Annotated in this window: 48 protein-coding genes and 3 pseudogenes (2 of these 51 running past the window's edge); 14 read left to right on the top strand and 37 right to left on the bottom strand. The window is 66.6% G+C overall.

Annotation, left to right across the window (positions count from 1 at the left end):
* A protein-coding gene (locus AC1PME_RS09970; protein ID WP_481097999.1) for an efflux RND transporter periplasmic adaptor subunit crosses the window boundary here: on the bottom strand, positions 1-1,008 show its 5' portion. 129 nt of this gene lie to the left of the window's left edge; the window shows 1,008 of its 1,137 coding nt (coding positions 1-1,008); its start codon is at positions 1,006-1,008; its stop codon lies beyond the left edge, outside the window.
* 348 nt (positions 1,009-1,356) lie between these two features.
* Between AC1PME_RS09970 and AC1PME_RS09965 the strand changes: the two genes are divergently transcribed.
* The 3 genes from AC1PME_RS09965 (at position 1,357) to AC1PME_RS09955 (ending at position 4,571) form a co-directional block, all read left to right on the top strand.
* A complete protein-coding gene (locus tag AC1PME_RS09965) occupies positions 1,357-3,648 on the top strand; it encodes a TonB-dependent siderophore receptor (protein ID WP_481097998.1) in 2,292 nt (763 codons plus the stop codon).
* Positions 3,649-3,769: 121 nt separating this feature from the next.
* The gene (locus AC1PME_RS09960; RefSeq protein ID WP_481097997.1) at positions 3,770-4,183 is read left to right on the top strand and encodes a hypothetical protein; all 414 of its coding nucleotides are present in this window, start codon (positions 3,770-3,772) and stop codon (positions 4,181-4,183) included.
* A complete protein-coding gene (locus AC1PME_RS09955) occupies positions 4,176-4,571 on the top strand; it encodes a hypothetical protein (protein WP_481097996.1) in 396 nt (131 codons plus the stop codon). Before AC1PME_RS09960 ends, AC1PME_RS09955 begins: the two co-directional genes overlap by 8 nt.
* Positions 4,572-4,825: 254 nt before the next feature.
* On the opposite strand, the gene AC1PME_RS09950 is transcribed toward AC1PME_RS09955, so the two are convergent.
* Positions 4,826-5,755: a LysR family transcriptional regulator gene (locus tag AC1PME_RS09950; RefSeq protein WP_481097995.1), complete on the bottom strand. Its 930-nt coding sequence runs from the start codon at positions 5,753-5,755 to the stop codon at positions 4,826-4,828.
* A 107-nt stretch (positions 5,756-5,862) separates the two neighbouring features.
* On the opposite strand from AC1PME_RS09950, the gene AC1PME_RS09945 reads away from it, so the two are divergent.
* Both AC1PME_RS09945 and AC1PME_RS09940 read left to right on the top strand, forming a co-directional pair.
* Positions 5,863-7,434: a proton-conducting transporter transmembrane domain-containing protein gene (locus tag AC1PME_RS09945; protein ID WP_481097994.1), complete on the top strand. Its 1,572-nt coding sequence runs from the start codon at positions 5,863-5,865 to the stop codon at positions 7,432-7,434.
* 23 nt (positions 7,435-7,457) lie between these two features.
* The gene (locus AC1PME_RS09940) at positions 7,458-9,845 is read left to right on the top strand and encodes a YbcC family protein (RefSeq protein ID WP_481097993.1); all 2,388 of its coding nucleotides are present in this window, start codon (positions 7,458-7,460) and stop codon (positions 9,843-9,845) included.
* A 175-nt stretch (positions 9,846-10,020) separates the two neighbouring features.
* Here AC1PME_RS09940 and AC1PME_RS09935 read toward each other — a convergent pair whose 3' ends face one another.
* On the bottom strand, positions 10,021-10,947 hold the full coding sequence (locus AC1PME_RS09935; protein ID WP_481097992.1) for a LysR family transcriptional regulator: 927 nt from the start codon (positions 10,945-10,947) through the stop codon (positions 10,021-10,023).
* Between the two features lie 64 nt (positions 10,948-11,011).
* On the opposite strand from AC1PME_RS09935, the gene AC1PME_RS09930 reads away from it, so the two are divergent.
* Positions 11,012-12,052 carry a zinc-dependent alcohol dehydrogenase family protein gene (locus tag AC1PME_RS09930; protein WP_481097991.1) on the top strand — a complete coding sequence of 347 codons (1,041 nt, stop codon included), beginning with the start codon at positions 11,012-11,014 and terminating at the stop codon, positions 12,050-12,052.
* Between the two features lie 182 nt (positions 12,053-12,234).
* On the opposite strand, the gene AC1PME_RS09925 is transcribed toward AC1PME_RS09930, so the two are convergent.
* From AC1PME_RS09925 to AC1PME_RS09900, 6 genes are all read right to left on the bottom strand, one after another.
* The gene (locus AC1PME_RS09925) at positions 12,235-12,432 is read right to left on the bottom strand and encodes a hypothetical protein (RefSeq protein WP_481097990.1); all 198 of its coding nucleotides are present in this window, start codon (positions 12,430-12,432) and stop codon (positions 12,235-12,237) included.
* A gap of 120 nt (positions 12,433-12,552) precedes the next feature.
* Positions 12,553-13,599 carry a glycoside hydrolase family 43 protein gene (locus AC1PME_RS09920; protein WP_481097989.1) on the bottom strand — a complete coding sequence of 349 codons (1,047 nt, stop codon included), beginning with the start codon at positions 13,597-13,599 and terminating at the stop codon, positions 12,553-12,555.
* 283 nt (positions 13,600-13,882) lie between these two features.
* Positions 13,883-14,782, bottom strand: a complete 900-nt coding sequence (locus tag AC1PME_RS09915) for an alpha/beta fold hydrolase (RefSeq protein ID WP_481097988.1) — start codon at positions 14,780-14,782, stop codon at positions 13,883-13,885.
* Positions 14,783-14,799: 17 nt separating this feature from the next.
* The gene (locus tag AC1PME_RS09910; RefSeq protein ID WP_481097987.1) at positions 14,800-15,414 is read right to left on the bottom strand and encodes a TetR/AcrR family transcriptional regulator; all 615 of its coding nucleotides are present in this window, start codon (positions 15,412-15,414) and stop codon (positions 14,800-14,802) included.
* A gap of 116 nt (positions 15,415-15,530) precedes the next feature.
* Positions 15,531-16,664, bottom strand: coding sequence for an FAD-dependent oxidoreductase (locus AC1PME_RS09905; protein WP_481097986.1), 1,134 nt, complete (start codon positions 16,662-16,664; stop codon positions 15,531-15,533).
* The gene (locus tag AC1PME_RS09900) at positions 16,665-17,552 is read right to left on the bottom strand and encodes an NAD-dependent epimerase/dehydratase family protein (RefSeq protein ID WP_481097985.1); all 888 of its coding nucleotides are present in this window, start codon (positions 17,550-17,552) and stop codon (positions 16,665-16,667) included.
* Positions 17,553-17,653: 101 nt separating this feature from the next.
* On the opposite strand from AC1PME_RS09900, the gene AC1PME_RS09895 reads away from it, so the two are divergent.
* Positions 17,654-18,382 carry a TetR/AcrR family transcriptional regulator gene (locus AC1PME_RS09895; protein ID WP_481097984.1) on the top strand — a complete coding sequence of 243 codons (729 nt, stop codon included), beginning with the start codon at positions 17,654-17,656 and terminating at the stop codon, positions 18,380-18,382.
* A 227-nt stretch (positions 18,383-18,609) separates the two neighbouring features.
* Here the strand turns inward: AC1PME_RS09895 and AC1PME_RS09890 are convergent, their stop codons facing one another.
* Entirely contained in the window at positions 18,610-19,674 is a 1,065-nt protein-coding gene (locus AC1PME_RS09890) for a response regulator (protein WP_481097983.1), read from the bottom strand.
* Between the two features lie 17 nt (positions 19,675-19,691).
* Positions 19,692-21,935, bottom strand: a complete 2,244-nt coding sequence (locus AC1PME_RS09885; protein ID WP_481097982.1) for a sensor histidine kinase — start codon at positions 21,933-21,935, stop codon at positions 19,692-19,694.
* Positions 21,936-22,027: 92 nt separating this feature from the next.
* Between AC1PME_RS09885 and AC1PME_RS09880 the strand changes: the two genes are divergently transcribed.
* Positions 22,028-23,059, top strand: a complete 1,032-nt coding sequence (locus AC1PME_RS09880; RefSeq protein ID WP_481097981.1) for a DNA cytosine methyltransferase — start codon at positions 22,028-22,030, stop codon at positions 23,057-23,059.
* Here AC1PME_RS09880 and AC1PME_RS09875 read toward each other — a convergent pair.
* Positions 23,001-23,399 (bottom strand): very short patch repair endonuclease, encoded by a 399-nt coding sequence (locus tag AC1PME_RS09875; RefSeq protein WP_481098095.1) that lies wholly within the window; start codon positions 23,397-23,399, stop codon positions 23,001-23,003. The genes AC1PME_RS09880 and AC1PME_RS09875 overlap by 59 nt on opposite strands.
* A 173-nt stretch (positions 23,400-23,572) precedes the next feature.
* Between AC1PME_RS09875 and AC1PME_RS09870 the strand changes: the two genes are divergently transcribed.
* On the top strand, positions 23,573-25,264 hold the full coding sequence (locus AC1PME_RS09870) for a hypothetical protein (protein WP_481097980.1): 1,692 nt from the start codon (positions 23,573-23,575) through the stop codon (positions 25,262-25,264).
* A gap of 44 nt (positions 25,265-25,308) precedes the next feature.
* Here AC1PME_RS09870 and AC1PME_RS09865 read toward each other — a convergent pair.
* The 6 genes and pseudogenes from AC1PME_RS09865 to folD all read right to left on the bottom strand — a co-directional run.
* Positions 25,309-25,458: pseudogene (locus AC1PME_RS09865) on the bottom strand (DUF2274 domain-containing protein); the annotation flags it as partial.
* A 1-nt stretch (position 25,459) separates the two neighbouring features.
* Positions 25,460-25,840, bottom strand: a pseudogene (locus tag AC1PME_RS09860) (replication initiator protein A); the annotation flags it as partial.
* Between the two features lie 55 nt (positions 25,841-25,895).
* A pseudogene (locus AC1PME_RS09855) lies at positions 25,896-26,816 on the bottom strand (integrase arm-type DNA-binding domain-containing protein); the annotation flags it as partial.
* Positions 26,817-27,106: 290 nt separating this feature from the next.
* Positions 27,107-28,672 carry a glutamine-hydrolyzing GMP synthase gene (gene guaA, locus AC1PME_RS09850; protein WP_481097979.1) on the bottom strand — a complete coding sequence of 522 codons (1,566 nt, stop codon included), beginning with the start codon at positions 28,670-28,672 and terminating at the stop codon, positions 27,107-27,109.
* Positions 28,673-28,772: 100 nt separating this feature from the next.
* A complete protein-coding gene (guaB, locus tag AC1PME_RS09845) occupies positions 28,773-30,230 on the bottom strand; it encodes an IMP dehydrogenase (RefSeq protein ID WP_254457882.1) in 1,458 nt (485 codons plus the stop codon).
* Positions 30,231-30,401: 171 nt separating this feature from the next.
* Positions 30,402-31,313, bottom strand: a complete 912-nt coding sequence (gene folD / locus AC1PME_RS09840) for a bifunctional methylenetetrahydrofolate dehydrogenase/methenyltetrahydrofolate cyclohydrolase FolD (RefSeq protein ID WP_254457881.1) — start codon at positions 31,311-31,313, stop codon at positions 30,402-30,404.
* 51 nt (positions 31,314-31,364) lie between these two features.
* Between folD and AC1PME_RS09835 the strand changes: the two genes are divergently transcribed.
* Both AC1PME_RS09835 and AC1PME_RS09830 read left to right on the top strand, forming a co-directional pair.
* The gene (locus AC1PME_RS09835) at positions 31,365-31,661 is read left to right on the top strand and encodes a DUF1244 domain-containing protein (protein WP_254457880.1); all 297 of its coding nucleotides are present in this window, start codon (positions 31,365-31,367) and stop codon (positions 31,659-31,661) included.
* Between the two features lie 2 nt (positions 31,662-31,663).
* Entirely contained in the window at positions 31,664-32,437 is a 774-nt protein-coding gene (locus tag AC1PME_RS09830) for an alpha/beta hydrolase (RefSeq protein WP_307550267.1), read from the top strand.
* Between the two features lie 255 nt (positions 32,438-32,692).
* On the opposite strand, the gene AC1PME_RS09825 is transcribed toward AC1PME_RS09830, so the two are convergent.
* The 11 genes from AC1PME_RS09825 to ndk form a co-directional block, all read right to left on the bottom strand.
* Positions 32,693-34,540: a monovalent cation:proton antiporter-2 (CPA2) family protein gene (locus AC1PME_RS09825; RefSeq protein WP_307550265.1), complete on the bottom strand. Its 1,848-nt coding sequence runs from the start codon at positions 34,538-34,540 to the stop codon at positions 32,693-32,695.
* A 466-nt stretch (positions 34,541-35,006) separates the two neighbouring features.
* Positions 35,007-36,143, bottom strand: coding sequence for a molybdopterin-synthase adenylyltransferase MoeB (gene moeB, locus AC1PME_RS09820; protein WP_481097978.1), 1,137 nt, complete (start codon positions 36,141-36,143; stop codon positions 35,007-35,009).
* Between the two features lie 51 nt (positions 36,144-36,194).
* On the bottom strand, positions 36,195-37,412 hold the full coding sequence (locus AC1PME_RS09815; RefSeq protein WP_481097977.1) for a molybdopterin molybdotransferase MoeA: 1,218 nt from the start codon (positions 37,410-37,412) through the stop codon (positions 36,195-36,197).
* Positions 37,409-38,011: a molybdenum cofactor guanylyltransferase gene (mobA, locus tag AC1PME_RS09810; RefSeq protein WP_481097976.1), complete on the bottom strand. Its 603-nt coding sequence runs from the start codon at positions 38,009-38,011 to the stop codon at positions 37,409-37,411. Before mobA ends, AC1PME_RS09815 begins: the two co-directional genes overlap by 4 nt.
* 7 nt (positions 38,012-38,018) lie before the next feature.
* Positions 38,019-39,416: a ribosome biogenesis GTPase Der gene (gene der / locus AC1PME_RS09805; protein WP_307550257.1), complete on the bottom strand. Its 1,398-nt coding sequence runs from the start codon at positions 39,414-39,416 to the stop codon at positions 38,019-38,021.
* Between the two features lie 18 nt (positions 39,417-39,434).
* On the bottom strand, positions 39,435-40,793 hold the full coding sequence (bamB, locus tag AC1PME_RS09800) for an outer membrane protein assembly factor BamB (protein WP_429002532.1): 1,359 nt from the start codon (positions 40,791-40,793) through the stop codon (positions 39,435-39,437).
* The gene (locus AC1PME_RS09795; RefSeq protein ID WP_307550254.1) at positions 40,790-41,428 is read right to left on the bottom strand and encodes a YfgM family protein; all 639 of its coding nucleotides are present in this window, start codon (positions 41,426-41,428) and stop codon (positions 40,790-40,792) included. Before AC1PME_RS09795 ends, bamB begins: the two co-directional genes overlap by 4 nt.
* Positions 41,429-41,492: 64 nt before the next feature.
* Entirely contained in the window at positions 41,493-42,374 is an 882-nt protein-coding gene (locus AC1PME_RS09790) for a helix-turn-helix domain-containing protein (RefSeq protein WP_254457871.1), read from the bottom strand.
* Complete coding sequence (gene pilW, locus AC1PME_RS09785; RefSeq protein WP_481097975.1) at positions 42,371-43,189, bottom strand: type IV pilus biogenesis/stability protein PilW; 819 nt, start codon at positions 43,187-43,189, stop codon at positions 42,371-42,373. The genes AC1PME_RS09790 and pilW overlap by 4 nt, the downstream gene beginning before the upstream one ends.
* The gene (gene rlmN / locus AC1PME_RS09780; RefSeq protein WP_430543956.1) at positions 43,176-44,381 is read right to left on the bottom strand and encodes a dual-specificity RNA methyltransferase RlmN; all 1,206 of its coding nucleotides are present in this window, start codon (positions 44,379-44,381) and stop codon (positions 43,176-43,178) included. The genes pilW and rlmN overlap by 14 nt, the downstream gene beginning before the upstream one ends.
* A gap of 11 nt (positions 44,382-44,392) precedes the next feature.
* Positions 44,393-44,818, bottom strand: a complete 426-nt coding sequence (gene ndk / locus AC1PME_RS09775; RefSeq protein ID WP_002812972.1) for a nucleoside-diphosphate kinase — start codon at positions 44,816-44,818, stop codon at positions 44,393-44,395.
* Between the two features lie 215 nt (positions 44,819-45,033).
* On the opposite strand from ndk, the gene AC1PME_RS09770 reads away from it, so the two are divergent.
* From AC1PME_RS09770 to AC1PME_RS09760, 3 genes are all read left to right on the top strand, one after another.
* A complete protein-coding gene (locus AC1PME_RS09770; RefSeq protein ID WP_010342898.1) occupies positions 45,034-45,666 on the top strand; it encodes a TetR/AcrR family transcriptional regulator in 633 nt (210 codons plus the stop codon).
* 34 nt (positions 45,667-45,700) lie between these two features.
* Positions 45,701-48,073, top strand: coding sequence for a 3-hydroxyacyl-CoA dehydrogenase/enoyl-CoA hydratase family protein (locus AC1PME_RS09765; RefSeq protein ID WP_481097974.1), 2,373 nt, complete (start codon positions 45,701-45,703; stop codon positions 48,071-48,073).
* A gap of 152 nt (positions 48,074-48,225) precedes the next feature.
* The gene (locus AC1PME_RS09760; protein WP_254457868.1) at positions 48,226-49,431 is read left to right on the top strand and encodes an acetyl-CoA C-acyltransferase; all 1,206 of its coding nucleotides are present in this window, start codon (positions 48,226-48,228) and stop codon (positions 49,429-49,431) included.
* Positions 49,432-49,697: 266 nt separating this feature from the next.
* Here the strand turns inward: AC1PME_RS09760 and galU are convergent, their stop codons facing one another.
* From galU to cmk, 8 genes are all read right to left on the bottom strand, one after another.
* The gene (galU, locus tag AC1PME_RS09755) at positions 49,698-50,579 is read right to left on the bottom strand and encodes a UTP--glucose-1-phosphate uridylyltransferase GalU (protein ID WP_254457867.1); all 882 of its coding nucleotides are present in this window, start codon (positions 50,577-50,579) and stop codon (positions 49,698-49,700) included.
* Positions 50,579-52,489: a polysaccharide biosynthesis protein gene (locus AC1PME_RS09750; protein WP_254457866.1), complete on the bottom strand. Its 1,911-nt coding sequence runs from the start codon at positions 52,487-52,489 to the stop codon at positions 50,579-50,581. Before AC1PME_RS09750 ends, galU begins: the two co-directional genes overlap by 1 nt.
* The gene (locus AC1PME_RS09745; RefSeq protein ID WP_481097973.1) at positions 52,490-53,479 is read right to left on the bottom strand and encodes an MraY family glycosyltransferase; all 990 of its coding nucleotides are present in this window, start codon (positions 53,477-53,479) and stop codon (positions 52,490-52,492) included.
* Positions 53,479-54,657: a lipopolysaccharide assembly protein LapB gene (gene lapB, locus AC1PME_RS09740; RefSeq protein ID WP_254457864.1), complete on the bottom strand. Its 1,179-nt coding sequence runs from the start codon at positions 54,655-54,657 to the stop codon at positions 53,479-53,481. The genes AC1PME_RS09745 and lapB overlap by 1 nt, the downstream gene beginning before the upstream one ends.
* Positions 54,658-54,663: 6 nt before the next feature.
* Positions 54,664-54,966 carry a lipopolysaccharide assembly protein LapA domain-containing protein gene (locus tag AC1PME_RS09735; protein ID WP_254457863.1) on the bottom strand — a complete coding sequence of 101 codons (303 nt, stop codon included), beginning with the start codon at positions 54,964-54,966 and terminating at the stop codon, positions 54,664-54,666.
* Between the two features lie 73 nt (positions 54,967-55,039).
* Positions 55,040-55,345 (bottom strand): integration host factor subunit beta, encoded by a 306-nt coding sequence (locus AC1PME_RS09730; protein WP_010342890.1) that lies wholly within the window; start codon positions 55,343-55,345, stop codon positions 55,040-55,042.
* 79 nt (positions 55,346-55,424) lie between these two features.
* Positions 55,425-57,104: a 30S ribosomal protein S1 gene (gene rpsA, locus AC1PME_RS09725; protein WP_010342889.1), complete on the bottom strand. Its 1,680-nt coding sequence runs from the start codon at positions 57,102-57,104 to the stop codon at positions 55,425-55,427.
* A gap of 231 nt (positions 57,105-57,335) precedes the next feature.
* Positions 57,336-57,671 carry the final stretch of a (d)CMP kinase gene (cmk, locus tag AC1PME_RS09720; protein ID WP_307550204.1) on the bottom strand. The gene runs 336 nt beyond the window's last position, so the window shows 336 of its 672 coding nt (coding positions 337-672); its start codon lies beyond the right edge, outside the window; its stop codon occupies positions 57,336-57,338.

The following is a 57,671-nucleotide window of genomic DNA, read 5'->3' as shown; positions in this document are numbered from 1 at the left end:
CTTGACCCCCTGGGTCACGACGACGTCTTCGCCGAGTCGGCGCCCGGTGACGACCGGCACGGCGACCGCCTTGCCGATTCCCTGCGCGTTGGCATCGCGCACCAGCACCACGCTGTCGCCGGAAGCGGATGTCTGGATGGCGGTCAGCGGCAAGACAATGCCGTCGGCCTTGATCGGCAAAGTCAGCCGGGTCGTCGCATACATTCCAGACTTCAGGAGTCGATCGGCGTTGGGCAGCAGTGCCTGCACGACCACGTTGCGGGTTTCGCCGTCGATGCGCGGCTCGATGCTGCTGATGCTGCCGGTGAACACCTTGTCCGGCGCGGCGTCCACGCTGACCTGCACCGCCATGCCCGGCGCCAGCTTCGGCAAGTCCTGCTGGGGAAGCGTGAAGTCCACGTAGAGCGGGTCGAGCTGGGTCAGCGTGGCGATCGCATCGCCGGCGTTGAGGTACTGGCCGGGATTGATGCGCCGGATGCCGATCTGGCCGGAGAATGGCGCACGTATGCTCTTCTGCTGGATCCTTGCGTCCAACTGTCGCACTGCCGCCGCGGCCTGGGCGGCCTCCGCTTTGTGTTGTTCGAACACCTCGCGCGGTTCGGCGCCGGTGGGGGCCAACTCCTGCGAGCGCCGCAGTTGCGCCTGGGCGAAATCGGCCTTTGCCGCCGCCGCCGCACGATCCGCTTGTTCGGGAGCGTCATAGAGCTGCACCAACGCCGCGCCCTCCTTGACGGTCTGGCCGGCTTCGAAATGGATGGCGGTCACGCGGCCCGAGGTGTCGGGAGCCAGCAGCACTTCGCGCACGGCTCGCACGTTGCCGACGGCCTGCAACTCGTCGGCCACAGCACGGGATTGGGCGCGGATCGTCGAGACCGGCAACGGCGGCATGCCATGGGCGTCGGCGCCGCTGCCACGGGTGGCGCGCCAGGCATAAAGCAGGCCGAAGACCACGACCAGGCCGACGACGCCGATGGCAATGGGCTTGGCGCGGGAGAGAGAGGCGCTCATGCACGGCCTCCTTGCGCGTACGAGGTCAGGGACGCGCGCCACCGGTGGCGGCGCGCCATTGCGCGGAAGCAAAGCAAGTGCATTGGGGGGTGTCCTCGATAAGAAGCAGCGCCTGCTCAGCCGAGCAGGCACGCGCGGCCGACAGGTGGCAAACCACGATGACGCGCAGCCTAGCCAGGAGTGGCCAGAACCACATTGCGACATCAGGTCAACATATTGCGCATTACGGCCAGCGCCGACGCGCGATGACGAATGACCTGAATGAATAACAATCTGGCCCAGATTCGCCATCGAGCCAGCGCGCCACGTTGTTAAATGGCACGTCTAAACGCTAATGAGTATTATTTGATGTGCGATTTCACGGATGCTGGCACGTCCCAGCGGCAAATCGGTTGGCGCGCCTTCCCTGCTGCACTGCATGAACGCAAGCCCGCGTCCCGCAACCTGCTGGGCGTCGCGGTGGGGGCGGCCATCCTCGTCAGCGCGCAGAACGCATTCGCCGCCGAGTCGGCGCAGCGATCGAACGAGGCCGGAGAAAACACGCCCCACGAAACGCAGACCTTGCCGGCCGTCAAGGTCACGCGCCGCACGGATGCGGCCGCGACCGAAGGAACCGGCTCCTACACCACGGGCGAGACGGCGGCGGCCACGCGCCTGCCGCTGTCGCTGCGGGACACGCCGCAGTCGGTCACGGTGATCACGCGCCAACGCATGGACGACCAGCAACTGACGTCGGTGCAGGGCGTGCTGGAGAACACCACCGGGATCGCGTCGTATCAGTCCGACAGCGAACGCACGAGTTTCTACTCGCGCGGATTTCTGATCAACAACCTGCAGTACGACGGCATTCCCACGGTGGTCGGCAACATCGTCAACGGCAGCGGCATCGGTTCGCTCGATACCGCGTTCTACGACCGTGTCGAGGTCGTGCGCGGCGCCTCCGGCCTGCTGACCGGCACCGGCAATCCCTCGGCCGCCATCAATCTTGTGCGCAAACGTCCGACCCCGGAATTCTCGGCGTCCGCCTCGCTGGGCGCGGGGAGTTGGGACACCTACCGGGGAATGGCCGACGTCTCCACGCCGTTGACCCAGGACGGCCGCATCCGCGCGCGCGCGGTGGGCACGTACCAGGACGGCCATTCGTACCTCGACCGCTACAAACCGCAGAGGAAATCGTTCTACGGCATCATCGAGGCGGATCTGACCGCGGACACGACGCTGAGTGTGGGCGTCGACTATCAGGACATCACGCCGAAGGGCGCCACCTGGGGCGGCATGCCGCTGTGGTTCAGCGACGGCACGCAGGCGGAGTACCCGCGCTCCAGCAGCTATTCCCAGGACTGGAGCCGTTGGGACACCACGCTCAAAACCGGGTTTGCCGAGATCGAGCATCGCTTCGGCAACGGCTGGACGCTCCGCGCCGTCGCGAACCAGTACCGCACGGACTACGACGCCGAGCTGCTCGGCCTGGTCGGCCGCCCCGATCGCGCCACGGGACTGGGCGTCTACCCCAACGGGGCATATCCGGTCGCGCTGGCGTCCGACGGGCGGAGCCGGCAAAACACCGTCGATGCGATGGCCAGCGGCCCGTTCGAACTGCTGGGCCGCCAGCACGATCTGGTGCTGGGGGCGACGAGCTCGCGCCGCACCGCCAGCCAGCGCGACATCGCGCCCTTCTATGCGGGCTTCATGCCGGTCGATGTGTATGACCTGAGCCAACCCTATCCTCGGCCCGACTTCGCCGCCATGACCTGGATACCCACCGGCACCCGGATCAAGCAGAGCGGTGTCTATGGCGCAGCCCGCTTTTCCCTGGCCGATCCACTGCACCTCATCGTCGGCGGCCGCGTCAGCAACTACGACATCGACGACACCGCCGGCAACAACAGGCTGCACTACAAGAAAACGGGCGAGTTCACCCCGTATGCGGGCTTGATCTACGACCTCGATACGACCTACTCGGCCTACGTCAGCTACACCGGCATCTTCAACCCGCAAACGGATTACCGGGACAGCAAGGGCAACGTGCTCACGCCGTCCAAGGGAAAAACCAAGGAACTCGGCCTGAAGGGCAACTACCTCGACGGACGCCTGAATGCGTCGATCGCCGTGTTCGAAACCACGCTGGACAACGCGGCGCAGAGCGTCGCCGGGACCTATACGCCAGGCGGCGCGCAAGCCTACAAAGGCGCCGACGGGACAAAGTCGCGCGGCATCGAGCTGGACCTGCAAGGCGAGTTGGCGCAGGGCTGGAACATCGCTGCAGGCATCGCGCACTTCACCGCGGAAGATGGCGATGGCGTCCGCCTGAATTCGCAACTCCCGCGCACCACGGCCCAGCTCTTCACCACCTACCGATTGCCGGGTGCGGGGAGCAAGTTGACGCTGGGCGGCGGCGTCAAATGGCAAAGCCGCATCTACGAGGCGCCCAATACCGGCACCAGTTCACTGGGCGGGGAACAGCGTTCCTATGCCCTCGCCTCCCTGCTGGCGCGCTACGCCATCACGCAGAAGGCCCATCTGGCCGTGAACGTCAACAACGTTTTCGACAAGAAATACGCGCTGCAGAAGGGCGACTTCGACACCGTGAGTTACGGCGCACCGCGCAACGTGATGGTGACGCTGGACTACACGTATTGATGCGCTCGCAGGCAATGCGTCATGCGGTTGAGAACCCGCCGTCATCCCGCCATCGATTTCAGAGAACCCACCCATGCCACTTCAGCCCTCCACCCCACGACGCCCTACCCAAGACGCGACCATGCACGCCCCGAACAGGGTCGCATTGTTCTGGTTGACGACCGCGACGGGTGTCGTGCTTTTCGTGACCTTCCAGTTGTTCTTCTACGTCAATACCTTCGTGAGAGCGCACGGAGCGACAGCGGCCATCACGTTCGACCCCGGCATCCTGTGGATGTTTTCGGTCTTCTATGGGTGCTGGATCGTCACGGTGCTGCTCGCCCTGATCGGAACCCGCCGGGCGCAAGGAATCGCCCTGGTCCTCGGCGGCGTGCTCGTCGTCCTGAATACCCTCGGAGGAATCGCGGACGGGCTGCGCGACGGCTGGTATGTCGCGCTCTCTGCCCTGCTCTTCATCACCCTGCCCGGTGCGTTCGCCATTGCGATCACCTGGCGGCACATCAAGCGTCAAGGAGTTGGCCATGCCCATGAATAGTTCGAACTTCCCCTTGGTCTGGATGAACCTGTCCCAGGAACCCGGGCATGACCACCAGAAGGACTTCGACGCGTTCGAGGCGAACCTGCGGCGCGGGGAGCCGTTCGTGATCCTGAGCGACAGCACGCCGAGCGAAGACCACGAGCACACGCCGGAAGAAAAGAAACGCACGGCGCTGTGGATGAAAAAGCACAAGCTGGAACTGCGAAGGCTGGTCCTGGCGATGATCCAGATCGAACCCAACCCGGCCAAACGCGTCGGCTACAAGGCCTTCGCGGTCCTGTTCGGCAAGTTCTGGGGTTACCCCATGCTGCTTGCCTCCTCGCGCGAGCAGGCAGTGGAGATGGCGCAGGAACTGCTGTCGACGCGCGGGACCTCTTCTCGCTGACGGCCCACGCAGGCGGACCTCGCAGCAATCCCCGCCGTCGAGCGTCGTCGCGGCGAGCGGCTGCGCCAATCGCTGTTCGGTCAGTGGCGTCTACGGCATCGGCAGCCTCCGCCTGCCATCCTCGAGCATCGTCCAAGAACCGCGGGCGAGCATGACGCTGCGGGGGGAACGACGCGCCGCCAGCGCACGGTCATGGATCGATGCCGCAGACCGGTTCAGCGGTGTTCGTGGTCCACAACGTCCGCTCCACCGGATCAGACGGCGGCTCCGGTCCTCGGCGCTGCGGAGTGGCACGGTGGATCTACTTCAGCCCCCGGTGGCTGAAGCAGCAGCCGCACCAGCGGATTCGGGAAACGCCGCGACATGGTGACGGCGTGGAAGGTCTCGACGATGTCCGGCAGTTGATCGCCTTCCACCAGGACGCCCGCGGCGATCTCGTCCTTGACCACGATCGGCGGGAGCACCGCCAGGCCGAGGTCTTCGCGGGCCAGCAAGCGCATCATCGCCATGTCCTCCACTTCCGCCACGATCTGCGGCCGCACGCCCAGGCGATCGGCCAAGGCGTCGAAGCCGGCGCGCACGCTGTTGTCGACCGTCGGCAGGATGATAGGGTGGTTGCGCAGGCGATCGGCAATGCTGGCGGCATGACCCAAGCGATCCGGCGTGCCCACCAGGCTGACCGGATGCTGCGCGAGCCGGTGGGAGACGAATGGGGTCAGCGCATCGCCGGGCGGCGCCTGGTTCAGCAGGACGACGTCGAGATTGAGCGCCTCGAGCGCCCGCAGCAGTTCGCCCGCACTGCCGGAGCGAAGGATCAGATCGATGTCGGTACGGCCGAGCAGCGGACGCAGGAACTGCATCTGGAAGTTGCGCGACAGCGTGGCCAGCGAGCCGACCCGCAGCGCCTGCCGCGCCGCGCCTGTCTGCCGCAGCGTGCCCAGCAGTTCGTCGCCGGTGGCGAAGATCGCGTCGGCATGGTCGAGCGCGATCTGCCCCGCCTCGGTCAGGTGCAGCTGGCGGCCGCGCCGCTCGAACAACGCATGGCCCAGCCGCTCCTCGAGCTTGCGGATCTGCACCGACAAGGCCGACTGCGTGAGGTTGAGCCGCTCGGCGGTGCGGGTCAGGTTGCCGTCGTGGGCGACGGCCCAGAAGTAGCGCAGGTGGTTGTAGTTCAGGGCGGTCATCGTTCGATAATAACGAACGAAACCGTTAAAACAATGAATTTTTGTTCGTCCCCGCCGATCGCTATCGTGGCGCCGCCCGCCACCGCGCCCGATCCGAGGGGATTGCCTTGTCGCTCTATCTGCTACCGCTCTCCGCACCGTTCCTGCTGCTGGTCGCCGCCATGTTCGGCTTCGTCCGCAGCGGCCGACGCCCCCGCCTGCTGCCCGTGGTCGCGGAAGGCGCCGCACTCGCCGCGCTGCTCGTCGCGATCGCCGCGCTGGCGCTGCTGCTCGTTCGCGGCGCCGGCGATAGCGACTTGATCGGATGGAGCGGGATCGGCCTGTCGGTCCGGCTCGATGCGGTGAGCACCACGATGCTGCTGCTGGTCGCCTTCGTCGGCTGGATCGTGGTGCGCTACACCCGGACCTATCTCGATGGCGAGGCGCGGCAGGGGGATTTCACCGGCTGGCTGTGCGTCGCGCTCGCGGCGGTGCTGCTGCTGGTGCAGGCCGGCAACCTGGTCCAGGTCGTGGTGGCCTGGATCGCGACCAGCGTCGCGCTCAATCGCCTGCTGCTGTTCTATCCCCAGCGCGTGGCGGCGCGGCGTGCCGCGCGCAAGAAGCGCCTGTTCTCCAGCATCGGCGCCATCGCCCTGCTCTGCGCAACGCTGCTGGTATGGAGAAGCCTGGGCACCACCGACATCGCCACCATCAACGCCCTGGCCCGCAGCGGCCAGCACGACTGGCTGCTGACGGCCGCCGCCGCACTGCTCGCACTGGCGGCGGTGCTGAAATCGGCGCAGTTCCCGACCCATGGCTGGCTCACCGAAATGATGGAGGCGCCCACGCCGGTGTCGGCGCTGCTGCATGCCGGCGTGGTCAACGGCGGCGGTTTCCTGCTGATCCGCTTCGCCGACCTGATGCTCGCCGCTCCTGGCGTGCTCGCCGTGCTGGCGATGCTGGGCGGGTTCACCGCGCTGTTCGGCGCGCTGGTGATGCTGACCCAGCCCGCGGTCAAGACCTCGCTGGCCTGGTCGACGGTCGCGCAGATGGGCTTCATGGTGCTGCAGTGCGGGCTGGCGCTGTTCCCGCTGGCGCTGCTGCACATCGTCGCGCACTCGCTCTACAAGGCGCATGCGTTCCTGGCCTCCGGCGGGGCGGTCGAACAGGTCGCGGCCATCCGCCGGCCCGGGCCGGTCGCCGTCCCCGACGGAGCGGCGGTCGGCCGCGCCTTCCTGATCGCCCTGGCGATCTACGTCGGGATCGGCGCCGCCTTCGGGTTCGCCTTCGGCTTCGGGCACAAGTCGCCGCAGGCGCTAGCCCTGGGCGCCATCCTGATCTTCGGCGTGGCCTATCTGCTGGCGCAGGGCCTGGCCGATGCCGCGCCGCGCCCGCTTACCCGCAGGACCGCGCTCTACGCCAGCGCCGCCGCGGTGGGCTACTTCGCGCTGCAGACCGCCGCCGAATGGCTGACCGCCGGCGTGCTGCCCGCCACACCGGCACCGGGCCGGCTGGAGTGGACGCTGATGGCGCTGGCCGTTCTGAGCTTCGGCCTGGTGGCGGTGGCGCAGGCGCTGTTCCCGCTCTGGGCCGCGCACCCGGCCGCCGCCGGACTGCGCGTGCATCTCTCCAACGGCCTGTACGTCAACGCCGCCATCGACCGCCTGCTCGGCGGCTGGTCTGTGCGCAAGACGCCGTGACCCCCAATCGCCAGGACACCTCCATGCTGATGACCGCGACCGACGCACCGCCCCTGTCCCACGCTGCAATCATCGCCGCCGCCGAGCGCGCGGCACGCGCCATTCCTCCGCTGTGGCCGCTCGCCTCGAGCGTGGCGGTCAATCCCTTCCTCGGCCAGGCCGGCGAACCACTGGCCACGGCCGCGGCGCGGCTGCGCAATGCCGCCGGCATCGCCCTCACCATGCCGCGCTCCTGGTATGCGGAACGGCTGCAGTCCGGCGAAATCGCCGCGGCGGATCTGCAGGCGGCTTTCCACAACGCGCCGGCAGCGCTGCGCCCGCCGACGGTGTCCGCGCTCAAGCATGCCATCGCGTGCGAGCGTCCCGGCCCGCAGGCGATCCCGACCGTCGCCGATCTGGCGCGCGACGCGGCGGCAGTCGACTGGCCGGGCATCGTCAACGAGCGCATCGGGCACTGGGCCGCCGCCTATTTCGACCAGGGACAGGCACTGTGGATCGCAGGGCACTCCGGCAGCGCCTACAGCGCGTGGCGACTCGTCGCGACCCACGATCTGACGCCGGAAATCGCAGGGCTCACCCGATTCGCACAGCAGGTGGCGGACGCGCCAGCGACTGCCGAGGACGCGATCGTCGAGGGAGTCGCGCGCCTCGGCCTCTCGCCCGACGCCCTGGACGGCTATTTCCACCGACTGCTGACCACGCTGGGCGGCTGGAGCCAGGTCGCCCGGTATCGGCTCTGGCAAGCGGAGCTGAGCGGCGGAACCGATGCCTGCGTCACCGACCTGCTGGCCATCCGCATCAGCTGGGACGCCGCGCTGTTGGGCAAGTTCGGTGCGGCGATCGCGTCCGAGTGGCGATCCGCCATCGCCGCCTACGCCACGCCGGTTGCGGCGACATCGGAGGATGTCGTCGACAGTATTCTGCAGGAGGCGGCCGAACGTGCGGCGCAGCGGCGGCTCGACACCACGCTTGCAGCACCTGCTTCAGTCCCTGCCGCGCCTTCCCGCATGGCGCTGCAGATGGCCTTCTGCATCGACGTGCGCTCGGAAGTGTTTCGGCGCGCACTGGAAAGCCTCGACGCCGGCATCCAGACACTCGGATTCGCCGGCTTCTTCGGGCTGGGCATCGGCCATCGGCGGTTCGCCTCGGACGTGGTCGAGGCGCGTCTTCCCGTGCTGCTGCCCCCGCGGGTGCACACCTGCTGCGGCGAGACGACGCCGACGCTGGCCGAATCGGACCTCGCTGCGCGGATCGCCGCACGTGCCAAGCGCGCCTGGGGCCGCTTCAAGCTGGCCGCCATTTCCTCGTTCGCCTTCGTCGAAGCCGCCGGCCCGATCTACGTCGGCAAGCTGCTGCGCGACGGACTGGCGCTGAAACGGCAGGACGCGCCGAACGATCCCGCACCGCGCCCGGCCGACACCCTCGACCTCGACACGCGACTGGGCATGGCCAGCAGCATCCTCAAGGCAATGTCGCTCACGACAGGCTTCGCACGACTGGTCGTGCTCGCCGGCCACGGCGCCAACGTGGTCAACAATCCGCACGCCAGCGCCCTGCATTGCGGCGCCTGCGGCGGCTACTCGGGCGAAGTGAACGCACGGCTGCTCGCTGCGCTGCTCAATGACCCCGAGGTGCGCGCCGGTCTCGCCGAACGCGGCATCGCGATCCCCGCAGACACCCTGTTCTTGGCCGCATTACACGACACCACGACCGATGCAGTCACGCTCTACAGCGCCGACCATCCCTCGCCCGAGCATGCCGCCGACATCGACCAGGCGGTACGTTGGCTGCACGCCGCCGGCGCGCTGGCGCGTGGCGAGCGGGCACTGCGCCTGCCGCGCGCGCAACGGAGCGAGGACATCGCGCATCGCGCCCGCGACTGGGCCGAACTGCGCCCGGAATGGGCGCTGGCCGGCTGCCAGGCCTTCATCGCCGCGCCCAGGTCGCGCACCGCCGGGCGCGACCTGGCGGGGCGCGCCTTCCTCCACGACTACGACTGGCGCCGCGACGAGGGCTTCGGCGTGCTGGAGTCGATCCTGACCGCCCCGGTCGTGGTCGCCAGCTGGATCAGCCTGCAGTACTACGGATCGACGGTGGCGCCCGAGGTCTTCGGCGCGGGCAACAAGCTGCTGCATAACGTCACCGGCGGCATCGGTGTGGTCGAGGGCAATAGCGGCCTGCTGCGCGGCGGATTGCCGTGGCAGTCGGTGCACGACGGCGAACGGCTGATCCACGAACCGCTGCGGCTGTCCGTGCTGATCGAGGCACCGGCCGACGCGATCACCGACATCCTCGAACGTCACCCGCAGGTTCGCGCGCTGTTCGACAATCGGTGGCTGCATCTTTTTGCGCTGGACGACGCAGGGGCGATGGCGTCGCGCTACATCGGCGACCTGCGCTGGGAGGCGTGACTCCAGCGATTGACGGCTCACCAAGCCCAATGAGTCGGACGACACGACAGTGTCCTTCGACGATGACGCATAGGTCGCAACGACGCCAGTCGCTGTCGTTCAAGCGGAAGCGCACGCAAGAGACACGCAGTTGTCCAACCGCGCCAAATCCTTCGCCGGCGCGTCGCCGATCGGGTCAGCGACACAAGTGCGTCGCTGTCGTCCACGACGGATGTTCGAACGTCCGTACCATCCAGTCGGTAAACGCGCGTACCTTCGCGGGGGTGTGCTGGGCCGAAGCCCTGACCACGTACATGGTCTCCTCGCCCTGCACCTCCCAGGACGGCAGCACTTCGACCAGACGTTCTTCATGCAGCGCGTTGGCGACGACCCAGTCTGCGCAATATGCCACGCCAGCGCCTTGCAGCGCCGCGTGCATCGTCGCATCGATGTCGTTGGTTGCAAACCGTGAGCGGATACGCACCGCGTGTCGTTTCCCTTGCCGGCACAGATGCCACACCGGATGCGACGCCATCGGCGTGAACCCGATGCACGCATGCGCAAGCAGGTCGCGCGGATGACGGATCGGCGGATGCGACTGCAGATAGGCCGGCGATGCGCATAGCAGCCGGCGCATGCTGGCCACGTGCCGTGCGACAAGCCGATTGTCGTCCAGCCTGCCGATGCGCACGCCCACGTCGAAACGCTCGGCAATCAGATCGACAAAGCGGTCAGTGAAGTCCGCTTCCACTTCAAGCGCCGGATAACACGCGAGAAACTCGGGCAGTTTCGGCGCGATCCAGCGACGGCCGAAACCCGCCGGCAGGGTGATACGCAGCAATCCGATTGGCGCCGCACTCAACTGACGCGCTTCTTCCTCACCGCTGCGTATCAGTTGCATCGCCTCCTGCACACGCTCGCGCAGGCGCGTGCCGGCATCGGTGGGGGAAAGGCGGCGCGTCGAACGTTCGACGAGCCGCGTGCCGAGGCGCGTTTCCAGCTTCTTCAGACGCCGCGAGATGACCGAACTGTCGCGACCGAGCCGCCGCCCCGCGGCCGTGAAGCTTCCCGTTTCGAGCACGGCGAGCAAGGCGCCGATTTCGTCCGCTTCCACGCTGTTCATTCGTGCACCAGGCGCAAGGATGTTGTGTTTTTCGGATCGATTATAGGAGTTCTACAGGCATAACGTGCACGTCCTCGATCACCACGCGGAGCAACCCGACATGCGCGCCTTCCAACTAGCGTCTGGAGAAGCCTGGCAACTTTCCCTGGGCCAGGCACCGGTGCCGCGCCCGGCGGCGGACGAGGTGCTGATCCGGCTGCATGCGGCCGGTCTGAACTATCTGGATCTGATGGTGGCGCGAGGACGGCTGGGCGATACCACGCCGCCCTTTGTCCTCGGCACGGATGGCGCAGGCGAGATCGTCGAGATGGGCGCGTCCGTCCGCGGCTGGACGATCGGAGATCGCGTGATGTCGGGGTTGATCGTCGACTGGTCGGCGGGCCTGCCGAGCGAAGCGACCACGCGGCGCATTCGTGGCGTCACCATGCCCGGTTCGCTCGCCGAGTATGCCGTCGTGCCAGCCAGCGCGCTGGTCCGCATCCCGGACGGCATGCCCTACACCCAGGCGGTCACCTTGCCGATCGCGGCCACCACCGCGTGGAACGCAATTTTCAAGAGCCGCACCGGCCCGGCGTCCACCGTGGCCTTGCTCGGTACCGGTGGCGTGAGCCTGTTCGCCTTGCAGTTCGCCAAGGCGGCGGGCGCGCGGGTGATCCTGTCCTCATCCTCGAATGAAAAGCTGGAGCGGGCACAGCGGCTCGGCGCCGACGTGCTCATCAACTACACCACGACCCCGGCGTGGGACGACGCCGTGCTCGAAGCGACCGACGGCCAGGGAGCGGACCTGGTGGTCGAAACAGTGGGTGGCACCACGTTCGCAAGGTCGATCAATGCCGCGCGGATCGGCGGTACCGTTTACGTGGTGGGCTTTATCGGAGGGATGGAGGTCAGCATGCCCGTGTTGCCGGTGATGGTGAAAACGCTGAACATCCTGGGCAGCCAGACCGGTTCCACCCGCGATCTGGCGCAAGCCGTGCAGGCGGTGCGTCAGGCACGCATCGAACCGGTGATCGATCGGGTGTTTCCGTTCGACGCCGCCGCCGATGCCTATGCTTACCTGGCCTCGGGCACACACTTCGGCAAGGTGGTGATCTCGATCAATTGAGCATCGGATGCGCGTCGAGCAGCCACAGGCGGCAGCGCCCCCCCCCCCAACTGGACGGTCAGCACCTCTGATCACAGACTGCGTGTCGGCTCCGCCAGCCAGCTCCGCTCAGCTCGCTCGGGTACCGGCCCTCAGCACGTCGCCGGCATCCTTCAGCACGGGCAGCGACCGACATAACTGCATCACGTGATCGGCCTGCGATTTGGGCAGCACGCCGGCCGCGAGATCGGCGAACTTGGCCTCCAGCTGCCGAGCGCATTGCGCTCGCTGCTGGAGGTCTCCAGCAGCGGGCCGCGCAGTGCAATCAGGCCGTAGATCATCGTGAGCAGCCTCGCCAGGTCGTTGATCGCGTTCTCTGTGCCCGGTGAGCGTAGCGCCATGCGGTGTCGCTTGCCAGCGGGGCATCCTCGCGTCGCCATCGACGATCGCATCGGCCGCGTCACTGCGCTATCGGCCCATCCAGACCGGCGCGTGCGCCCTCCCTTCCTGCAGGAACCGGCCTAGCGCGCTTGAACGCGCTTCTGCCGCGTTCCGTCCAACGACCAGCGCGCATGCCAATCGATGTGGAAGCCATCGCCTTCGAGTCGCAGCGGCAGCCAGACATAGCGTCCATCGATGGCGTTCCCGGGGTTCCAGCGATCGCCCATGTAGATGAAACGATCCGGCTGGCCCGGCATGGGCAGGATGTAGGCACTCTGGCTGTGGAAGGTGAGCGCGGCATCTTCGCCTTGCGCGGGATTGCCGAATTCGGTCCACGGCCCCATCGGCGCCGCCGCGCTGGCGCCGTGCGCGGTGTTGGGCTTCCAGCCCGTGCACTCCGAGCCCATGAAGAAGTAGCGCCCGGCATGCTTGAAGATCGCCGGCGCCTCCAGCCACTGGTCCACGAAGATGCGCTGGTAGTCCCGCTCGGTATCCAGGTAATCGGCCGTCAGGCGCGTCACGTGCATGGTGGCGTTGCCTTCGGAGCTGTAGAACAGATAGGCCGTGCCGTCGTCGTCCTGGAACAGCGTCATGTCGCGCGACTGCTGGCCGTCGGGCTGGAACGAGCGCAGGTAGCGGTACGGCCCGGCCGGCGCTTCGGCGACCGCCACGCCCACGCGGGCATCCTTGTAGCCATGCCCTGCCCGTTCCAGATGGAACCACATCACGTACTGGCCGGTGGCCGCGTTATGCAACACTTTGGGACGCTCGATGATGGCGCCGTCGGCAATGTCCGACGCGGGATCCGTCGCCACCGGCAACGCGATGCCACGCGCATCCCAGTGCAGCAGGTCGCTGGACTGATAGACCGATACGCCGACATGCGCCGCGTTGCCGCCCTTGCCCGCGGTCTTGTATTCGCCAAACCAGTAATAACTGCCGTCGGGCGCCTTGAGCATCCCGGCGCCATGGGCGTTGATCACCTCACCCTGGCGGTCGTGCCAGAGCTCGCCAGGCGCGATAGCCGCTGTTTTGTCGGCGGCTGAGGCCAGCAAGGGCGCAAGCAGCAAAAAGGAGATCGCGACGGTGAAGCCGCGGCCTCCGATCAGCCCTTTGCGAATCGACATTGCGCACGCCGCCACCGTTCGCCCCATTCCCGCATTCCTCGTAATCAGTCCCACAGTCACATCAAACGCATGGCCGACATACCCCTGGCGTCACGTCGGCTTTCCCGTGCGATCCCATCGACGCTGGCCCTCTTCCATGGCGATCGCGAGCAGTACGGACGCCTGCTGCCCGGCAAGCGCTACGACCGGGATCAGGTCGATACGGTAGCCGATCCGTGTTTCGCGCGTTGCGCCGCTCCTCGTTCCGCCCGCCGACAAGCGCTCCTACCTGTCCAACGCGGCGTCATCGCTGCGCGAAGAAGTCGTCGAACATCCTCGCGAGCGCCTCTGGCTGTTCCTCCGGGATGAAGTGTCCGCTCCTGTCGACGGTCTCAGCGCGCAGGTCGTCGGCGAAAGCGCGCAACGGGCCGGCCATGTCGGGGATCGAACCTTGGTCCGCGCTGACGGCCAGGACCGGCATGGTCAGCTTGGCGTCGCGGATCAGGGCACGGTTCTGCTCGGCGGAACGCGCGACGGCGCGATAGAAGGCAAGCCCTGCCCGCAGCGCGCCAGGCATGCTGAAGATGCGGACATACTCGTCGAGATCGGCATCGCTGAAGCTCCACGGGCTGGCCGCCTTGCGGCGCAGGAACCAGTCCAGATACACGCGCTCGCGGCCGGCGATCAACGCCTCGGGCAGATCGGCCACGGCATGGAAGGCGAAGTGCCAGGTCTTCCAGGCGCGATCGGGTGCCGCCGGCAGCATGTCCGGTAGCGTGACGCCCGGGATGCCGGCATCGAGAAGAGCCAGACGGTCGACCTCCCGAGGGAACATCAGGGCATAAGGCAGAGCGACCCACGCGCCGATGTCATGGGCGGCCAGTCCATAACGGGAGACGCCGATCCGTTCGAGCAAGCCGTGGATGCGGCGCGCAACCGTTCCGGTGTCGTAACCATCGAGTGGCTTGTCCGAATCGCCTTGGCCAGGAAGGTCAAGGGCGATGAGCCGGAAGCGACCCGCGAGCAGCGGCATCACCTTGCGCCATGCGAACCAGCTTTCGGGATAGCCGGCGAGCAGGACAAGCGGCGGCGCGTCCTCCGGTCCGGTGGTCACGTAGTGCAGGCGCACCCCGTCGACCGTTTCGAAGGTATGGCGGAAGGAATGGTCGTCCGTTGACGACGTGGTGCGGGCATGTGCGGGCATGGTGCTCCTCGTGGGATTCAGTCGAGCATCTTGAGAGCGGTCGTGATCAGTTCGGCGTGGTGCGCCGGGTCATGCAGCTTTCCGAGCGCACGAAGGCCCTGCAGCAGGCCGAGCAGCAGCTCCGCACAGGGCTCGACCGCAAGATCGCCGCGGATCGAACCATCGCGCTGTCCATCACGAAGCGTCGCGATCAGGGCCGCCCGGTTTTCGTCCAGGGATTTGCTGAGGGCGTCGCGCAGCGGATCGTCCAGCGTCGTCGCCTCGATCAAGCTCGCCAGCACGAGGCAGCCGCGCCGCCCCTCAGCGCCGGAGGCGGACTCGAGGTAGAAGCGCAGGATTTCGGCGATCCGCTCGCGCCCGTTCAACGCGCCTTCGAGCCTGAGCGCCAACTGCTGGCGCCGATGTTCGAGGTAATAGGAAAACGCGGCCGAGAAGACCTGCCGCTTGTCCTTGAACGCCTTGTAGAGACTCCCCGCCGTCAGACCTGTGGCCTGTTTGAGATGGTCGATCGACGCTCCGTCGTAGCCATGCTCGCGAAACACCGGCACGGCCCGGGCGATAGCCGCCTCGAGGTCGAAGCTGCGCGGCCTGCCCATGGGCCGCCGGGCGTTTGATGAGGCGCGGTTGGTCATGCCTCAATATAGGAAATGATCGTTTCCAATGTCAAGAACCGAGGATCCTTGCGAACGGCCCTCGTCCTCTTGCGGACCGGCGATGTCGTGGAGCGACGGCCATCCCCGGCCCTCGATCATGTCGCGGATGCATCACCCGCGAAGAGAGCGAGCAGGCTCTGCGGTGCGGTGTCGTCGAACATCACCCTCAGATTGCGCGCGGCTTCCGCGGCAGCGGCGGCGCTCCGGGGAAACAACGCCGACTCGTACAGGCGCAGCCCGGTCTCCATGTCGTCCGGATGGGCCGCGATGGCCCTGCCCAGTTCAGCGCCATCGAACATCGCAAGATTGGCCCCCTCGCCGGCGAACGGCGACATCAGGTGGGCCGCGTCGCCGAGCAGCGTCACGCCCGGCACAGGGTCCCAACGATGGTCGATCGGCAGCGTATGGATCGGGCGCAGGATCGGTGTCGTATCGCTGTCGGTGATGAGCGATGTCAGCGCCGGCGCCCAGTCCTTGAATTCAGTGAGGAATCTGTCCCCGACGGCGAAATCGCCTAGCCAATCCTCCGGTTGGTTCAACGCGACATAGGCATGAAGCACCGCGTTGACCTCGCGATGCGCGAAGATGCCCTTGCCTGGCGCCGGCGCGAACATGGCGCCGGCACCCACTGCGGCGGCCGCCGCCTGGTGTCGGGTATCGACATCGTGGAGATAGGTCTCCAGGAAGGTCGTCCCGGTATAGCTTGGCGTTGCGGCCGACAGGAGCGGCCGGACCTTCGACCATGCGCCATCGGCGCCTACGAGCAGATCGGTGTCGATGCTCGATCCATCGGTGAAATGGAGCCGGTGCCGCCCGCCGCCGATCGACGCCGCGCTCGAGAGACGCTGCCCCCAGCGGATCAGCTCGGCAGGCAGGGAATCGAGCAGGATGCGGCGCAGATCGCCCCGTTGCACCTCCGGCCGCGTGCCGTGGCCGTCATCGGGCTCGTCGAGAAGCACCCTACCGTCCTTGTCGAGCACCCGCGAGGCTTGCCCTCCCACATGGATGATGCCGCGGAATTCCTCGACCAGGTCCGCTGCTTGGAGCGCGCGTTGGCCGTTGTGTTCGTGAATGTCGAGCTGGCCGCCCTGCGGCCGCACGTCGGGCGAGAGCTCGCCTTCGTAGACCGTCGCGGGAATCCCATGAAGATGCAGGACCCGGGCAAGCGTGAGCCCGCCGAGCCCCGCGCCGATGATGGCGATGGAACACTGGTGTGGACGCTGCGCCATTCAACCCTCCTGCCGCATCCAGTCGAGCATCGCGCCGACCTTGGGCTGCCACCGCAGTTCGGCGCGTGCGCGCGTTGCCCGCACCTGACAGTGCGAGCCGAAGACGAAGGCATAGGTCTCGTCGACATGCGCGGCCGCCTCTTCAACCGACCAGGACTGCGCTTGGCCGAGGCCGAGACGATCGGCGATGGCCCGGGCCAGGTCGGCGAAGGTGTTCTGGCCGTTCTCCACCAAATAGCGGCTGCCAGCCGGCGCCTTGTCCAATGCGAGCATGTAGAGGTCGACCAGGTCGCCGATATGGACGTTCGACCAAACGTTGGCGCCGCTCCCGATGAAACGTGCGACGCCATCCTTCTCCGCTTGCCGCTTCAACCGCGGCACCATGATGCTTTCCCGGTGCAGGCCTGCGCCCCAGCCGTAGATGCAACTGTTGCACAGCACGATGGACCGGACGCCGCGCGCGGCGGCGTCCAGGATGTGCCGATCGATGCTGGCGCGATCGCCGAACTCCACCTCGGAGGGCAGCGGCGCGTCGTCGTCATAGGTCTGCTCGGACGCCCCGCCACGCGTGTCCTGCGCGTACAGGCCGGTTCCGCTGGTCTGCAACAGCGGCTTGCCCGACCCGGAGAGCCCTTCGATGAGGGCCATCGCCGCCCCTCGGTGATCGCTGTCGGCCGCGTTGACGACACCATCGGAGGCGTACGCCTCGCGGACGATGAGATCACGATCGTCCAGATGGCCGAGCACCGGCACGATGCCCCTGCGCGCAAGCTGCTCCGCCTTCGCCTCGTCCCGAATCAGCCCGCGCACCTGATACCCGTCAGCCACAAGCCGGGCCGCGACGGCGCCCCCGATAAAACCGGCTGCGCCGGTCACAAAGATGGCCACGGATCCTCCTCGTCTACGCATGGAATGCCGTTCCAATACAATGGAACGGCATTCCATTGCTGTCAACTTGGAATGTCGTTCCAAAAATGCAACGATGCCGCATGAAGCAGACAAAGCGAAAGGTTCGGAGACGGCACACGGCGCTTTCGCGTGAGCAGATCGTGGCAGCCGCCATCGACCTGCTTGATCGCGATGGTGAGGCGGGGCTCACCTTCAAGTCGCTCGCCACGCAGCTGACGACCGGCTCAGGTGCGATCTACGGCTACATCTCCAACAAGAACGATCTGATGGTCGCCGCCTCGGACGCGGTCATCGCCCAGGTGCATCGCGACAGCGTGTCCGCCGAGGATCCGCGAAGTTCGATCAGGGCATTCGCCCTGGGGATGTTCGACGCGTTCGACGCGCATCCTTGGGTGGGAGCCGCGCTGACCCGGATGCCGGGTCAATCCCCACTAGTGCGCGTTTTCGACACTGTGGGCCAACATGTCCGTGCCCTTGGCGTCCCGTCTGACAAGGAATGGGCCTCGGCGATGGCGGTGTTCAGTTACATCGTCGGCGTGGGCGTCCAGAACGCCGCCAACGCGCAAGCCGCACGCGCGCTCGCCCTGGACAGAACCGAGGCACTGGCGGCGCTGGCGGGAAGCTGGTCAGCGCTCGATCCGGCGAGTTATCCGTTCGCGCAAACCGTCGGATCGCAACTCCGTGCCCATGACGATCGCGCCGACTTCCTCGCCGGCATCGACATCCTCATCGCGGGAATGACGCGCGATCACTCCCACTCCATCATCAACAAGCCGTCCAAACCCGCATGGCTAAAGGGATTGGTTTAGATCGACATCAGGCCTTACCGTCGCTTTTACCGTCAAAGGCGCAAATCTTTTGCTGGCGCGGGTTATGGAGCGATTTGCGCGGCAGCGACACCTTTGACCTTATCGTCGATCAGGTTGCATCTTAGCGCGCCCGAACTTGCCATGGAACCCTGCTCTTCGCCTGATTAAAAGGGCATGCCATGAGTGATCTGCATGCCCCGCTGGGATCAGCAACGGGCACTTTCAACTCAATCACTTGAATAGTCCGGGGTTCCTATCCGACTGAAGTAGGCACCGAACCGTTCTACCAAGGAGGGGATGAACAATGGGGACAGCGAGGCAAAACGAAGAGGCGTCAGTTCATCGAATGCCTGCTCAGCCGCCATAGCTTTCAGGTGATGAAACTGGACCATCCATGGACCTCTGGCCTGACCTGCAACATCCCGCATCGGATGCAAGAAATGTTGCTTGGGCGTCCCCTCGTGCTGTACCAGCTTCTTCATCTCCCTTTCAGCCTTTTTGGCGTTACTGCTGCCCTGCAGTTCGTTCCACTTGGCAGAAATATCCTCGCATGACGCCAAGAGTATCGTGGCAACCTTCCCCTGGTTGGCCAAGTCACAGCGCGGCGTAACCACAACCCATGTGCCGCCGTCGTGCTGAACGAGATCACCAGTATCGAGCCGCGCTTTCAACGGAGGAACGAAATACGCCTCTTCCGGATGGGTTGCATCGCCACCGGCGTTCAACATGGAATCATGCACGTGCGCAACGACGTGGCGAGCAACAACTTCTGTCAGATCCGCCCCTTGAACTGTTGAACTGGTCCAGTGACTCCAGCGCGGCCAGATCGAACGAAAGAAAACCTTGGCTGTCTCTCGGTTGAATGCGCTCTTTGCGCCTCTCAGCCGCAGGAAGACATCCTTGTTCTCACCGAGCCAAGTGAAGACCTGCGGCAAACCATCGGCCTTGTCCATGACTCTGACCTGCGGACAGTCATAGCCTCCTGTATCGGCATCGGCACGTTGTCCGGTATAGACCACTACGCCAAGAGGTTGGGCCGCCAGAATGTGGCGGACCAAGTCATTGCCCTGGCTGTTGTTGTCATTGACACCAAGCTCGACCTGCAAACGGAGATCCACGACTACGGCGTCAAGTCGATGCAGATCAAGCTGTCGCTTGGCATCGGCAACATTCTTGGACGTTGCCATCTGGACTCGGAAGCCCTTGTTTTCCTCATCCGCATTGTGGGCGGCAATCGCGTCCTCCCACTCGGATATCTTCGAATCCTCGTCTTCGACGATGAGGATCTTCAATTCTGCGATTGGTGATGTCATTTAAGTGGCGCCTTCTGCATCTCGATCACGAAAGTTGTCTGATCCGCCTCAGCGTCAAAGGCAACATCCCCCTTGCTTGCCCGCATCGCTTCCCTAGCTATGGCCAGCCCGATACCAGAACCCTCGGTCTTGAGGGAGAAGCCCGGGCTGAACATCCGCGCATGGAACCGTTCGTCGATCAATGGACCGTTGTTCGAGATAGAAACGCGGACGTACTTCTTCGATTGGCTGATGGAAAAGACAAGCCTTCTCGGCCTCGTCGGACTCGTTCCAAGCCAATGGACGGCGTTGTCAATGATGTTGAGAACTGCAGCCATGAGGTCAGACTCGTAACCGACGACGGGCGCAATCTGCTGCTCTGGCAGGTCATAGATCACTTCGATAGCCGTGTCGTTAATCGCATCGCCAAATAGAGCCACACACCGACGTAATACCTCCTGGACATTGAACGCTTTGGGGCGCCCACGCTTCTTTCCCGAAACGGGATCAAGCGACTTGAACAGTCTGCTGAGATGCCCCGATGACTGGCTGATCGAACCAGCCTCTTTCCCGAACGAGCCACGGAAGTGCTTTCCGAAGGCACTCTGTTCCTCAAGTCGGGGGGCTCCATCCACGAGTCTTTTAGAACGTGTGGATATATCAGAGAGGAATCGGCGGCCATCATGCAGCACCTGGGCCACGACCAGACCGAGTGTTGACCTGGAAGCAAGAGCCTGCTGATAGGTCTCAAGCTCGTCGATCGACGTCTTCAATGCGGCGCTGTCTTGCTTGATAGCGCGCTCCATCTTCTCCCGGTACCTGGGCGGCAGGCTTGCGACCACTCTGCTCGTTGCACGCAGACTGGCATTGCTCCTGACTTCATCGGTGTCAACGCTGGTCTTCCTGCTGAGCCCAGCACTCTGCCGGAAGTCCTGTCGCATCGATTCGACATGCGCAAGCACGTCAGCTATCAGTCGCTTGAGCCGAACGAATGAGCCATTGTGCTCAAGACCTTCCCGGCTACTACGTTCGACAAGGCCCGACACCTTTTCATCAGGGATCTCCACGATTCCCCACACCTGGTTCAAGCCCAGCTTTCTCGAAGGGTTCTGGACACGCATGCGCTCCAGTTCAAGCCAGTCGGTTTCCGCATCACCATAGGGACGTATGCGGAACCCGCCCCGGTAAATGCCTATCCCGATGCTCTCGTCGAGTACTCTTCTCGCATCAAGGCGGCCGATCGAACCCAGGCCTAGCTTCTCGAAAAGCTCCACGATCGCATCACCCTCGCGATCGTAGATGTTCAGCCTCAGGCCGACCCTCCCACAGGGCGCCTCTTCCGGAGTCAGTTCCGATGCGGGAATCTCGATGGGCTGGGGCTTCGCATCTCCACGCTGGTTGACGAAAGTGCCTTTGAAACAGCCTTTGGTGTCGAAAGAGCCCTTGACCATGTAGTGGAAGACACGATCGATGCTGAGCGGCCGGATCTCGGTCGGGTCCCGTGAGGCAGAATCATCGCTTTCGATGAGGTCCAGTGCACCAGAAACTAGCGGCGGGCCGTCAAAACCGTGGATTTCCTCTTTGAACCCCGATAGATCGAGGTATATCCGAAAGTCCCCTTCTTTGGTCGCGATGGGCGACACCATGCGACGCAATTCGCGAACCAGGGCTTCCAGCTGTTTCCTGGTCCAATTATCCCGCAGCGCCCTGATCTGCAGCTCCACCCCGGGGACCTCTCCACGCACACCAGGTCTGGTGGTCAAGTCAATCTCTACCTCGTCAAGGTATTTGGATTGCTCGAAGCGTCGCCAGTCGATGTCGATTTCGCTGACCTCGAGCCGGCGCCCCGAGGTCTTGTGCGCTGTGCGGAGGTGGAGCAGCCGCCCCAGTCTGCCTGTCGCGAAACGGCCGACGCCCTTGGCGCCGAGCATCGTGCGACCACTGGGGCTGAGACGCCGCTCCACCTTGTCGGAGGTTGCAGGTTCGAACCACTTGTCTACAAGGTCCGCAGCTGACATGCCGTGCCCGGCATCCTTCACCGTAATGACACCGGCATCTCCTTCCCAGCGCCCGTCCTCAGGCGGAACGATCGCGATATGCACGTAGGGTGAGTCGGCATCAAAGGCGTTCTTGACCAGTTCGATGAGTGCCGCCTCTGGACCGCTGATGAGCTGGTCCCCGATCGTCCGGACTATTCTTGCCCTAGGTCTCAACCGTGGCATAAACTCTCCCGTTTTGTTGCTTTGATACCATTTTTCCAAGCATCAGTAACGATATTTTGCAGGATAGCCTGGTCACTCTTCCATTGACTTGGTAGCCTGGCTCCAAGGCAACAGGACTGGGGACCTCTGTGATGGCAATCAAAACCTTTGTAGACCTGTTTTGCGGTGGCGGACTCGGGGCGCGCGGAGCAGTGACGGCCGGCTTGCAACCGCTGGTTGCCGTTGATCTCTGGGACATCGCCTGCAATACCTACAAGGCCAACTTTCCTTCCGCCACGGTACTGAATCAGCGGATCGAGGAGATCGATCCGCTAGTCTATGCAACACCAGGTAGCGTTGACGTGCTTCTGGCGTCACCCGAGTGCACCAACCACTCGGTGGCAAAGGGATCTGCACCCAGAGATGAGAAGAGCCGCGAAACAGCGATGTACACCGTGCAGTGGATTGCCGCCCTGCAGCCGCGCTGGTTCGTGATTGAGAACGTGAAGGAGATGAAGAACTGGACGAGATACCAGGAGCTGATCGACATGCTCAAGGCTCTGGGCTACCAGATGCGCGAGGAAGTAGTCAACGCCGCTGACTTCGGCGCACCACAGGCCCGTGTCCGACTGTTCCTGATCGGAGGGCTGAATATGCCCCCCCCATCTATCCGCCCTGCCCCGGACACTCACAGGAAGACGGTCAGGGACATTCTTGATCCGGAAGGCAGTTGGCCAGAAACCCCGCTCTTTGTTGAGGGCCGCGCCGAGAACACCGCCGCCAGAGCCCGGAATGCGATCAAGACCCTGGGAGCCAATGCAGAGTTCCTGCTTGTGTATTACGGCTCTGGTGGGGAAAAAAGCTGGCAGACCCTCGATCAGCCCCTTCGGACAGTGACGACGATCGACCGGTTCGCTCTTGTCCGCAAGAGCGGCAACAGGTACGTGATGCGCATGCTGCAACCGACCGAACTTGCCCGGGCAATGTCACTGCCGGACCACCACCACTTCCCCGTCGGAAGCCGACGGGAGAAAGTGAAGCTGTGCGGCAACGGTGTATGCGCCTCGGTCGTCGAGAACATTGTCAGGTGCCTTCAGGAGGCCACGAACATGCATCCCGCCGGCGCTACGATGAGCCTTCAGCCGGTACCGGACGTGGACGCCCGAAGATCGCAGACAGTCTGAGCGACAGCGCCACCGTATCGCGGGTCTCACACTCCCATATCTCCACGACACGCCAGCCGGCGCGCTCCAGTTCCTCCCTCTTCCGGGCATCGCGGGAGACGTTAGCTGCGAACTTCTTCTGCCAAAAGTCCTCTCTCGTCTTCGGCGTTGCCGCCAAGCCGCAATCGTGGCGGTGCCAGAAGCAGCCATGCACGAAGATCACGGTCTTATGGCTCGGAAACACGATATCCGGCCGCCCGGGAAGTTCACGCACGTGAAGTCTGAACCGCAGGCCAAGGCAATGAGCGGCGGACCGTACCGATCGTTCGGGGCCAGTGTCCTTGCCACGAATTCCTCGCATCATCTGGCTCCTGACCTCGGGAGTCACGATATCCATACAGCCTCCGTATCGCTCTGACACACAAAAATACGCTGCACAGAATAAAGCTCCGCGCAAAGCATCCCCGGCAAGCCGAGTTTCCATGAAGAGGTGCTTCCTACCACGGAAGGCATCGTCGTCGTTAGACTGCATACATGAAGAGACAGCATCTCTCGGACGCGGAACAGGCATTGTTCACCAGCTTGCGCGATCTGCAGGCTCATGCAGCTTACATCTGGCGGGGTCATGAGAAGGAAGGTCTCATTGCACTCGTGAGGGCGCTCGACTCCGTTGCCACGGCGTCCTACTTGGATCCGTCTTCCTCAAGCGACAGGGCGACCATCCAGCGACAGCTAAACCGCACGATGGTGCGAATGGGTACCGCATACGCCCTGCGGCCATTGCTTTCCGCAGTAAGGGACCAGGGTGATGGAGTTCCTTTCGCCCCCACCCACCAGAAGGTGGCCGAGTTTTCCTACGCCTATCTGCTGTCGTGCGGACAGTTGGTGTTCCTTTCCCGACTGGCTGCACTCGAACGCTACGGACTCGCACGCACGGAGCGTATCGGCTCCGGTCATATCAGGATCGAGACAGCAGGAAGCGCCGCAGAACAGGCGCTCCTGTTTACCCTACGCAGAACGTACAACGGCCAGGATTTTTCTCCACAGCGCTCTGCAGAACAATGGAAAGAGATCCACGCCAGGATGAGAAGGTATGTCGACGTACATGACAACTGGTTCATCCGGTACGAGAACGACTGGGAGATCGTGACGGCCTACCGGGAAAAAGCCGAGTCACTGGGACGAGGCATTCTCGAAGCCGAGGCGCTTCCGGACGACGTCAGGATCGGCGACCGCTGCTTCGGCGAATGGAAGGAAGCCTGCGAGCAGGCACTAGGGAGAGTCCTCGCCCACATGGACTTTGCGGCCATGCTGAAGGAGAAGAGGCCATCCATCGTCCTAAGGGACATTCTTACGATTTTTGCACGCAGGGAAGACGTGGAAGCCGTCTGGGAAGAGGCCGGGCTTGAAAGGGATCGCATCCCGCCGACGATGCGCGCGCTGACGCTGGCGATCGACGGCCTGGATGACTGGGAACACGCCTACGAGACGCCCACGTCGTTCTACGTCGATCTCGGAAAGAACTTCGTCCTGCTGCCATGCTTTGGCGCATTGACCAACCCGTACTTCGCCCTCTTCCGGCATCTCCGGAGTACCTACAGAAAGGATTGGGACAGCGGCGTCGATCGTCGAGAAGCCGTTTTCCGCGCTGATATAGCCAGAGTCTTTCCTTCGCCCCGGTTCAAGGTCCCGCTACGCGGCTACAGGCTGTATCGACCGGATGGTTCCATGTTGACTGACGTGGATGCGATCATCGTAGACATGCAGACCGGCCTTGCCGTGCTAGCGCAGCTCAAATGGCACGATGTCTTCGGTTTCTCGTTGGCAGAGCGGGAGAGCCGCAAGCGCAACATAGGCAAAGCCAACGAATGGGTCGAACGGATTTGGGCGTGGGTTGATGGACGAACGTCTGCCGAGATACTCCGCGAACTCCGGATCGAGGCACCGGAATCGGATCGGCCTCCCCTGCTCTATGTGATCGCCAAATATGCTGCCCGATTCGCCGGAGACAGCGGCCAAGATCAACGTGCATCCTGGCTAGGCTGGCCGGAGATCATACATGCAATGGGCAGCGAAGCCATGGATAAGAACCCGCTCTCGCAGATACCGATCACGATCCATCACCTACAAGCGCAATTCGAGTCATCTGAAACAACCGAAATGGAATTTCAGTTCCGTGGGCTGCGAGTCACGCTACAAATCAGAGTTTCGTTGGGGCAAGATTGAGGACTCTTCTCCATGCCAGCAATTGGGCTCGACTGCGTCGTATGCGGCCTAATCCGCTCCTTGGAAGATCGACGGAACCCTCGATCCCTCGCCACGAAAGCCTCCAGCATGTGCGGGATCAACGTCACGGCATCGACGGCCTCGCCGTACGTCTGCGCGTGCAGTGCGGCGTAACGGTCAAGGTCGGCCTTCAGGCTGCAGCCGGTCGAGCGCGGCCTTCAGGCGCTGGTAGTCGCGCAGCGACTTGCCGCGCCCGATGAAACGCAGGATCTCGTAGGGCGTGGCACGCATCGGCCGCGAGGGCCGCAGGCCCGCGTCCTGCGCTTCGACGATCTGCGAGGCCGCCCAGATCAGCACGTCGGCATCCCAGATCGTGGCGATGCCGTGCTGGGCCGTGCCTTCCACACGGATCGTCACGTTGCCCGCGCGGAAGTCGATGGGCTGGACCCGCTTGGACTTGGCGAGCGAGAAGAACGGATAGGCCATCAGGTCCTGGCTGTCGCGCGGCGCCATGTCGCCGGGCAAGGCGCGGAACAGGTCGAGCTGGTCGCGCTCCTGCAAGGGCCGCTGCAGCATGGGCAGCTCCGGGGTGGACATGGCGACGGCGCCCCGCGCGCCCCGCTCAGCGCGCACGGCTGTCGGCCGCGTGGTGGTCGGCGTAGGCGGGGTCGGACGTCGTCTCGAAACTGCGACCGGCGGCCCAGGCATCGAGGTCGGCCACGGCATACATGACGCGGCGGCCGAACTTGCGGAACTTCGGCCCCCCACCGATCACGCGCTGCTTTTCCAGCGTGCGCGGCGACAGGCGCAGATACGCGGCGGCTTCGTCGTTGGTGAGATAGCGCTGGGGCTGGGCCACCGCAGTGGTGGGTGCGGCGGCAGGCTGCAAGGTCGCGATGGACTCCAACTGGTGGAAGGCCAACCGGAACTCGGTCGGCGATAGCGCCCGGTCCTTCGGTACGAAGGTGGCGATCGAGGCCGCCGCCACGTCGTTGGCCGGGTTGTCCACCCGCTCGCCATGCAGGACGGCGAAGGCATAGACCTGCTTCACGATGTCGCGGACGTGCACCGCCGTAGCGGGCGCCCCGCGCGCCTTCACCTTGTGGCACAGGGCCCGCAGGTCATCACCGGTGATCTCGTTGAGCAGCCGGTTCTGGAACACGGGCAGGATGTCGCGGTCGACCACGTGCTTGGGCATCGCGCGCGCGCTGTCGGCCATCTTGGCGTCCGTCAGCCACTTGAGCGCCACATCTCCAAAGCTCTTGGCCGCGGTCAGCCGACGCTTCTCGCGCTGCTTCTCCAGCGCCGGGGAGCGGCCCGCAGCGACGGCCTTCTTGGCGTCGAGCAGCTTTTCGCGGGCCATCGCCAGGGAGATGCCGCCTGGACCATAGCACCCGATGGTCAAGGTCTCACGGCGCCCGTTGAGACGTTAATCGTAGCGGAAGGTGACGGTACCGACGGGCGATACCGTCACGTACATCCCATCCCGGTCGGAAGCCTTGTAAGTCAAGGACTTAGACTTCAGGTTGCGCAGTGCAGTGTCGGTCAACATCGAGGGTTTTCCTCCTGTTCGTGACGGCTTTTACCGTCAGGGGTCAGGAGACCCGTCGATGCCCGGAAAGCCGCATGAAACAAGCTTTCCTGAGGAGTGTTTTACCGTCAAAGACCGGTTTGGTCTCAATAGTAAACGGGAGGGTCTTGATCAGACCTCCGGTTCGTACCGTCAGCTCTACCGTCAACCTATTTCGCTGACCGGCGATAGCCACGGTGACTTATTTCCTTTAAAATCAATATGTTATGGCACTTCTCGATTGCTGGCGATAGTCCCCGAAGGACCTGATTTCACTCCCACTCGATCGTCGCCGGCGGCTTGCCCGAGATGTCGTAGACCACGCGCGAGACGCCGCGCAGTTCGTTGATGATGCGGTTGCTGACGGTGCCGAGGAAGTCGTACGGCAGGTGCGCCCAGTGCGCGGTCATGAAGTCGATGGTCTCCACCGCGCGCAGGGCGATCACCCATTCGTAGGCGCGGGCGTCGCCGACCACGCCGACCGACTTGACCGGCAGGAACACGGCGAAGGCCTGGCTGGTCTTGTCGTACAGGTCGGCCTTGCGCAGTTCGTCGATGAAGATGGCGTCGGCCTTGGCCAGCAGTTCGGCGTACTCGCGCTTCACTTCGCCGAGGATGCGCACGCCCAGGCCGGGACCGGGGAACGGATGGCGGTAGACCATGCTGCGCGGCAGGCCGAGTTCGACGCCCAGGCGCCGCACCTCGTCCTTGAACAGTTCGCGCAGCGGCTCGACCAGGCCCAGCTTCATGTGCTCGGGCAGGCCGCCGACGTTGTGGTGGCTCTTGATGACGTGGGCCTTGCCGGTCTTGCTGCCGGCCGATTCGATCACGTCCGGGTAGATGGTGCCCTGCGCCAGCCACTTGGCGTTGCGGAGCTTGTTCGACTCTTCGTCGAAGATCTCCACGAACAGGTTGCCGATGATCTTGCGCTTGGCTTCCGGATCGCTGACGCCGGCCAGCGCCTGGAAGTAGCGGTCGGCGGCATTGACCCGGATCACCTTGACGCCCATGTGCTCGGCGAACATCGCCATCACCTGGTCGCCTTCCTGCCAGCGCAGCAGGCCGGTGTCGACGAACACGCAGGTCAGCTTGTCGCCGATCGCCTTGTGCAGCAGCGCGGCGACCACCGACGAATCCACGCCGCCGGACAGGCCCAGGATCACCTCGTCGTCGCCGACCTGGGCGCGCACGCGGGCGATCTGGTCCTCGATGATGTTGGCCGCGGTCCACAGGGTCTGGCAGCCGCAGATGTCGACGACGAAGCGGCGCAGCAGGGTCTGGCCCTGCAGGGTGTGGGTGACTTCCGGATGGAACTGCACGCCGTACCAGCGCTTGGCCTCGTTGGCCATGGCCGCGACCGGGATGCGGTCGGTGACGGCGGTGATGGTGAAGCCCGGCGGCACCTGCGACACGTGGTCGCCGTGGCTCATCCAGACATTCAGGCGCGGCTCTCCGCCGTGGTCGCTCAGGCCCTTGAACAGCGCATCGGGGTGGATCACGTTGACTTCGGCATGGCCGAACTCGCGCTGGTCCGCCGCCTCGGTGGCGCCGCCGAGCTGCGCGGCCAGGGTCTGCATGCCGTAGCAGATGCCGAAGATCGGCAGGCCGCTGTCGAACACTTCCTGCGGCGCGGCCGGCGCGCCCGGCAGCGTGGTCGATTCCGGGCCGCCGGAGAGGATGATGCCCTTGGCGCCGAAGCCGGCGATCTCGGACGGATCGTGGTCCCAGGCCCAGATCTCGCAGTACACGCCCAGTTCGCGAATGCGCCGCGCGATCAACTGCGTGTACTGCGCACCGAAATCGAGGATGAGGATCTTGTCGCTGTGGATGTTGGTCATCTGGGCCGGGAATCGGGAACGGGGAATCGGGAATGGGCAAAGCGGTGCAGACGCTGGTTCATCGATTCCCGACTCCCGATTCCCCATTCCCGGATGGGCATCAGCCCATCCTGTAGTTCGGCGGTTCCTTGGTGATCTGCACGTCGTGGACGTGGCTCTCGCGCTGGCCGGCACCGGTGATGGTGACGAACTTCGGCTTGGTGCGCATGTCCTCGATGGTGGCGCAGCCCACGTAGCCCATGGTCGCGCGCAGGCCGCCGACCAACTGGTGGATGATGCCGCTGAGCGGGCCGCGGTACGGCACGCGGCCTTCGATGCCTTCCGGCACCAGCTTGTCAGCGTCGGAGGCGTCCTGGAAGTAACGGTCCTTGCTGCCCTTCTCCATCGCGCCCAGGCTGCCCATGCCGCGGTAGCTCTTGTAGCTGCGGCCCTGGAACAGTTCGACCTCGCCCGGGGCTTCCTCGGTGCCGGCGAACAGGCCGCCGACCATCACCGTGGAGGCGCCGGCGACCAGCGCCTTGCCGATGTCGCCGGAATAGCGGATGCCACCGTCGGCGATCAGCGGGATGCGGTCCTGCAGCGCCTCGGCGACCATGTCGATCGCGGTGATCTGCGGCACACCGACGCCGGCGACCACACGCGTGGTGCAGATCGAGCCTGGGCCCACGCCGACCTTGACCGCGTCGGCACCGGCGTCCATCAGCGCCAGCGCGGCGTCGCCGGTGACGATGTTGCCGCCGATCACCTGCAGCTGCGGGTAGGTCTTCTTGACCCAGGCCACGCGCTCGATCACGCCCTGCGAATGGCCGTGCGCGGTGTCGACGATGACCACGTCCACGCCGGCCGCGGCCAGCAGTTCGATGCGCTGTTCGGTGTCGCCACCGACGCCCACCGCGGCGCCGACCAGCAGCCGCGTGGCGGCGTCCTTGGCGGCGTTGGGGTTGTCGGTCTTCTTCTGGATGTCCTTGACCGTGATCAGGCCGCGCAGCTCGAAGCCGTCGTTGACCACCAGGATCTTCTCGATGCGGTGGCGGTGCAGCAGTTGCAACACCTCCTCGTCGCTGGCGCCTTCGCGCACGGTGACCAGGCGATCCTTCTTGGTCATGATGTGGCGGACCGGATCGTCGAGCTTCTTCTCGAAGCGCATGTCGCGGCTGGTGACGATGCCGACCAGCTCGCTGCCGTCCACCACCGGCACGCCGGAGATGTTGCGGGCGCGGGTCAGTTTCAGCACCTCGCCGATGGTGGTGTCCGGGCTGACCGTGAACGGCTCGGTGATGACGCCGGCCTCGAACTTCTTGACCTTGGCCACTTCGGCCGCCTGCTGCGCCGGGGTCAGGTTCTTGTGGATGATGCCGATGCCGCCGAGCTGGGCCATGGCCACCGCCAGGCGGTGCTCGGTGACCGTGTCCATCGCCGCCGACAGGATCGGCAGTTTCAGGCGCAGGTCGCGGGTCAGCCGGGTTTCCAGGCTGACGTCCTTGGGCAGGACGGTCGAATGGGCGGGGACGAGCGAGACGTCGTCGTAGGTGAGAGCTTCAGCCTGGATGCGTAGCATCGGCGGACCCGAGTGTGGGGAAGCGCGGCATTTTAACGCATTTGCGGCGGGGATTGGGGATTCGGGAGTGGGGATTCGGAAGAACAGAGCCTTCCACAGCAGCCGTCGTATGGTTGCCGTGGGCGCCACAAGCCATCCCGGATGCACCCGGGATCGCCCTTTGCTGTTGCTTTAGCGAATCCCGACTCCCGACTCCCGAATTCCCGCCGCCTCAGCGGCCTCGATCGTGTTCTGCATCAGCGTCGCCACGGTCATCGGCCCCACTCCGCCCGGCACCGGCGTGATCCAGCTGGCGCGCTGCGCCGCCGCGTCGAAGCCGACGTCGCCGACCAGGCGACCGTCGTCCAGGCGGTTGATGCCGACGTCGATCACCACCGCGCCCGGCTTGACCCATTCGCCCGGGATCAGCCCCGGCCGGCCCACCGCCACCACCAGGATGTCGGCGTCGCGCACCCGCGCCTGCAGCACGTCCGGTGGGGTGAACTTGTGGCAGCAGCTGACCGTGCAGCCGGCGATCAGCAGTTCCAGCGCCATCGGCCGGCCGACGTGGTTACTCACGCCGACGATGGTGGCGTTGCGCCCGCGCACCGGCTGGTCGGTATGCGCCAGCAGGGTGACGATGCCGCGTGGCGTGCACGGGCGCAGGCCGAACTCGCGCAGCGCCAGGTGGCCGACGTTCTCCGGATGGAAGCCGTCCACGTCCTTGCGCGGATCGATGCGGTGGATCAGCCGGCTGGCATCGGGAATGCCCGGCAGCGGCAGCTGCACCAGGATGCCGTGGATCTTGGGATCGGCGTTGAGCCGGTCGATCAGCGCCAGCAGCTCGGCTTCGCTGGTGCCTGCGGGCAGGTCGTAGTCGAACGCCTCGATGCCGACCTTCTCGGCCGCGCGGCGCTTGTTGCGCACGTACACGGTGGAGGCCGGATCGCCGCCCACCAGCACCACCGCCAGCCCGGGCCGCGGCTGCCCGGCCGCCAGCCGCGCATCGACCCGTGCCTTGAGTTGATCGAGCAGGTCTTCGGCGATGCGCCGCCCGTCGAGGATGCGGGCCGGGACGGAGGAGACGGGCGCGGAATCGGTCATCGGGGCGGGCGGGTGTAGAGTCGGGGGATGTCCATTGTCCCCGATTCCGCCATGACCGACACCACCCGCATCGAAGCCGCCGCCTTCCGCCGCCTGCTGCAGCACCTCAATCAGGACCGCCCCGACGTGCAGAACATCGACCTGATGATCCTGGCCGGGTTCTGCCGCAACTGCCTGGCCGACTGGTACCGCGAGGCGGCGGCGGCCGAAGGCGAGGTGCTCAGCAAGGACCAGGCGCGCGAACGCGTCTATGGCATGCCGTTCGCCGACTGGAAGGCGCAGCACCAGGCCGAGGCCACCCCGGAACAACTGGCCGCCTTCGCCGAGGCGCAGCGCAAGCACGGCTAGCGATGTTGCGCTTCGCCGGAGTCGCGCTCGCCATCCTCGTCGCCGCCTATCTGGTGGTCTGCGCCCTGCTCTACCTGGGCCAGCGCGACCTGCTGTATTTCCCGCAAAGCACGCGGGTCGCGCCGGCGCAGACCGATATCGCGCTTCGGCGCGGCGCGGACGTGCAGGTTCGCGGCTGGCGGGTCAATCCCGGCCGCGACAAGGTGCTGCTGTACTTCGGCGGCAATGCCGAGGATCTGCGCGAGGCGCGCGCGCAGCTGCAGGCCGCCCTGCCCGACTACAGTCTTTACCTGCTGGCCTACCGCGGCTACGGCGCCAGCGATGGCACACCCAGCGAGACCGCGCTGGTCGGCGACGCCGTGGCGCTGTACGACCACGTGCGCGCCGCGCAGCCGCAGGCGCAGATCGCGGTGCTGGGGCGCAGCCTCGGCAGCGGCGTGGCCAGCCAGCTGGCGGCGCGCCGCGCGGTGTCGCGGCTGGCGCTGGTGACGCCGTTCGACAGCCTGGTCTCGGCGGCGCAGGCGCACTATCCGTGGGTGCCGGTACGCTGGCTGCTGCGCGATCGCTACGACTCTGCGCGCGCCTTGCGCGCCTATCGCGGCCCACTGCTGATCCTGCGCGCCGGCCGCGATCAGGTGGTGCCGCCGGCCAGCACGGATGCCCTGCTCAAGGCGTTGCCGCAACGCCCGAGCGTGGTCGCGTTCGCGCAGGCCGACCACAACGACATCAGCGCCGATCCAGGCTACGTGCAGGCGCTGCAGGCGTTCTTGCGCTGAGGCGACATCGCTCAAGCGGCGTACTCGGCAGATAATTGTGGGAGTCAACTGTCATGCAGCCGCGACACGCGAGGTGGTGTGTGCTTTCCGATGGCCCGCTGCGTCGGGACTGACGTCGCTCCCACAGTGCACGCGGCGGGCTCGCCACACCCCCTGTGGGAGCGGCTTCAGCCGCGACGGGCTCTACCAGCAATGCTTGGTCGCCACTGAAATCGCTCCCGCTTAGGGCACCGTGGACAGGGTGCCGTGCCGTGGCTAATCGCCGCGACGCTGCTCGCCGGCCTCCGCCGGCACGCCTTCCGGATTGAGCCTGCGGCTCTCGCGCCGCGGCGGCGTGAACGGGGTCGGCGTGGGCACCGCCGGGGTGATGTTGCCGTACATCAGGCCAGCGCCGGCGCGCACGGTGCCGGCGGCGATCTCCAGTTCCAGCCGCTCGGCGTCGCGGCGGCGGATCTCGCGGGCAATGGCGCGGGCCTCGCCTTCGTCCATGCCCAGTTCGATCAGCGCGGCCTGGCCGAATTCCACCGCCGATTCGAAGGTTTCGCGGATGTGGTAGTCGACGCCGGCGGCGATCAGCTCCAGCGCGTGCTCGCGGTCGTAGGAGCGCACCAGCAGCTTGGCCTGCGGGAACTCGTGCCTGGCCAGCTCGACGATGCGGTTGGCCGCCTGGCGGCTATCGACGCATACCGCGATGGCGCGGACGCTGTGCGCGCCGGAAGCGTGCAGCACGTCCAGGCGGGTGCCGTCGCCGTAGTAGATCTTGAAGCCGAACTTGGCCGCGCTCTGGATCATCTCGATGTCGTTGTCGATGATGGTCACGTCGACGTCGCGCGCCAGCAACGACTGGCTGGCGACCTGGCCGAAGCGGCCGAAGCCGATGATCAGCACGCTGCCGGTGAGACCGTCGGCCGGATCCACGCCTTCCATCGACGGCGCCTCCACCGGCGCCCAGCGCCGGTACAGCAACACGAACAACGGGGTCAGGGCCATCGACAGCACCACGATGGCGGTCAGGTTGGCGTTGATCTGCGCGTCGATGACACCGGCGCCGCTGGCCGCGGCGAACAGCACGAAGGCGAACTCGCCGCCCTGCGCCATCAGCACGCCGCGATCCAGCGCCTGCGCATGGCCGCTGCCGGTGAGCCGCGCGACCAGATAGATGCACGCGGCCTTGGCGGCCATGAAGGCGAGCACGCCGCTGAGGATCAGGGTCCAGTTGGCGGCCACCACCGCCAGGTTCAGCGCCATGCCCACGCCGAGGAAGAACAGCCCCAGCAGGATGCCGCGGAACGGTTCGATGTCGGCTTCGATCTGGTGGCGGAAGGTCGACTCGGACAACAGCACGCCGGCCAGGAACGCGCCCATCGCCATCGACAGCCCACCGAGCTGCATCAGCAGCGCCGCACCCAGCACCACCAGCAGGGCCGCCGCGGTCATCACCTCGCGCGCCTTGGCCGCGGCCAGCAGCCGGAACAGCGGGTTGAGCAGCCAGCGCCCGGCCGCCAGCAGGCCGACGATGGCGGCGGCGCCGACACCGATGCCGATCCAGCGCGACGGCGCCGACGCATCCGTCGGCACCGGCGCCATCCACGCCACCACCGCCAGCAGCGGCACGATCAACAAGTCCTCGAACAGCAGGATCGCCACGATCTTCTGCCCGGCCGGCAGGGCGAGGTCGCCGCGCTCGCCGAGCAACTGCATCACCACAGCAGTGGAGGTCAGCACGAAGCCGGAGGCGGCGATGAAGGCCACCGGCAGCGGAAACCCGAAGGCCAGGCCGACGCCGGTCAGCACGCTCGCGCAGACGAGGATCTGCGCGGCGCCCAGGCCGAAGATCTGCTTGCGCAGGCTCCACAGGTGCGATGGCCGCATCTCCAGGCCGATCACGAACAGGAACATCACCACGCCCAGTTCGGCGACGTGCAGGATCGCCTGCGGATCGGAGAACCAGCCCAGGCCGAACGGACCGATCGCCAGGCCGGCGGCGAGATAGCCGAGCACCGAGCCCAGGCCGAGCCGGCGGAACACCGGCACCGCCACCACGGCCGCGCCGAGCAGCGCCACCACCTTGATCAACTCGCTGCTGTCGGCTGGACTGGTCATGCGCCGATTCTACGCACAAGGCCGGAGCATCCCCATGGATCGGAATGCGACCTGAGACGCGGCGCACTGCGTGCTGCGCGCAATGTGCTTCTCGCGAGACATGCGTGCGTTCGTGCGCCGGACGGTCGTTCGATCGACACAACCCACACCTTCCTTCTCCCACCGGGAGAAGGTGCCCCGCAGGGGCGGATGAGGGTGCGGCTGCCGCTGCGCGCAACGAAGACCAGCGCAGACTGGCATCGCGAGACGCTTCGCGCCGTACCCTCACCCCAACCCCTCTCCCGGGGGGAGAGAGGCTTGCGCCTTCCTTCTCCCATCGGGAGAAGGTGCCCCGAAGGGGCGGATGAGGGTGCGGCTGCCGCTGCGCACAGCGAAGGCCAGCGCAGGCCGGCATCGCGAGGCGCTTCGCACCCTACCCTCACCTCAACCCCTCTCCCGGGGGAGAGGGCTTGACGCACGGCTGCAGCTAGCCCTCAGCGCCGCAAAACCGCGCGTAGTCGATGTAGCCGGGGAACGGCCGGCCGGGCGCGCACAGCGGGCACTGCGGATCGGCGGACAGGCGGGTTTCGCGGAAACGCATCGCCAGCGCGTCGAAGTGCAGCAGGCGCCCGCGCAAGGGTTCGCCGATGTCGAGCAGCAGCTTCAATACCTCGTTGGCCTGCAGCAGGCCGACGATGCCGGGCAGCACGCCGAGGACGCCGGCGTCGGCGCAGTTCGGCGCGAACTCCGGCGGCGGCGGCTCCGGGAACAGGCAGCGGTAGCACGGCGCCTGGCCGCGCCGGCGGCCGGCATCGAACACGCTGACCTGGCCCTCGAAGCGCTGCACCGCGCCGTACACCAACGGCTTGCCCAGCTTCACGCAGGCATCGTTGAGCAGGTAGCGCGCGGGGAAATTGTCCGAGCCGTCCAGCACCACATCCACGTCCTGCAGCAGCCGCTCGACGTTGTCCGCGGTGACCCGCTCGCGGACCGCCTCCACCCGCACGCCCGGGTTCAGCGCGCCCAGGCTCGCCGCCGCCGAGTCCACCTTGGCCTGGCCGATCCGCGCATCGCCATGCAGGATCTGCCGCTGCAGGTTGCTGCGCTCGACCACGTCGTCGTCGGCGATGCGCAACCGCCCCACCCCGGCCGCGGCCAGGTAGAAACCGGCCGGCGACCCCAGGCCACCGGCGCCGACCAGCAGCACGCGCGCGGCCTGCAGCCGGCGCTGGCCATCGACACCGACTTCGGCCAGGCGCAGATGCCGCGAATAGCGGTCGAAGAAGTCGTCCTGCTCCGGGGCCAGCGCCGGCCGCTGCAACGGCAACCCCTCGCGCTGCCAGCGCGTCGTCCCGCCCAGCACCGAGGCCACCTGCGTGTAGCCGGCCTGAGCCAGGAACACCGCGGTGTCGTGCGAGCGCTTGCCGCTCTGGCAGATCAGCAGCACCTCGGCGTCGGTGCCGAGATAGGCGGCCGGGTCGGCCTGCAACTGCGCGCGCGCCACGCCCTGTGCGCCGGCGGCCATGCCGGTGGCGCGCTCGTGCTCCTCGCGGATGTCGATCAGGCGCGCGCCTTGCGCCTGCCGTGCCTGCGCCTGTGCGGGGGTCAGTTCTCGAATGCCCATGCGCGCATTATCGGCGCAAACCCGGCGCACGTCCGCCCTGCGCGCCGTGGCTCAGTACGGCACCACCTCGACCACGTCGCCGGCCTGGAACTGGCGCGCGCCCTCCTCCAGCCGCAACAGCACGTCGCTGTCGGCGGCGCCGCGCAGGCGATGCGAGCCGTCGGCGGGATTCGGTTCGGCCCACAGCTGCCCGTGCGCGTCGCAGCGCATGCGCCCGCGCAGGAACTCCAGCCGGTCGTGGCGCTTGTCCCAGCCGGTCGCCAGCCGCGCGCGCCAGGCCCTGTGCGGCTCGCCACGACGCTGCAGCGCATCCAGCAACGGCCGCCCGATCGCCAGGAAGGTCGCCAGCACCGACACCGGATTGCCCGGCAGGCCCAGGAACAGGGCGCGGTCCCACTCGCCGAACAGCAGCGGCATGCCTGGGCGCATGCGCACCTTCCAGAACAGGATGCGGCCGTGCGCGGCCAGCAGCCGCGGCAGATAGTCCTTCTCGCCGGCGGAGACGCCGCCGCAGGTCAGCACCACATCGAACGCCGAGGCCGCATCGGCCAGCATGGCCTGGATGCGCTGCGGATCGTCCGGCAAGGTCGGCCAGGCAGTCGGCGCCAGGCCGAGCAGGCGCAGCTGCGCCATCAGCATGTCGCGGTTGCTGTTGTAGATCTGCCCCGGCTGCAACGGCAGGCCCGGCTCGACCAGTTCGTCGCCGGTGGCGAACACCGCCACGGTCGGCCGCGCCGCCACCGTCAGCTGGTCCACGCCCAAGGCCGCGGCCAGACCGATGCGTGAGGGCGTCAGCAGCATGCCGGCCTCCAGCACGCGCTCGCCGGCACGCACGTCCTCGCCGCGCGCACGCACGTGCGCGCCGGCAACGAGCCCGTCCGGGACCTGCACGAGACCATCGTGCTCGTGCACGTTCTCCTTGATCACCACCGTATCCGCCCCGGCCGGCAGCGGCGCGCCGGTGGTCACCCGCAGGCATTCGCCGGGCGCGAGCGCCTGCTGCCGATCGGCGCCGGCGAACTGCTCGCCGGCCAGGCGCAAGTCGGTCGGCGCCCCCGGGGTCAGGTCGGCGTGGCGCAGCGCGAAGCCGTCCATCGCGCTATTGGCGAACGGCGGCAGGTCGATCGGCGCATCCAGCGGTTCCAGCAGGATGCGCCCATCGGCGCGCGACGCGGCCAGGCGCTCGCTGTTGACGGGACGGGCATGCGCGGCGGCGGCGACGATCGCCAGCGCGTCGGTGTAGGCGATCCGGGAGGGATAGTCGGTCATGGTGGCGGCAGGATACCCGCTGCAACCAGATCCTGCGGCGTGTTCAGATTGCCCAGCACGACGTCGGGCAACACCAACGGCCGCATCCGCAGACGTTGCTGCAAGGCGCGCGGCGCGTAGCGGGCAGCCGCCAGCGCCTGGTCCAGCGCCGGGCACAACGCCGCAAGCCGATACAGCGCCACCAGCGGCTGGGCGCCGGCGGCATCCTCGACCACCGTGCCGTCCTCGCCCGCGGCGGCGGCCAGCCGCGCCGGCAGGTCCGGCGGCAAGCGGCACAGGTCGACCGGCACGGTCAGCAGCCAGGGCGTGGCGCAGGCGGCGGCGAGCGCATCCAGCCCGGCGATCGGTCCCAGCGAACGTTCCGCCTCGGCCGGCGCCGCGACGCGGTCCGGCAGCGCCTGCAGGCCGAGAGCGGCATAGCGCGGCAGGCTGCGGTTGGCGCTGACCAGCACCGCGGACACCTGCGGCGCCAACGCCTGCAGCAGCCATTGCACCTGCGCCTGCCCGTCGCGTTGCAGCCAGGCCTTGTCGCAGCCGCCCAGGCGTTGCGCGCAGCCGCCGGCGAGAATGCCCAGGGTGATCGCGCGCTGCGGGTCCATCGCGCGGCTACTTGCCGCGGACGTGCTTCATCAGGCGCCGCTTCTTGGCGATCTGGCGCTCGGTCAGCACGTTCTTCTTGCCTTCGTACGGATTGGCGCCTTCGCGGAACAGGAAGCGCACCGGCGTGCCGACCAGCTTGAACCGCTTGCGGAAGAAGTTCTCCAGGTAGCGCTTGTACGATTCCGGCAGCACCTTCAGGCGCGTGCCGTGGACGATGAAGGTCGGCGGGTTGCTGCCGCCCGGATGCACGTAGCGCAGCTTGGAGACGTGTCCGCGGATGCTCGGCGGCGGATTGCTCTCGTAGGCGATTTCCAGCGCCTGGTTGACCTCGCTGGTGCTGAACTCGCGCACCGCCGAGGCGTGCGCGCGATGGATCGCCTGGAACAGCTCGCGCATGCCCGAGCCATGCTTGGCGGAGATGCGCACCGCCTCGGCCCAGCTGACGAAGCCGAGCTTGCGAGACAGCAGGTCTTCGGCCTGGGCGCGCTGGTAGTCGCTCTGCCCGTCCCACTTGTTGATCGCCACCACCAGAGCGCGGCCGGCATCGAGGATCGCGCCGAGCACGGTCGCGTCCTGGTCGGTCACGCCTTCGCCGGCATCGAGCATCAGCACCGCCACCTGGCACTGCTCGATCGCCTGCAGCGTCTTGAACGCGCTGAACTTCTCCACCGCCTCCTCGACCCGGCCGCGACGGCGCAGGCCGGCGGTGTCGATCAGCCGGTACAGGCGGCCGTCGCGCTCCAGGTCCACCGCGATCGAATCGCGGGTGGTGCCGGGCACCTCGGAGGCGATCATGCGTTCCTCGCCCAGCAGGCGATTGACCAGGGTCGACTTGCCGACGTTCGGGCGGCCGACGAAGGCGATGCGCATGCGCGCCGGATCGGTGTCCAGGGTCTCGCCGGCGCCCTCTTCCGGCAGCCGCCCCAGGACTTCGTCGAGCAGGTCGTCGAGGCCGTGGCGGTGCGCCGCGGAGACCGCGATGGCGTCGCCGAGGCCGTAGCGCGCGAACTCGGCGCGTACCTGGTCCTCATCGGTGCCGTCGATCTTGTTGATCAGCAGCAGGGTCGGCCGCGCCAGCTTGCGCAGCCAGGCCAGGATCTCGTCGTCGAGCGCGGACGACCCCTCGCGGCCGTCGACCACGAACAGGATCAGGTCGGCCTCGCCGGCCGCGGCCCGCGCCTGCTCGGCGGTGGCGCCGGCCAGGCCTTCCTCTTCGCCGGAGATGCCGCCGGTATCGACGATCACGAACGGGGTGTCCGGCGCCAGCCGGCACACCCCGTAGTGGCGATCGCGGGTGACGCCGGGCTGGTCGTGGACCAGCGCGTCACGGCTGCGCGTCAGCGCGTTGAACAGCGTGGACTTGCCGACATTCGGCCGTCCAACCAGGGCGACCAGCGGCAGCATCGCGACATCCTTCCCTTGTTATTGACCCAACCGGAACGCGGTCAGGTCGCCTTTGGTGTTCTGCATCAGCAGGATCCCGTCCGCGACCACCGGCTGCGCCACCAGCGGCTTGCGCCCCACCCGCTCGCGCGCGGCGAACTCGCCGTTGTCGAGCCGGAGCCAGTGCAGATAGCCCTTGTAGTCGCCGACCACGGCGTAATCGCCCTGGATCGCCACGCCGGTCAGCGAACGGCGCGCCAGCCCCGGCTGCGACCACATCGCCGATCCGGACGCCTTGTCCAGCGCCCACACGGTGCCGGCATTGTCGGCCACCACCACGTTGCCGGAGCTGACGCCGACACCGCCGGCACCGCCATGGTCGCGGCTCCACAGCGGGCGGCCGCTCGGGCCTTCCAGCGCCACGGTCTGGTTCTTGAAGCTGGTCGCGTACAGCGTGGTGCCGTCGAGCACCGGCGCGCCGTCGACGTCGGCCATGCGCTCCAGCTCGGTACGGCCTTCCGGCACGCCGATGGTCTGCTCCCACAGCACGCGGCCGTCCTGCATCGCCAGCGCGGCCAGGCTGCCGTCGTCGTTGCCGATGAACAGCACGCCCGGACCGGCCACCACCGGCGCGTTGCCGCGCACGGTCAGGCTCGGCAGCTCCTGCGCATTGAACCAGCGCTGCTGGCCGGTCGCGGCATCGAAGGCGGTGGTGCGGCCGTCGTTGCTGCGCACAAACACCGTGTTCTGCGCGATCACCGGCGCGGCGATCACTTCGTTGGGGACCTGGGCGCGCCACTTCTCGGTACCGGTGGCGGCATCGAGGGCGATCACCTCGCCATCCAGCGCACCGACCACCACCAGGCCGTCGCCCACGCCGGGGCCGCCGGCAAAGCGCGGCAGCGGACGCTTCTTCTCCAGGCGCTTGCGCTCCTTGGCCTGCAGCTTCTCGTTGCGCAGGCGCTGCTTGTAGGCGGCGCGCTCGTCCTTGGACAGGTTCTTGCCGGACTCGCTCTCGACCTGGCTCTTCGGCTGGTCCTCGGCCTGCGACAGCTGCTGCTTGCGGGCCTGCTTGGCGTCGTATTCCCAGAGCGTCTTGCCGGTCTGCAGGTCCAGCGCGTAGACCGTGCCGGAGGTCGCGGCCGCATACACCTTGCCGTCGGCCACCACCGGGTGCTGGCGCACGCCGATGCGGCGCTCGCCCTTGCCGGCGTCGGTGGACCACAGCTTCACCACCTTCACCGACGGCGTGAAATCGACCAGTTCGGCCGGCTCGGCGGCCTTCTTGGCGGCCGCATCCTTGCCGGCGAACCAGCCCTTGACCGTGCTGCAACCGGACAGCGCCAGACCCAGCAGGGCCACGGTGGCGACGCGCTTGAACATGACTACCTTCATCAGATCGGCTCCGCGGCATTCGGCACGCTGCCGCCCGCATCCATCAATTTCATTTCGACCACGCGCCGCTGCGGCGAGGCCACGTCCAGGCTGGTCAGCGCCTTGGCGTACGCATCGCGCGCCGCGTCGCGCTTGCCCTGCGCGATCAGCGCATCGCCGCGGATCTCCAGGCCCTGCGCATCGGTGGCCGAGGCCACCAGCGGCAGCGCATCCTGCGGCTTGCCGCCGGAAATCAGCAGCCGCGCCACGCGCTGGTCGACCAGCACCTTTATTTCGCCGTCGGCCTTGAGCGCACGCAGCGTGGTCAGCGCAGCGTCGGACTTGCCGGCATCGACCTGCGCCTTGGCCAGGCGCAGCGCCGCCAGTTCGGCGTAGATGTTGGTCGAGCCCTGCTGCAGTTCGGCCATCTCCTTGGCGGCCTTGTCCAGCTGATTGGCCTGGATGCTCTTGAGCACCGCCTCGTAACGGGCATTGGCCTGGGCCAGGTCGTTGGACCGCTGCTTGGTCCACCACTGCCAGCCGATGATCGCGCCAATGCCCAGGACGATGCCGCCGATCAGGCCGGCGCCGTTCTTCCTGAGCCAAGTGCGGACGCGTTCGCTTTGTTCGTGCTCGTCGAGCAGGTCGTCAATCGCCATGCGTACTCTCGCCCCGCCGCTACGACGGGACATGGAATGTTGAAGATGAGGAACCGCGCCGCCGTCACTCGGAGGCAGGCACCACGGAACCGTCAGAGGATACCGCAAAGCGCGCCACGTTCGCGCGCCTGAACGGGGTCAGATCCACGGTACTCCCGGCTTGCTGAACCTGGACCGCCGACGCATTGCCCAGCACCACGCGCCCGACCTGGCCCGGCGCATAGGTACGGCTCTCGCCTGCCTTGAGCAACGCCTTTTCCACCGGTGTGCCGTCCGGCGCGAGGACCTGCACCCAGCTGTCGCCCTGGAACGACAGGCTCAGCCCCTTCTTCTCCGGCTCCGCTTCCTGCGCCGGACGCGGCATCGGCGTCAGCGACGCGATGTACGGCGCGGTGTTCGCCGCCGGCCGCGCGGCCGCCGGTGCGGCCGGTACCGCTGCCGCCGCAGTGCCATTGACCGGTGTCGCCGTTGCCGCGGCGGGACTGCCGGGCGCGCCCGGCACCACGTCCAACGAGGCGGTACTGGGACCGCCATCGTCGGCGAAGTGGCTGCGGGTGGCGTACCACACCGGCACCGCCAGCCCGGCGGTGATCACCACATAGACCATGCGCCGCGTGGCGCTCTCGAGCATGCGCCGCAGCGGCGGCGTGTGCGTGTGGCTGATCAGCTCCACCGGCTGCACCGGCGCGATCTGCGCGGTCTGCAGCAACGGCTCTAGATCCACGCCGAGCAGGCGCGCATAGCTGCGCAACTGCCCGCGCACGAACACCGGCGCGCCGAGGCGCTGCCACTGCTCCGACTCGAGCGCCTGCACCACATGCACCGGCATGCGCAACCGGCCACCGACGTCGTCGATGCTCAGGCCCGCCGCTTCGCGCGCTTCGCGGAGCTGTTGCCCGCAGCCTTTGGCGCCATCGAAAGCGTTCGGATTGGAATCACTGATCACAATGCACTAGCCCCGGGTGTCGTGGTCGCGGCATCGGGAAACTCCTTGCGCAACCGCTGTTGGTAACGGCCGGCGGCAGCCTTGTCGCCCAGCCTTTGCTCAATCTGAATAGCAAGTTGTAACACGGAAGCGGTGGCGGGCGCAGCCGCCAGCCGCCGCTCGGAGAAGGCCCGCGCCTCGAAAAAGCGCCCCTGCGCGGCCTCGTTGCGCGCCATCGCCTCCAGCGCATAGGCGTTGTCCGGATCCAGCTCCAGCGCCTTGCGCAGGTCGCGCTCGCCGCGTTCGCGCTGACCGACCTGCAAGGCGCAGCCGCCGGCATTGGCCAGCGCCGAGGCCGGCGTGGCGTAGTCCTGCAGCGCGAGCGCACGGTCGAACCAGGCCAGCGACTCGGCCGGCGAGCCGTTCGCGCACAGCCAGGCGCCGTAGTTGTTCAAGGTCGCGCCGCTGCTCGGCGCCAGCTCCGCGGCCTTGCGGTACAGCGCGCCGGCGCCGGCGGCGTCGCCGCGGCGATCGGCGACCACCGCCAGCACGGTCAGCGCCTCCACCGACTCCGGATCCAGCGACAGCGCCTTGCGCGCATGCGTCTGCGCGGCGCCCAGGTCGCCGGAGGCCAAGCCGTTGGCGGCCAGGCCGAGCTGTTCCTGCAAAGCGACGCGCGACTTCACCGCGCGGCTGTCGCGGAACGCGTAATGCGGCTGCACCTGCTCGGCGGTGCGCACGGTGCCGGTCTTGGCCGCGATCCAGTTGCAGCCGGGCAAGGCCAGCAACACGGTCGCCGCCGCCCCGAAGCAGAAGCCCTGGTTACGCCGCCGCATCCCGATCCGCCCGCGTCTGCAATTCGCGCTTGAACTCGGCCTGGCGACGGGTGCGGTCCATGACCTGCCCCTTGAGCTGCCCACACGCCGCGTCGATGTCGTCGCCGCGCGTGCGCCGCACCATGGTCAGCACCTGCGCATCCAGCAGGATCTTCTGGAACGCGCGGATCTCGGTGTCGCCGGAGCGCTCGTAGCGCGTCCCCGGGAACGGATTGAACGGAATCAGGTTGACCTTGCCGGCGTTCGCCGCCTGCACCGCGTTGTCGAACTGGCGCATCAGCCGCGCCAGTTGCCGCGCGTGCTCGGGCTGGTCGTTGATTCCCTTCATCAGGGTGTATTCGAACGTCACCGACTCGCGGCGCTTGTTGGCGCGCAGGTAGCGCGCGCAGGCCGCCATCAGTTCGGCGATCGGGTATTTCTTGTTGAGCGGGACCAGGGTCTCGCGCAGCGCGTCGTTGGGCGCGTGCAGCGACACCGCCAGCGACACGTCGCTCTCGCTGGACAGGCGGTCGATCTGCGGCACCAGGCCCGAGGTCGACAGGGTCACGCGCTTGTTGGCCAGGCCGTAGCCCAGGTCGTCGCGCATCACGCTCATCGCGCGCACGACGTTGTCGAAATTCATCAGCGGCTCGCCCATGCCCATCATCACCACGTTGGTGAGACGACGCATCTGGTGCGGCACGTTGCCCAGATGCCGCGCCGCCACCCACACCTGGCCGATGATCTCGGCGGTGGACAGGTTGCGGTTGAAGCCCTGGGTGGCGGTGGAACAGAAGGTGCAGTTGAGCCCGCAGCCGACCTGCGAGGACACGCACAGCGTGCCGCGGGTCTTGTCGGGGATGTACACGGTCTCGATCGCGTTCTTGCCGTCCACGCCCATCGCCAGCAGCCACTTGTGGGTGCCGTCGGCGGAGGGCTTGTCGAACACGATGTTGGGGACGACGACCTCGGCATGCTGCTGCAGCTTGGCGCGCAGCGCCTTGCCGAGGTCGGTCATCTGGTCGAAGTCGGTGACGTAGCGGTGATGGATCCACTTCATCACCTGATGGGCCCGGTAGCGCGCTTCGCCAAGGGTCTCGGCGAAGAAATGCTCCAGGCCCGCGCGATCGAGGTCGAGCAGGTTCTGCTTGGCCGACGCGCCGTTCCGCACGGGATCGGCGATGGCCAAGGAAGGATGGACGACCTCGTTCACGACGACCTCGCTTAGCGCGAAACCACTTCGGTGGCGGCGAAGAAATACGCCACTTCGTTGGCGGCGTTCTCGACCGAGTCAGAGCCGTGCGCGGCGTTGGCGTCGATCGAATCGGCGAAGTCGGCGCGGATGGTGCCCGGCGCGGCGTCCTTCGGGTTGGTGGCGCCCAGCAGGTCGCGGTGCGCGGCCACGGCGTTCTCGCCTTCCAGCGCCTGGATCATCACCGGGCCGGAGATCATGAATTCGACCAGCGCGTTGAAGAACGGACGCTCGCGGTGCACCGCGTAGAAGCCCTCGGCCTCGCGGCGCGACAGCTGCTTGTACTTGGCGGCCACGACCTTCAGGCCGGCCTTCTCGAAGCGCGAGTAGATTTCGCCGATGACGTTCTTGGCGACGGCATCGGGCTTGATGATGGACAGGGTGCGCTCCAGCGCCATGGAAAGTTCTCCGTTGGGCGGGCCACTGAAGGCCCGAGGTTAACATGAAAAAAACCCGCGTCAAAACGCGGGCTTAGCCAGAATTGCGATGGACAATTCTATCCAATCGGCGCCGGCTTTGCACGGCCAGGCCTGAATCGTGCTGCAAAGCAGCATGACGCCCCCGCCGCCCGGGCCTAGACTCAAACAATCGTTTGATTGATTCTGGCGGCCGCATGGCAAAGCAAGCGCACTTCTCCACCAAGGACCGCATCCTCAGCGCGGCCGAGGAACTGTTCGCGCAGCACGGCTTTTCCGGCACCTCGCTGCGCCAGGTCACCAGCCAGGCCGACGTCAACATCGCCGCGGTGAACTACCACTTCGGCTCCAAGGAAAACCTGGTCAACGAGGTGTTCCGGCGGCGCATGGACGAGATGACCGCCGCGCGCATGGCGCAGCTGGAGGCCGCGCAGCGGCAGCATCCCGGCCAGCTCGGCCCGGTGCTGGCGGCCTTCGTCGAGCCGGCCCTGGCGATGGCCCAGGAGCGGCAGAGCGGCGGCGCCTTCGTGCGGGTGATCGCCCGCGCCTACGCCGAGAACAACGACAGCCTGCGCCAGTTCCTGTCCGACCACTACGGCCACGTGCTGCGCGAGTTCGGCAAGGCCATCGCCGCCTGCGTGCCCGGGCTGAGCAAGCAGGAACTGTACTGGCGCCTGGACTTCCTGGCCGGAGCCCTGACCTACGCCATGGCCGACTTCGGCCTGATCAAGCGTCCCGCCGGCGTCAGCGAGGGCGCGCACCGCGCCCACGCCGCCCGCGAACTCATCCGTTTCGCCGAAGCCGGCTTCCTCGCCCACTCGGCGCCCTGATCCCGCAAACGTTGACCCACAGAGGCTGATCGCTATGTCCAATCCCCTGCTAGTCCGCCGTGCCGCCGTCCTGGGCGCGGGCGTGATGGGCGCGCAGATCGCTGCGCACCTGACCAACGCCGGCGTCGACACCGTCCTGTTCGATCTTCCCGCCAAGGAGGGCCCCGCCGACGGCGTGGTGCTCAAGGCGATCGCCAACCTGACCAAGCTCAGCCCGGCGCCGCTGGCCAGCACCGCGCTGGCCGAGGCCATCACCCCGGCCAACTATGAATCCGGGCTGGAACAGCTGCGCGGCTGCGACCTGATCATCGAAGCCATCGCCGAGCGCATGGACTGGAAACAGGACCTGTACAAGAAGATCGCGCCGTTCGTGGCCGACCATGCGGTGCTGGCGTCCAACACTTCCGGCCTGGGCATCAACGCCCTGTCCGACGTGCTACCGGAGCAGTTGCGCCACCGCTACTGCGGCGTGCACTTCTTCAACCCGCCGCGTTACATGCACCTGGCCGAGCTGATCCCGGCCAAGCACACCGAGCCGGCGGTGCTGGAAGGCCTGGAAAGCTTCCTGGTCACCACCCTCGGCAAGGGCGTGGTCTACGCCAAGGACACACCGAACTTCATCGGCAACCGCATCGGCGTGTTCTCGATCCTGTCGACCATCCACCACACCGAACAGTTCGGCCTGGGCTTCGACGAGGTCGATGGCCTGACCGGCCCGCTGGTGGGCCGTCCGAAGTCGGCGACCTACCGCACCTCCGACGTGGTCGGCCTGGACACCATGGCCCACGTCATCAAGACCATGGGCGACACCCTGCCGAACGATCCCTGGCATGCCTTCTTCAAGGCGCCGAAGTGGCTGGAGGCGCTGATTGCCAAGGGCGCGCTCGGCCAGAAGACCGGCGCCGGCATCTTCCGCAAGGTCGGCAAGGACATCGTGGTGCTGGACCTGCAGAAGCAGGACTACCGCCCGGCCGACCGCGCCGCCGCACCGGAGGTGGTCGAGATCCTGAAGATCAAGCACCCGGCCGAGAAGTTCGCCAAGCTGCGCGAGAGCCAGCACCCGCAGGCGCAGTTCCTGTGGGCGACCTTCCGCGACCTGTTCCACTACAGCGCCTACCACCTGGCCGACATCGCCGAGACCGCGCGCGACGTCGACCTGGCAATCCGCTGGGGCTACGGCTGGGCGCTGGGCCCGTTCGAGACCTGGCAGGCCGCCGGCTGGAAGCAGGTGGCGCAATGGATCGCCGACGACATCGCCGCCGGCAAGAGCATGAGCAGCGCACCGCTGCCGAACTGGGTGTTCGACGGCCGCGACGGCGTGCACTCCGCCGAAGGCTCGTACAGCCCGGCGCGCGACGCCAAGCTGCCGCGCTCGGCGCTGCCGGTGTACAAGCGCCAGCGTTTCCCCGATCCGCTGCTGGGCGAGAAGTTCGCGCAGGGCGAGACCGTGTTCGAGAACGACGGCCTGCGCATGTGGCACGACGGCGACGACATCGCCGTGGTCAGCTTCAAGACCAAGATGAACACCGTCTCCGACCAGGTGCTGGACGGCCTGCAGGACGCGGTCGGCCGCGCCGAGAAGGACTTCAAGGGCCTGGTGCTGTGGCAGCACAAGGAACCGTTCTCCGCCGGCGCCGACCTGGCCGGCGCGCTGGGCCTGCTGCAGGCCGGCAAGGTCGACGCGTTCGAGGCGATGGTCGCCAACTTCCAGGCCACCAGCCAGCGCATCAAGTATTCGCTGGTGCCGGTGGTCGCGGCGGTGCGCGGGCTGGCGCTGGGCGGCGGCTGCGAGTTCCAGATGCACAGCGCCAAGACCGTGGCCGCGCTGGAGAGCTACATCGGCCTGGTCGAGGCCGGCGTGGGCCTGCTGCCGGCCGGCGGCGGCCTCAAGGAAATCGCGGTGCGCGCGGCGCAGGCCGCGGGCCCGGGCGGCGACGTGTTCGCCGAACTGAAGAAGACCTTCGAGACGGTGGCCATGGCGAAGGTCTCCACCTCGGCGGTCAACGCCAAGGAACTGGGCCTGCTGCGCGGCACCGACAAGGTGGTGTTCAACAGCTACGAGTCGCTGTACATCGCCAAGGCCGAGGCCCGCGCCCTGGCCGAGGGCGGCTACCGCCCGCCGCTGCCGGCGCGACGCATCCAGGTCGCCGGCGACGTCGGCATCGCCACCTTCAAGATGCTGCTGGTCAACATGCTGGAAGGCCGCTTCATCAGCGAGTACGACTACGAGATCGCCACCCGCATCGCCACCGTGCTGTGCGGCGGCGAGGTCGACCGCGGCGCACTGGTGGACGAGGAATGGCTGCTCAAGCTCGAGCGCAAGCACTTCGTCGAACTGGCCCAGCAGGAAAAGACCCAGGCGCGCATCGGGCACATGCTCAAGACGGGCAAGCCGCTGAGGAACTGAGAATCGGGAATGGGGAATCGGGAACGGAAGCGCATTCCCGGCTCCTCCTTCTCTCCCTAATTTTCTGCCGGAAATAGGACTGCTGCAGATCGCGCGAATCGCTTCACGATTCCCGACTCTCCATTCCCTATTCCCGGCTTTCGGAGAAAGCCATGAGCAAACAGATCCAGGAAGCCTACATCGTCGCCGCCACCCGCACCCCGGTCGGCAAGGCGCCCAAGGGCATGTTCCGCAATACCCGTCCCGACGACATGCTGGCGCACGTGTTGCGTGCGGTGGTGGCGCAGGCGCCGGGCATCGACACTTCGCGCATCGACGATGCGATCATCGGCTGCGCGATGCCCGAGGGCGAGCAAGGCATGAACGTGGCGCGCATCGGCGTGCTGCTGGCCGGCCTGCCGAACTCGGTGGCCGGGCAGACCATCAACCGCTTCTGCTCTTCCGGCATCCAGGCGGTGGCGCTGGCCGCCGACCAGATCCGCCTGGGCAACGCCGACCTGATGCTGGCCGGCGGCACCGAATCGATGTCGATGGTGCCGATGATGGGCAACAAGGTGGCGCTGTCGCCGAGCGTGTTCGCCGACGACCACGTGGCCATCGCCTACGGCATGGGCATCACCGCCGAAAAGGTGGCCGAGGAATGGAAGGTCTCGCGCGAGGACCAGGACGCCTTCGCCCTCGCCTCGCACCAGAAGGCCATCGCCGCGATCGCCGCCGGCGAGTTCCGCGACGAGATCAGCCCCTACGAGATCGTCTCGCACCAGCCCGACCTGGCCGGCAACGTGATCGCGTTGCGCAAGAAACTGGTCGATACCGATGAAGGCCCGCGTCCCGACAGCTCGATCGAAGGCTTGGCCAAGCTGCGCCCGGTGTTCCGCAACGGTCAGTTCGGCGGCAGCGTCACCGCCGGCAACTCCTCGCAGATGAGCGACGGCGCCGGTGCGGTGCTGCTGGCCTCCGAGCAGGCGATCAAGGACTACGGGCTGACCCCGCTGGCCCGCTTCGTCAGCTTCTCGGTCGCCGGCGTGCGTCCGGAAGTGATGGGCATCGGCCCGATCGAGGCGATTCCGAAGGCGCTCAAGCAGGCCGGCCTGACCAAGGACCAGCTGGACTGGATCGAGCTCAACGAAGCCTTCGCCGCGCAGTCGCTGGCGGTGATCCGCGACAGCGGCCTGGATCCGTCCAAGGTCAACCCGCTGGGCGGCGCCATCGCCCTGGGCCATCCCCTCGGCGCCACCGGCGCGATCCGCACCGCCACCCTGGTGCACGGCCTGCGCCGGCACAAGCAGAAGTACGGCATGGTCACCATGTGCATCGGCACCGGCATGGGCGCCGCGGGGATCATCGAGGCGCTGTAAGCGCGCGGCGCCCTACCCTCACCCGGCCCTGTGGGCCACCCGATGGGAGAAGGGAGCAGCACATAGCCCCTCTCCCACCGGGAGAGGGGTTGGGGTGAGGGTCCGGCATCAAGCATTGCTGTACAGACCAGCGCACACACGAAAAAGGCAGCCTCACGGCTGCCTTTTTTGTGTGTCATTCGACCTATCGGTCGAATCAATTGCTTAAAGCCACTGCATCAACACTCAACCAGCGCGCCACCCTGCACCGGCGCGCGGCGCCAGGCTCACTCCTCGGCAAGCATCTGGCTCAGCTTTTCGCGCGCCGGCTTGGCCAGCTTCTTGTTCTCCAGCGCGAAGCGGATGGTCGCCTCGACCAGGCCCAGGTGGGTACCGCAGTCGAAGCGGGTGCCCTCGAAGCGGTAGGCGTCCACTTCCTCGCTCTTCAGCAGCGCGGCGATGGCGTCGGTCAGCTGGATCTCGCCGCCGGCACCGGTGCCGGTGCTTTCCAGCAGTTCGAAGATCTTCGGGCTGAGCACGTAGCGCCCCACTACCGCCAGGTCGCTCGGCGCGTCTTCCGGCTTGGGCTTCTCCACGATCTGCGCGATGCGGCCCTTGCGGCCGTCGAAGGCATCGGTCGCCACGATGCCGTAGCTGGCGGTGTTCTCGTGCGGCACGTCTTCCACGGCGATCACGCTGGCGCCGCTGCGCTCGTTCAGATCGGCCATCTGCTTCAGCGCGCCGTCGCCGCGGTTCCAGATCAGGTCGTCCGGCAGCAGCACCGCGAACGGCTCGTCGCCGATCACCGACTTGGCGCACAGCACCGCATGGCCCAGGCCCAGCGCTTCGGCCTGGGTCACGAAGATCGCGCGCACGCCGTCGGGCAGCACGTGGCGGATCATTTCCAGCTGTTCGTGCTTGCCGGCACGCTCCAGCTTCTGCTCCAGTTCGTAGGCCTTGTCGAAATAATCCGCGACCGCGTGCTTGTAGCGGTTGGTGACAAAGATCAGGGTGTCGCAACCGGCTTCGATCGCCTCGTCCACCGCGTACTGGATCAACGGCCGATCGATGATCGGCAGCATTTCCTTGGGAACGGTCTTGGTAGCGGGAAGGAAGCGGGTACCCAAACCTGCGACCGGGAATACTGCCTTGCGGATTCTCTTGCTCATCAGAGCCTTCTGGCCTCGCGTGCGGGAAATGGAACGATTGTAGCGGAGCCGTCGTGACCGTCTTGCTGACGCAAGGGCGCGAACTCCGGCATGGTCATGCGCAACACCTTCTCGATGGTGTCGCTGTCGTAGTCGGCCACCGCGGCGCGCAACTGCTGCACGCCGCGCAGCACGTCCTCGCGCGAGAAACTGCGCACGCCCGCCTCCAGAATCTTCGGATGCGAGGTGGGCCGGTAGTTCTCGTCGGCGTAGAACAGGGTCTCGTGCAGTTTCTCGCCGGGGCGCAGGCCGGTATAGACGATGGCGATGTCGCGCCCGGGCTGCTTGCCCGCCAGGCGGATCATCTGTTCGGCGAGCAGGCGGATCGGCACCGGCTCGCCCATGTCCAGGGTGTAGATGGCGCCATGCGACGCGGAAGCCGCCGCCTGCACGATCAGTTGGCTGGCTTCGGGAATGGTCATGAAGTAGCGCGTCACCTGCGGATCGGTGACCGTCACCGGGCCGCCCTGGCGGATCTGCTCGCGGAACAACGGCACCACGCTGCCGGCCGAATCCAGCACGTTGCCGAAGCGCACGGTCACGAAGCGCGTGCTCACCGCCTGGTCGTCCAGCGACTGGCACACCATTTCGGCGTAACGCTTGGACGCGCCGAGCAGGTTGACCGGATTGACCGCCTTGTCGGTGGAAATGAACACGAAGGTCGAGACCTTGGCCGCAACACAGGCACGCGCCACGTTCTCGGTGGCCAGCACGTTGTTGCGCACCGCCTCGCGGCACTGCTGTTCCAGCAGCGGCACCTGCTTGTAGGCGGCGGCATGGAACACCGCGTCCGGCTCGGCCACCTGCATGGCGTGGCGAATCACCGCCGGATCGCCGCAGTCGCCCAACACGCACTCGATCTCCAGATCGGGGAAAGTGCGGTGCAGGTCGGCATGGATGGTGATCAGCGACAGTTCGTTGATCTCCAGCAGCACGATCTTGCGCGCGCCGTGACGCGCGCACTGCCGGCACAACTCCGAGCCGATCGAACCGCCGGCGCCGGTGACCAGCACGGTACGCCCGGACAGCCAGCCCTTGATCAGCTTCCAGTCCGGCGTCACCGGCTTGCGCCCGAGCAGGTCCTCGATCGCGACCTCCTTGAGCTCGCCCGGCAGGTAGTGGCCCTCGAGCACGTCGAGCAGGCGTGGCACGGTGCGGAACGGCAGGCCGGTGCTTTCGCAGATCGCCACCACCCGCTGCATGCCGGCCGCGTCCAGCGACGGGATCGCGATGACCAGCAACTTGGCCGCGGTCTCCTTGGCGATCGCGCCGGCTTCGTCGATGCGGCCGAGGATCGGCAGACCCTGCAGCTTGGCACCGTGCAGATGGCCGGCGTCGTCGACGAAGCCGACCGGGTGGTAGGCGCCGGAACGGCGCAGGTCGCGCACCAGCGCCTCGGCCGCACGGCCGGCGCCGACGATCAGCACGCGCCGCGCGGTGTCGTCCGAATGCGCGATCTGGTAATCCTTCCAGGCGCGGTACAGCAGGCGCGGCGCGCCCAGCAGCGCCGACAGCGCGAACGGATACACCATCAGCACCGACAGCGGGATCGCATCGAAGCGGCTGTAGGCCAGCCCCAGCACGATTGCCACCAGGCCATAGAAGCTGGCCTTGAAGATATTGAGCAGGTCGGGAACGCTGGCAAAGCGCCACAGCCCGCGGTACAGGCCGACCTTCCAGAACACCAGCCCCTGCGCCACCAGCACGATGGCGGTGTTGAGGTTCCACAACGGCAGCGGATGCTCGCCGGGGAGCATGGTGTAGCGCGCCGCGTGCAGCAGTTGCCAGCAGACCCAGACGATGGCCAGATCGTGGACGACCACGGAGGCCTTGGGAAACAACTCGGTGACTCGGTCGCGCGTGGAGAGCATTCAGTGATCCATGAGAGTTCGGCGCATCCGCTTGCGCAAAGCCAGCCAAAGCACACCTGCCGCACAGAACCAGGCGAGCGTCAGACCCGCCTGCGCGCTCACGTCCAGGGGCCTGCCCAGCCGCGCAATTGTAATCGCGACAATGCTGAATAGACCGTAGGCGAGCGTCACGACAGTATGGCTGCTGCCGGTGTGTACCCAACGCTGATAAAAATGTTGCGTGTGTGGTTGCCACCAGCGTTCGCCGGCGAGCATGCGCGCGGCGAGCGTGAAGCCGGCGTCGATGGCGAAGGCCGACAGCGGCAATGCCGGCAGCCAGGGCGCCTGCCCTCCGACGACGATGCACCAGGCGAACAACGCGGCGATCAGGTAGCCGAGTGCGCCACTGCCGACATCGCCGAGGAAAATGCGTGCCCGGGGGTAGTTGAACGGCAGAAATCCCGCGCACGCCACCAGCAATACCCAGCATGGCCAGCGCAGCGGCGCCGGCAGCAACCACGCCAATCCCAGGGCGGCCAGCATCGCCTGGCTGCTGGCCAGACCATTGATGCCATCCATGAAATTCCAGATATTGATCAACGAAACCGTCGCCAACCCTACCAGCGCGACCACCCACAGCGGTTGGTTCGTTTTGTAGACAAGTGCAGCCAGCAGGGTCGCCGCCGCCACATGCACCAGCAATCGGAGCCCCGCAGACAGCGACCGGTGGTCGTCCCACCAGCCGATGCCGGCCACCAGCAGCAGGCCGGCCGCGACGGTGGCGATGCCGGTGCCGTGTTGCGGCCACTGCAACGCCGCCCAGCCGAAGCCCAACAGGACCGCCGCCACGATCGCCACGCCGCCGCCACGCGGCGTCGCCACGGTGTGGCTGCGCCGCTCGCCGGGCGCGTCCATCAGCTTGCGTTTGAGTGCGTAGCGGCGCGACAGCCAGGTGCCGGCCGCACTGACTGCCCCGAGCGCCAAGAGCAGCGCGGCTCCTGCGATGGGCACTACACCACCGCGTAGTTGAGCAGAGGCTTGACCGTGCCCCACTCCTTGCAACTGGGGCATTGCCAATGATGGGTGCGCGCGCCGAAACCGCAGCGGGTGCAGCGGTAGCTGGGGTTGCGCACCAGCAACTGGTCGGTGATGTGCTTGAGGTCCTGCAGGGTCGCGGTGGAGTCGGCGCCCTCGGCCAGGGTCAGGTCGATCAGCGCGGACTCGCCGCGTACCGACGGGCGGTCCTTGAGTTGCCGGCCCAGGTAGGAGCGCGCGGCGGAAATGCCTTCCTGCGACTCCATCAGGCGGGTCAGCGCCAACACCGGTGCGATGCCGCGGTAGTGCTCGGTCATTTCCGACAGGAACGCGCGCGCGCCGCTGAGATCGTTGCCGCGGCGGTAGCACTCCATCAGCGCCGGCATGATCTCCGGCAGGTAGTCCGGGTCATGGCGCGCGGCACGCTCGAAGGCGCGGATGGCGGCCTCGTCGTTGCCGTCGTCGACGTCGATGCGCCCTTCCAGGATGCCGGCGCGCACCGACTTGGCATCGGCCTGGTAGGCGCGCGCGATCGCCGCCCGTGCCAGGTCGTTCTTGCCCGAGGCGCGATAACGGTCGGCCAGCTCGCATTCGAACTGGGCGATCAGCTTGCCCATCGGCTCGCCGGTCACCTCTTCGTAGCGGGTGGCGTTGTCGATGGCCTTTTCCCAGTCCCGCTCGGCCTGGTAGATGCTGATCAGGTGCTTGAGCGCCTGCGGCGCACGCTGGTCGATCTGCGCCAACTCGGTGAACACGGTTTCGGCGCGGTCCAGCAGCCCCGACTTCATGTAGTCCTCGCCCAGCGCCAGCAGGGCCTGCACGCGCTGCGCATCGCTCAGGTCGCCGCGCTGGACCAGGCCCTGGTGCAGGCGGATGGCGCGATCGACCTCACCGCGGCGGCGAAACAGGTGGCCCAGCGCGACCTGGGTCTCGAAGGTTTCCTTGTCCAGTTCGGCGATGTGCAGGAACAGCTCGATCGCCTTGTCCGGCTGCTCGTTGAGCAGGTAATTGAGGCCGCGGAAATAGGTGCTGGAGAGCCGGCTGACCTGAGTGTCGCCATGGCGCTGGCCGCCACGGCGGCCGATCACCCAGCCGCTCAGCGCCGCCAGCGGCAGGAACAGGAAGAACCAGAACCACTCGGTCAGAAAGTCCATCGAAGATCAGCGTCCGTCCAAGGGCTGGTGGGCAGCATGGGGAGAGACCGGCGCAGCGGCCGGCGCAGCGGCGTTCGCGGCCTTGTTGGCGCGACGCAGCTTGGCATACAGGGGAATCACCAGGGCCGCCAGGACCAGCGAGGCGCCGATCAGCACGCCGGCGAACAGCGAGACGATGATGGCGATGCCGGAGGTGGTGGCGATGCTGGAGAACACGAAGTTGATCTGGATCGGCTGCGAATTGAGCGACCCGATGACCAGGCCGGCCAACAGCAACACCAGCAAAATCAGCAGTCGTGCAATCTTCATGAGCAACTCCAGCGTCGGGAGACACTAGATTAGCCGAACAGGCGTGGATTCCGGCAAGCGCCGGACGCCGGGCTCAGGGCGTATCGGATTCGACCGGGACGACGCCGCTGACGCGCTCGCGCAGCTCCTTGCCGGGCTTGAAATGCGGCACGTGCTTGCCGGGAAGCGCGACGGACTCGCCGGTCTTGGGATTGCGTCCCAGGCGTGGCGGCCGGTAATGCAGGGAAAAGCTGCCGAAGCCGCGGATCTCGATGCGATCGCCGCCGGACAGGGCGCCGCCCATCATTTCCAACAACGACTTCACCGCCAGATCGACGTCGTCCGACTTCAGATGCGCCTGCTTGCGCGCCAGGATTTCGATCAGCTCGGATTTGGTCATTACGGATTCGTGCAGTGGGGGCCGCAACCTGGCACGGCCCGGGAAACCGGGCCGTGCCAGAAACGCTGCGTGTGGCGGATTACTCGGACTTGTTGCCGTTCAGCTGCGCGCGCAGCAGCGCACCCAGCTGGGTGGTGCCGCCCGACGCGGACTGGTATTCCTCCAGCACTTCGCGCATTTCGGCATCGTCCTTGGCCTTGATCGACAGCTGCAGGGTGCGGCCCTTGCGGTCCATGCCCACGAACTTGGCTTCGATCTTGTCGCCGACCTTCAGGTGCTGGCTGGCGTCGTCGACGCGCTCGTTGGCGATGTCGCGCGCGGCAACGTAGCCTTCGATGCCGTCGGCCAGGTCGATCGTGGCGCCCTTGGCGTCCACTTCACGCACCACGCCCTCGACCTTCGAGCCCTTCGGGTTGGCGGCCATGTACTGGCCGAACGGATCCTGCTCCAGCTGCTTGACGCCCAGGCTGATGCGCTCGCGCTCCGGGTCCACCGCCAGCACCACGGCTTCCAGCGTGTCGCCCTTCTTGAAGTTGCGCACGATGTCTTCGCCGGTGGTGTTCCAGCTGATGTCCGACAGGTGCACCAGGCCGTCGATGCCGCCGTCCAGGCCGATGAAGATGCCGAAGTCGGTGATCGACTTGATCTGGCCGGACACCTTGTCGTTCTTCTTGTGGGTGGCGGCGAAGGTCTCCCACGGATTGGCGGCGACCTGCTTCATGCCCAGCGAGATGCGGCGACGCTCTTCGTCCACGTCCAGCACCATCACTTCGACTTCGTCGCCGACCTGCACGACCTTGGACGGGTTGACGTTCTTGTTGGTCCAGTCCATCTCGGACACGTGCACCAGGCCTTCCACGCCCGGCTCGATCTCGACGAACGCGCCGTAGTCGGTGACGTTGGAGACCTTGCCGAACACGCGGCTGTTGGCCGGGTAGCGACGGGCGATGTTGTCCCACGGATCCTCGCCCAGCTGCTTCAGGCCGAGGCTGACGCGGTTACGCTCGCGATCGAACTTCAGCACGCGCACGTCCAGCTCGTCGCCGACGTTGACCACTTCGGACGGATGGCGCACGCGCTTCCAGGCCATGTCGGTGATGTGCAGCAGGCCGTCGATGCCGCCCAGGTCCACGAACGCGCCGTAGTCGGTCAGGTTCTTGACCACGCCCTTCAGGATCGCGCCTTCCTGCAGCTTGTCCATCAGCTGCTCGCGCTCTTCCGAGTGCTCGCTCTCGACCACGGCACGACGCGAGACCACCACGTTGTTGCGCTTGCGGTCCAGCTTGATCAGCTTGAACTCCAGTTCCTTGCCTTCCAGGTAGGCCGGGTCGCGCACCGGGCGCACATCCACCAGCGAACCGGGCAGGAACGCGCGGACATCCTTGATGTCCACGGTGAAACCACCCTTGACCTTGCCGCTGATGCGGCCGGTGATGGTCTCGTTCTTCTCCAACGCTTCTTCCAGCTCGTCCCACACCATGGCGCGCTTGGCCTTCTCGCGCGACAGCACGGTCTCGCCGAAGCCGTTCTCGAGCGAGTCGAGCGCGACCTTGACCAGGTCGCCTTCGGCGACGTCGATCTCGCCAGCGTCGTTACGGAACTGCTCGATCGGCACGATGCCTTCGGACTTCAGGCCGGCGTTGATCACCACCACGTCGCCGCGGACTTCCACGACGGTACCGGTGACGATGGCGCCGGGCTTCAGCTTGGCCAGGTTGGCTTGGCTGGCTTCGAACAGTTCGGCAAAAGATTCGGTCATTTGAAATTACTCTAGTGGACACACGGACAGGACGTTTTCTTCTGGAAAACAGCGACTGCCCACCTGGTTAGTCGGCCCGAACAGCGGCCGGGTGTGGAATGGAAAAACCGCAGCGCGGAATTGCGCGGCGGAGCCTTTGACACATTGCTGGAACATGGGTGTTGCGGATGTTGCGAGAAACCGGCGGCCGCCATGACGAGGCCACCCTGCTGCCCTGCCCCTGCGCGCCGCTCAGATCGGCAGCAACTGCAGGACGCGGCCCACCACCTGGTCGATGTCCATCCCGGTGGTATCGAGGAGGACGGCATCGTCTGCCGGCCTCAGCGGCGCCACCGCGCGTTGGGCATCGCGTGCGTCGCGGGCCATGATCTCGCGCAGCAGGTCGTCGAATATAACGGAAACCCCTTTTTCCTTCAACTGCTTATGCCGGCGCTGGGCGCGTTCCTCGGCGCTGGCGGTCAGGAATACCTTGTACGGGGCGTCCGGGAAAATCACCGTGCCCATGTCGCGACCGTCGGCGACCAGCCCCGGCGGGGTGCGGAAGGCCCGCTGGCGCTGCTTGAGCGC

Source organism: Xanthomonas sp. NCPPB 901 (genome assembly GCF_056725085.1).
This window is presented reverse-complemented; position numbering and strand designations above follow the sequence as displayed.

Coding starts and splice junctions, on each gene's coding strand:
- lapB (WP_254457864.1), bottom strand. CDS start 54,657: ATGGACTTTCTGACCGAGTGGTTCTGGTTCTTCCTGTTCCTGCCGCTG.
- galU (WP_254457867.1), bottom strand. CDS start 50,579: ATGAGCAAGAGAATCCGCAAGGCAGTATTCCCGGTCGCAGGTTTGGGT.
- folD (WP_254457881.1), bottom strand. CDS start 31,313: ATGACCGATTCCGCGCCCGTCTCCTCCGTCCCGGCCCGCATCCTCGAC.
- guaB (WP_254457882.1), bottom strand. CDS start 30,230: ATGCTACGCATCCAGGCTGAAGCTCTCACCTACGACGACGTCTCGCTC.
- AC1PME_RS09735 (WP_254457863.1), bottom strand. CDS start 54,966: ATGAAGATTGCACGACTGCTGATTTTGCTGGTGTTGCTGTTGGCCGGC.
- AC1PME_RS09730 (WP_010342890.1), bottom strand. CDS start 55,345: ATGACCAAATCCGAGCTGATCGAAATCCTGGCGCGCAAGCAGGCGCAT.
- guaA (WP_481097979.1), bottom strand. CDS start 28,672: ATGACCAACATCCACAGCGACAAGATCCTCATCCTCGATTTCGGTGCG.
- AC1PME_RS09910 (WP_481097987.1), bottom strand. CDS start 15,414: ATGACCAACCGCGCCTCATCAAACGCCCGGCGGCCCATGGGCAGGCCG.
- AC1PME_RS09895 (WP_481097984.1), top strand. CDS start 17,654: ATGAAGCAGACAAAGCGAAAGGTTCGGAGACGGCACACGGCGCTTTCG.
- AC1PME_RS09915 (WP_481097988.1), bottom strand. CDS start 14,782: ATGCCCGCACATGCCCGCACCACGTCGTCAACGGACGACCATTCCTTC.
- ndk (WP_002812972.1), bottom strand. CDS start 44,818: ATGGCGCTGGAGCGCACCCTGTCCATCATCAAGCCCGATGCCGTCGCC.
- AC1PME_RS09765 (WP_481097974.1), top strand. CDS start 45,701: ATGTCCAATCCCCTGCTAGTCCGCCGTGCCGCCGTCCTGGGCGCGGGC.
- AC1PME_RS09760 (WP_254457868.1), top strand. CDS start 48,226: ATGAGCAAACAGATCCAGGAAGCCTACATCGTCGCCGCCACCCGCACC.
- AC1PME_RS09880 (WP_481097981.1), top strand. CDS start 22,028: ATGGCAATCAAAACCTTTGTAGACCTGTTTTGCGGTGGCGGACTCGGG.
- AC1PME_RS09950 (WP_481097995.1), bottom strand. CDS start 5,755: ATGACCGCCCTGAACTACAACCACCTGCGCTACTTCTGGGCCGTCGCC.
- AC1PME_RS09870 (WP_481097980.1), top strand. CDS start 23,573: ATGAAGAGACAGCATCTCTCGGACGCGGAACAGGCATTGTTCACCAGC.
- AC1PME_RS09935 (WP_481097992.1), bottom strand. CDS start 10,947: ATGAACAGCGTGGAAGCGGACGAAATCGGCGCCTTGCTCGCCGTGCTC.
- AC1PME_RS09965 (WP_481097998.1), top strand. CDS start 1,357: ATGTGCGATTTCACGGATGCTGGCACGTCCCAGCGGCAAATCGGTTGG.
- AC1PME_RS09960 (WP_481097997.1), top strand. CDS start 3,770: ATGCACGCCCCGAACAGGGTCGCATTGTTCTGGTTGACGACCGCGACG.
- AC1PME_RS09830 (WP_307550267.1), top strand. CDS start 31,664: ATGTTGCGCTTCGCCGGAGTCGCGCTCGCCATCCTCGTCGCCGCCTAT.
- pilW (WP_481097975.1), bottom strand. CDS start 43,189: ATGCGGCGGCGTAACCAGGGCTTCTGCTTCGGGGCGGCGGCGACCGTG.
- AC1PME_RS09770 (WP_010342898.1), top strand. CDS start 45,034: ATGGCAAAGCAAGCGCACTTCTCCACCAAGGACCGCATCCTCAGCGCG.
- AC1PME_RS09750 (WP_254457866.1), bottom strand. CDS start 52,489: ATGCTCTCCACGCGCGACCGAGTCACCGAGTTGTTTCCCAAGGCCTCC.
- AC1PME_RS09905 (WP_481097986.1), bottom strand. CDS start 16,664: ATGGCGCAGCGTCCACACCAGTGTTCCATCGCCATCATCGGCGCGGGG.
- moeB (WP_481097978.1), bottom strand. CDS start 36,143: ATGGGCATTCGAGAACTGACCCCCGCACAGGCGCAGGCACGGCAGGCG.
- AC1PME_RS09940 (WP_481097993.1), top strand. CDS start 7,458: ATGCTGATGACCGCGACCGACGCACCGCCCCTGTCCCACGCTGCAATC.
- AC1PME_RS09925 (WP_481097990.1), bottom strand. CDS start 12,432: ATGGCGCTACGCTCACCGGGCACAGAGAACGCGATCAACGACCTGGCG.
- AC1PME_RS09920 (WP_481097989.1), bottom strand. CDS start 13,599: ATGTCGATTCGCAAAGGGCTGATCGGAGGCCGCGGCTTCACCGTCGCG.
- der (WP_307550257.1), bottom strand. CDS start 39,416: ATGCTGCCGCTGGTCGCCCTGGTTGGACGGCCGAATGTCGGCAAGTCC.
- mobA (WP_481097976.1), bottom strand. CDS start 38,011: ATGGACCCGCAGCGCGCGATCACCCTGGGCATTCTCGCCGGCGGCTGC.
- rpsA (WP_010342889.1), bottom strand. CDS start 57,104: ATGACCGAATCTTTTGCCGAACTGTTCGAAGCCAGCCAAGCCAACCTG.
- AC1PME_RS09815 (WP_481097977.1), bottom strand. CDS start 37,412: ATGACCGACTATCCCTCCCGGATCGCCTACACCGACGCGCTGGCGATC.
- AC1PME_RS09835 (WP_254457880.1), top strand. CDS start 31,365: ATGACCGACACCACCCGCATCGAAGCCGCCGCCTTCCGCCGCCTGCTG.
- AC1PME_RS09795 (WP_307550254.1), bottom strand. CDS start 41,428: ATGGCGATTGACGACCTGCTCGACGAGCACGAACAAAGCGAACGCGTC.
- AC1PME_RS09875 (WP_481098095.1), bottom strand. CDS start 23,399: ATGCGAGGAATTCGTGGCAAGGACACTGGCCCCGAACGATCGGTACGG.
- AC1PME_RS09955 (WP_481097996.1), top strand. CDS start 4,176: ATGAATAGTTCGAACTTCCCCTTGGTCTGGATGAACCTGTCCCAGGAA.
- AC1PME_RS09825 (WP_307550265.1), bottom strand. CDS start 34,540: ATGACCAGTCCAGCCGACAGCAGCGAGTTGATCAAGGTGGTGGCGCTG.